This window comes from Massilia rubra, from assembly GCF_011682065.1.
Lineage (GTDB): Bacteria > Pseudomonadota > Gammaproteobacteria > Burkholderiales > Burkholderiaceae_D > Telluria_A > Telluria_A rubra.
Window position 1 is genome coordinate 57672 of the sequence record NZ_VUYU01000021.1, and the last position, 57671, is coordinate 115342.

Consider the following 57671-nt stretch of genomic DNA (forward strand, 5'->3'; position numbering starts at 1 on the left):
ACGATGATCAGGGTGCGACGGCTCGTCAGGAACTGCCAGATTGATTGCATCATTATCAGAAACTCAGTTTATAAAACATTTACATCAGGACCGTCGCGGGCCGGACCAGGGCGGCGCAGCGACGGAGATAATTTCATTGCTCAACATATTACAGGGGCATGCCGGACAGGCGCCCGATGTAAGGCGAGCGTCAACGGCGCTTCATGACACCCGGCATGCGCAGCTCGGTATGGCCGAAGTCCATCATTTTCCAGCGGCCGCCCCAAGTCAGCCCGAGCGATTCGGCCACTTCGCCGTACAGCTGGTAGCCACGCATGGCCCAAGGATCTTTTTCCGAAATCACAATTTTACCGTTACGCACGAACGCACAGTCGGCCGCCAGGCCGTACTGGTGCCAGCTCTGGAAGGCGGCGGCGTTGGTGACGGACGAGCCCATCGCGGCCAGCTTGTTCTGGCGCTCCGGACTACGATAGCCTTCCAGGATCGCCATGTCGTAACCATGCCGTTCTTTCATTATTTTAAACGCTTGGAGCAGGCGTTGGGTGTAAGCCGGATTCATCAAGCCCCAGTCGCGGCTGGCCGAGACGATCATCGGGCGTTCCTGTTCGACTTCCACGGTGGCAAACAGCATCGGCGGCAGCGGTGGCGGCGGCACCAGGTTCTCGCCTTCGAGCAGGTCGGCCACCTGGGTATCCATCTGGCGGGTCGATTCTTCGTAGCCGCCCAGCGACGAGCCGCCGCTGAACAGCGCCACCAGCGGCGGCAGCGAGACCAGCACCACGCCGCCGATCACCAGCAAATAATGACGGCGCAGAAAATTGCCCGCTTCGTGAGCAGATGCCGTTCCGCTCTGTCGTATTGCCGCAACACTCTGTCCCCTGACGTGCTCCGCCTTGCCGAACCAGCCGCGCAGGCGTGCGCCGGCATGCGCGAGCATGCGCAGCGCGAACGCGCGTCCGGCCGGAAACAGCACCAGGAAGCTGATCAGGCACGCCAGCAGGAAATACAAGGCTACTGCAAGGAACAGCACGGGGACCTCATCGGGACATTCAAAACAAAAAGTGCGATACTGACACAAAGGATTGCTTGGAAGTATATCTTACTGTTCTAGCAATCCGACATAGGATTTAACACTCTTTTGTGTGAAGAAACGCACTGTTGACATGCTAAAAAAGCTTCACGTTTTTTTTGAATAGCGTAAAGTTATGTAGAGATCAACAAGGAGCACCTTTTGCAACATCGTGAAGATCAGCCGCCAGCCTACAGTCGGCCCAGTTTACTTTCTACCGAGCAACAAGAAGCAGCGGCGCGCGCGAGTGCGCAAGCCCGCGAGGCCGCGCAAGCGGCGGACAGCGCCGCCTTGCAGGCCGACCAGGCCAAGCGCAGCAAGAAGGGCTGGCTGGCCGGCGGCGCCGCGGTGCTGGCTGTGTGCGCGGGCGCCGCCGTCTGGCTGGCCTTGCAGCCCGGCAAGCCGGCCGAGGTGACTGTGGCGGCGGCGAGCACGGACGCGGGCACGCCTGGCGCGGCCCGGCCCGACGCGGCCCGGCCTGATGCGGCCCGGCCTGATGCTGCAATGGAATTGAAGCCGGGCGAGTCCGAATCGGATGTGTCGGCCGCCGCCATCCTCGAGCATGGGGCGGCGCCACCGGCTGTCAAGCGGGGGTCGCTCAAGGAGATGCTCGACGCGCCCGCCACGCCCAAGACCGCCGCCGAGGAACTGAACCAATTGCTCGCCAGCAGTCCCGCCGATGCGCCGACGGCGCAATTGAAGGATGCGTCGAAGGCGCAAGCCAAGCCGGCGGCACGCGAGCAAAAGGGCGTGACCGCCAAAGACGGCGTCAAAAAGCCCGTGCTGCCAGCCAAGGCGGTTCCCGCCAAAGCCATCCCGGCCAAGCCCGCGCCGGGCGACGACGCCAGCCTGCTGGCCGCGCTGGTGGCCCATTCCAAGGAGGGCGGCGCCACCAAGGCCAGCAATCCCGGCGCCGCCCCGACCTCATTGAAGCAATGCAAGCAGCTCAACGCCGCCCAGGCGGAACAATGCCGGGTCAGGCTGTGCGCCGGCAGCGCCAAGGACGATCCGCAATGCCGCTCGCTGCGCGTGGCCAAGCCGGAGGCGGACTGAGCGGGCGCACGCGTCGGCAGTCCGGCATGGTCCGGCGTGATGGCGATGTCATCCGACCCGCATGCCGCAGCTCATGATCGTCATCCGGAACCAGGGGGGGCAGGCCTGCGCGCCTGTCCGGCTGCCTAAAAAAGCCTGAGTGCAACAATACTCGTCGTGGCAAGGATTTTCCTTCACAATGACGACTCATTCATCTGCAGGAGCATCACATGCTGAACAAGATCGTTTCCCGCCGCACGCTGCTGGCCGGCGCCGCGCTATGGTTGATGGGAACATCCTCGACGATGGCCCAGAGCGACAAGGTGCTCGATGTCTACATTTTCAACTATTCCGACCAGACCCTGCTCGACGTTTCCGTCAACCAGGTGCGCATGGGCAGTCCCGGGCCGTATCCGTACAGTGGGCGCCGCAACAAAGTCGGCGCGCGCTTTAACGACGGCCCGCAAACGGTCACGTGGCGCGTGGCCGGCACCGGCGGACAGGAATCCGGCCCGATCGTGCGCTCGTCGAACACCCCCACCATGGGCGAAATCCCGTCCGATGCGCGCAATCTGTCGATCCACATCTATCCCGATTTCACAGTCGAATTCAATTTCTCGCGCCGGGTGCCGGTGCTGAGCAAGCGCGGCGAAGCCATCGACGCCGATTACCGCCGCCGCAAGGCGGCGCAGAGTGGCGCGTCATGAGCCGGAGCGCCATCACCGCCGTCGTCACCGGCCACACGCAGGGCTTGGGCGCGGCCCTCGCTGCCGGGCTAATGGAACGCCACATCGCGGTGCTGGGCGTGGCGCGTGGCACGGCGCCCGCACTGGCGGAGCGCTTCGGCCCGCTGCTGCGCGAGTGCCAGGTGAACCTGGCCGACAGTCAGGCGCTGGGCGCCTGGCTGGCCACCTCCGTTTTGCGCGAGCATATCGGCGCAAGCACGCTGGTGCTGCTGATGAATAATGCCGGCACGGTCGATCCGGTCGGCGCGCTGCACGACCAGGATCCGCTGGTGGTGGCGCGGGCGGTCGCGCTGAACGTGGCGGCGCCGCTGATGCTGGCCGCCGCCGTGGTCGCCGCAGCCCCGCAGGCCGAACGGCGCATCGTGCACGTGTCGAGCGGCGCCGCGCGCAATGCTTACACGGGCTGGAGCGTGTACGGGGCCACCAAGGCCGCGCTCGATCATCATGCGCGCTCGGTGGCGCTGGATTACCCCATCGGCCCGGACGGCGGCGTGCGCATTTGCAGCCTGGCGCCGGGCGTCATCGATACCGCCATGCAGGCGCAGATCCGCGCCACGCCCGAGAGCCTGTTTCCGCAGCGTGAGCGGTTTACCGCCTTGCAGCAGGACGGCGCGCTGGCGTCGCCCGCGCAGTGCGCTGCCGGCATCATCGACTACGTGCTCGACCAGCACTTCGGGCGCGTGCCGGTTGACGATCTGCGTACTGCTGCGCGCCAGCAATAGCATTGCCCGGCATGCGCCCGGCAAAACCGATGGCAGCTTCCTGAAAAGAATCGACAGACGTGGTGCGTCAATCCGCACCTGGAACATCCGCCGCGATGGGGCACGCGGGCAGAATGCATCAACGTTTTCGCTTGACGGTGGGGATACAGTGAATCGAACAAGGCCGGGTCGTTGACCGGCATTGCTTCCTTTGCAGACTGTATTTCACCGGGAGAATGGATATGCATGCTCACACTCTTGCCAGGATCATCCGCGCAGCGGCCAGGAGTTTCTGCTCGAAACGTGCAGCAAGGCGTTCGGGCGCGCTTGGTATATGGATGGTGCTATTCGCCGGTCTGCCTCATGGGCACGTCGGGGCACAAGGTTTTCCGTCGTCCAATGATAAAGTGCCTAGCGGATGGAACGGTCCCGTTTTCAAGCTGAGCCAGGACTACCCCACCACGCTGGCGGACGAAGCCTTGCCTTGGCGGGACATCGATCCGACCGTGGAGCCGGAGCGCTTTGGCCGGACGATTTACAACTACGTCCTGGAGGGTAATACGGAAGTCGACTGGGATGTGCGCGCCAACAATGTTCGCAAATGGTATCACGCACCGTGGATGCATTATGGCGATACTGGCCGGGAGTTCATTCGCGGCCTGACCAGGGAGCGCACAACGCCAAGTCCGGCCACAGCCGGCAAGGGCGAACTGGGTCCGGCCCAGACACGATGTTTCCAGAACTGGGCGGTTGGTTTTTACAATTCCCCGGGCGGATATCAGGTTGGAAAAATATGGCAACAAGCAGCCAAGCCGAATGCCGGCTTATCGCAATTCCCGAACGGCACCGTCATCGCGAAGCTGTTATTCACGACGGCGCCCGATTCCGAAGTGCCTTATCTCAAGAACACTGTCGAATGGCGCGCCAATATTCATGTTTTCAATGGGGCAACCTGCCCCAACGGGGCGCTCGCCCGGCAGCCGCAGACGGTACGGCTGATTCAAGTCGATCTTGCGGTCAAGGATGCGCGCGCGGTGGACACAGGATGGGTGTTCGCCACGCTGTCGTATAACGGCATGCGGGCGGGGGACACGCCGTGGGAACGGATGGAACTGGTCGGCGTGATGTGGGGTAACGATTTGGCCAAAAAACAGCAATGGATCAACACTGCCAACGGGACGCCCCAGCATCTGGGCGCGGAAGGGCGGCTCAATGGACCGGTTGACAATCCCAGGTCGTCTTGCATTTCTTGTCATGCGACGGCACAGACGCCCTCCCGATCACCGTTGATTCCTCCCTCGCAAGCCGATGCGCCGCGCTGGTTCGCCAATTACCCCGGTAGCCGCGCTTTCGACGCCGGTGCCATCCCGACTGACTACTCGCTGCAAATCGCCATGGGCATCCAAAACCTGAACCGTTCGAGGACGCCGGTGCGCAGCGCGACGAACAAGGATTCGCCGCCGCTCGTCATCTCGGCGGAAGAGGTGAAGCTGATGAACAGGGCCTTTGATTCCGGCAGGGATATTGCGCTGCCGGTCGTCATTGGCAACAACCTGGAATATCCGTTCGGACGCTGATCGATGGATGGCCTCGCGCCGCTTGCTGTGGCCCATGTCGCCAGGCCATGTCGCTAGCCCGTTTCGCTGTCCACGTAAGCCTGCTCGCGTTGCAGCAGGCTGTCTGGCAGTTGCAGGCCGTCGCGGCGCGCCACGGCGAACATGGCGCGCTCGGTAAATCCGCCGTGCAGGCCGCCGGCGCGGTCGCGCACCAGCCAGTCGACCAGTTCTTCGTAGCGGCAGCGGTAGATCCGTTCCAGCCGCCCCCTGTGCGTGACCGGCGGCGTGACCAGCCGGATGCCCAGTTCATCGGGGCCGAGCACTTCCAGCACTTCCGCCCACAGATATTCTACCCGCTGTGAACTGCTGACAAAGCGCAGCTTGACCAGCGCATTCTCGTACGGATGGCCCAGCAGCGCGCGAAACCGGCCCAGCCCGGCTTTGGCCTGTTCTTTCGCCGCCTGCATGAGCGGGTCGTCCGCTTGGGTGGCCATGGGCGGAAATTCCGGTACCGGGTAGCGCCAGCGCATGTACATGCACAGGCACAGGAGGAGGGCGAGCACGAAAATGAGCGCAAGGTCGGTATCGATGAGCGGCATGGGGGCACCTGTTGTCAAGGGTTCTACAGTCATTGGAGTGGCGCCGTTCCAAAACGTTCCGCAGCGGGTGCGCGGCGCGCGCAAAATACCTTCGCGCACTTGGTGGATCATTGCCACTTGGAATGCTTTTGAACCGTCATCGAGCCGCCTTGCGCGATTTCGCCGCGCGCGCCATCGGCTTCCTTGTTGTTGCATTTTTAACTCGCGACAAAGTCTCGTTGACATTGAAAAACATTGAGTGATATATTTTGCTCATCGATTGGGAGCGTTTCCAATCAGCCGCAAGCGCCGTGACAGTCGATCGCGGCTGTATTACAAGGTCTGCGCAGCAGGGAGTAGTGGAGTCAAGACGTGGCGCCGTCCAGGGCCGCGTACAAAAAACGATAATCAAAAAAATCAAGGAGACGCAATGTTGTATCCGAAGACAAGAAGGACCCTGGTCAGCCTGGCCGTTGCCAGCGCGTGCGGGCTGATCGGCATGTCCGCCCATGCCCAGGCTCCCGCAGCCGCGCCGTCCAGCGAAAGCAACAAGGATTTCATTCCCGAGGTCAAGATTACCGCGACCCGCTACTCGACCTCGCTGCTCAAGACCCCGCTGGCGGTCACCGCCTACAGCCAGGACAACCTGAACCGCATGGGCATCACCAGCGCCAAGGACCTGGCCAATGAAATTCCCAACGTCACCTTCCAGGCCACCGGCGACTCGGCGGTGCAGATCACCATCCGCGGCGTGACGTCCTCGAACACCACCGAAATCGGCGATCCGGCCGTTGGCTTTCACATCGACGGCCTGTACTCGCCGCGTCCGCAGGGCGCCCAGGCGCTCATGTTCGATGTCGACCAGGTCGAAGTGCTGCGCGGCCCGCAAGGAACGCTGTTCGGGCGCAACTCCACCGGCGGCAGCGTCAACGTCATCTCGGCCAAGCCCGACTTTACCGGCAATTACGGCAGGGCCGAGGTCGACATCGGCAATTACCGCAAGAAGCAGGTCAACCTGATCCAGAACATCACCGTCAACGACCAGCTGGCGCTGCGCGGCTCGTTTACCAAGGTTACCCGCAACGGCTGGGCCAACCAGATGTCCGACACGCGCGAAGCGAACGTGCCGTCCAAGGGTTGGATTCCGGATGGCATTCCCGACGTCGACCAGCGCTACAACCACCCGGTCAGCGCCAAGGATTTCTACACCAACCAGGACCAGTACGCGGCGCGCCTGGCGGCCAAATTCAAGATCACCCCCGACCTGACCTTGAACGCCGCCTATGAGCTGTTCCAGGACAATGGCGCCGGCAACACCAGTTTCCGCGACTGCGACCAGGGCGCCGGCACCCGTTACGCGTGCAGTGGCGGCCAGTGGGACCTGCTGATCAACGTGCCCGGCAAGACCGACATGACCATCAAGTCGCTGCGCGCCGGGCTCAGCTGGAACGTCAGCAAGAACACCAGCATCGACTACAGCTTCATGCTGGCCAACCAGCAGCGCTCCCAGCTGTATGACGCCGACAAGGGCCTGACCGCCGCCTTGCCGTTCCAGGTCACCGCCGACTACCCGAACCGTCCGGACGCGGCCAACTGGAGCACCTGGCCGCTGGACGACCGCTACCAGGCCACCTGGGACTCGAAATACAAGTCCTCGGTGCAGGAATTGCAGCTCAAGCAGCAGTTCGACACCCTGCAATACGTCGCCGGCCTGTTCTGGATGCACGAGAAAAACCAGATCAACTACGAAGTCGTCGATTTCTTCCGCAAGCCGCACGGCATCGCGTCCGGCGCCTTTTACTCGCAACCGGACCGCCAGGTCGACGCCAAGGCCGCGTTCGCGCAGGCCGACTGGAAATTCATTCCCACCTGGACCGCCACGGCGGGCGTGCGCTACAGCGTCGACACCAAGGAAGACAAGAACGGCCTGAACCTGGGCGGCTGGGCCGGCGAGACCGCTTTCTACCGCGGCCAGTACAACGGCGGCATTCCGAACACGCCCGGCTACCGCTTTCCCCAAGCCAACGACCTGAAGCCCGGCATGGGCGGCAGCGTCGAGGCGTATTCCGGCTACGGCCGGCCGTCGCCGAACGACCACAAGGAAGAATGGAAAAAAGTCACCTGGCGCCTCGGCCTGCAGAAACAGGTCACCGAGAACCAGATGGCCTACACGGCGCTGTCGACCGGCTACAAGGCCGGCGGTTTTGGCGACAAGGTCGACAGCTGCGGCAACCACACCTGCGTCGACGGCAAGAAGGGCGTGGAAACCTTCTTGCCGTACAAGCCGGAACTGGTCACCAACCTGGAGTTCGGCTACAAGGGCAAGTTTCTGGAAAACCGCCTGAGCGTGTCGGCAGTGGCCTTCATGATGCGCTACAAGGACCAGCAGCTGACCAACACCTATTTCGTCAACAAGTTCCGTCCGGACGATGGCAAGCCATGCGCCAGCGACCAGCCCAAGTGCGACGTGTACGAAACCTGGCGCACCATCAACGTCGGCAACAACCGCATTTCGGGGATCGAAGTCGAGTGGGATTACAAGCCATGGAAGGGCGCCAAGGTGGGCGGCGCCTTTTCCAACCTGAACACCTCGATCCGCGACTACGGCTCCTACAGCGACGATTACCTGTGCGACGAGCGTGTCGAGTTCAACCAGGAACGTTGCCCGGCCCAATATGCCGGCGCCGGTCCCGACAACGGCAAGCGCCTCTACGACGTGACCAACAACCGCCTGCCGAATGCGCCGAAATACACGTTCATGCTCAACGCGTCGCAAGCCTTCGTGCTCGACAGCGGCTACAAGCTGACCCCGTACTTCAAGCTCAACTGGCGCGACAAGGTCTACTTTGACGTACGCAACGACGAGTTCGCGCATATCGGCCGCTTCCAGAAAGCCCACACCCTCGGCGACGCCTCGTTGCGGCTGGACGCGCCGAACGGCAACTGGCACGCGGAACTGTATGTGCGCAATGTGTCGGACAAGCGCGTGAAGACGTCCGGCAACAGCGGCCTGGGCGGGCAGATGATCGCCAGCTACATCGAGCCGCGCATGTTCGGCTTGCGCGCCGGGATCAGTTACTAAGGCACCGAAACAACCGTTTGGCGAGCCCCGCGTGCCGCAAGGCGCGCGGTGGACCGGTGTGGCCCAGTCCCCGGGCCACGCCGGTTTTTTTGCTTGTTTGAGTATGTCAACTGCATATCGACCGGAGAACCGGATGACAGAGCATCGCATCAAACAGATCGTGATCGTCGGCGGCGGCACGGCCGGCTGGATGAGCGCCGCGGCGCTGTCGCAGCTGCTGCCCGTGGGCCACCAGTACCGGCTGATCGAGTCGGACCAGATTTCCACCATCGGGGTGGGGGAGGCCACCATCCCCAGCATCCGCAATTTCAACCTGCACCTGGGCATCGATGAGAACGACTTCATCCGCGCCACCCAGGGCACCTTCAAGCTCGGCATCGAGTTCGTCGACTGGGGCCGGCAGGGCAGCAACTATATCCACGGCTTCGGCTCGGTCGGACGCGACCAGCCGACCGCCAACTTTTTCCATTACTGGCTCAAAATGCACCAGGCCGGGCAGGCCGACAGCCTGGAGCCGTACTCGATCAACACCATGGCCGCGCGCTTGGGCAAGTTCAGCCGGGGGCGGCCAGACCTGCCCAATTCGCCGCTGGCGGACCTGTCGTACGCCTTCCATTTCGATGCCGGCCTGTATGCGCGCTACCTGCGCAGCTACAGCGAAGCGCGCGGCGTGCGGCGCACCGAAGGGCGCATCGTCGAGACCGAGCTGCATGCGGATGGATCGATCGCCGCGCTGCTGATGGAAAACGGCGAGCGTATCGGCGGCGATTTTTTCATCGATTGCTCCGGCATGGTGGGCTTGCTGATCGAGCAAGCCTTGCACACCGGCTATGAGGACTGGAGCCACTGGCTGCCGTGCGACCGCGCCATTGCCGTGCCCTGCGAATCGCACGGCCCGATGGCGGCGCTCACGCGCTCGACCGCGCACACGGCCGGCTGGCAATGGCGCATTCCCTTGCAGCACCGCACCGGCAACGGCCATGTGTTCTCAAGCAAGTTCATGAGCGCCGACGAAGCCCAGGCTATCCTGATGAACAATCTGGACGGCCAGCCGCTGGCCGAACCGCGCCTGCTCAAGTTCACCACCGGCAAGCGCAAGCGCGCCTGGAACAAGAACTGCGTGGCGATCGGCTTGTCGGGCGGCTTCATGGAACCGTTGGAGTCGACCAGCATCCATATGGTCAAGACAGCGTTGATGCGCCTGATCAGCTTTTTCCCGGACCGCGGCTTCGACCAGGTCGATATCGACACCTTCAATCGCCTGTGCGACAAGGAATACGCGCAGATCCGCGACTTTTTGATCCTGCATTACAAGGTCGGCACGCGCGACGATTCGGCCTTCTGGCGCTATTGCCGCGACATGGAGGTGCCGCCTGAGCTCCAGCGCAAGCTCGACCTGTACGCCAGCCACGGTCGCATCCTGCGCGAGGATGAGGAGTTGTTTCCCGAGGATAGCTGGCTGCAGGTGATGCACGGGCAGGGCTTGCGCGCGCGTGGCTACAATCCGGTGGTGGACCAGCGTGCGCCGGACGAGATTGCCGACTTCCTGCAGGGGACGCAGGCGGTGATCCGCAAGTGCGTCGACGCCATGGGCAGCCACGAGCAATTTATCAAGGCCAACTGCCAGGCGGCGTCGCTGCGGCGCGCGGCCTGACTGACGACTGGGCGTAAAAAAACCGGCACGCGGCCGGTTTTTTTTGACTGCTGAAGCAGCTTAGAACGAGAAGCGCATGCCGGTCGAGAGGATGGTTGCCTTCAACGAACCATTCTTGCCCTTGGCAACGGTGCCGTAGTTTTCGTATTCGACGAACGCGGCGATGTTCTTGGTGACAGCGAAGGTTGCGCCAACGCCCAGCAGGGCATCGGTCTTCTTCTTCTTGTCGTCGCCTTCGCCAACCATGAGTTGCTTGGTGCGGTTTTTAGCCAGGCCCAGCTTGGCGGTAATGGCGAATTTTTCGCCCAGCGGCAGGGTGGCGGTGCCGGCTGCGTAGAACGAACGCGCGCGCGAACCGCTCAGTTTGCCGCCGGTTTCGGCTTTGCCGAAATCGGTGTAGCCGGCTTCGACGCCGAAGTTCTTGTCGAAGTTAAAACCGGTGAACAGTTTGAACGCGACGTCCTTATCCTTGTAGGTACCTTCGGTGATGGCCAGTACTTGTTCTGCTGCGCCAATACCTGCACCGACATACGAGCTTTCGGCTTGCGCCGCCATTGGAAGGGAGGCGGCGGCCAGCAGGGCGAGAGCGAATTTGTTTTTCACGTGAAATCCTGTAAATGGTTTGTAAAAATATGTCGCCAAATGTCGTCACTTGGCAAAAACAGCCGAAATTATATATCGGTCAACCTTGCCGGGGCATCCGGGACTTTCTGTTTTGATATCGAAATCATCGAAATTTGCTGCAAAACAACACTGCTTTCGCTGACTGGCTGGATCAGGCGCTGCGTTTGCGCAAGCGGAAGAAGCCATTCATGGTCAGGCGCCCGCGCGCCGGATCGGGGTGGAGCAGGGCGGCGTCCTCGATCTGGGCCGCGTGGAAAATCTCACCATCGTAAAAAATGGCGCGGTTAAATTGCGCGGGAATGGTGCACAGTTGTTCGAAATCGGCGTTCGACGCGCTCAGGTAACCGCCCGCGTGCGCATCGGAGGCGATGCCGGCGTGGGCCGCGCGCAGCACGCGTACCGTGTGCTCGGAACCTTGCGTGGGGCGGTAAAAACTGGTGCCGCCCATGCGGGCGTCGTCGAACAAATAGACCACGGCGGCCGCCGCACCGGTGCCGGGCGCGAGGTCGGTGCAGTCGCGATGGCACAGGCGCTGCAAGGGATGCAGTTCGGGCGGCGACAGGGTGGCCAGCGCCAGGCGCGCCACCACGCTGATGGTGCGTTGCGCTCCCAGTGCGCGCCGGATGTGCTGGATGAAGAATTCGTCGAGGCGCAAGGCGGTCTCGCGGCCCAGGTCCAGTTCCGGGCCGGGATAATAATTGGCCGGATCGACGGCAAAGCGCGCCTGCGCGGCCGCCGCCTGGGCGACCAGCGCGCGCGGATCGAGCAGAAAGTCGTCCACCACGACGCAGGGCGCATGCCCGGCAATGGCGACGTATCGGACGGTGGGGCGGGGGTTGAACACGGCGGCTCCATGCGGACAGGGTGTGAAAACGACCGTCATCGCGTTCCCGTCTGTTTGCGCGTTGACACTGAAATTCTTTGAATGATATAGTCAGCCGACGAAATTGGAAAGCCTTCCAATTCAAAGCGGGCACGGACGCCAAAGCGCCGGGGCGTCATCACAGACAGACCCGCTCTACCAGGAGACTATGTTGAAACAAGGTATTTTGCTTGCAACGCTGGCGCTGGCAAGCGCCAGCGCCGCTTTCGGCGCCGACCCTAAACCCGAAGTGATCCACTGGTGGACGTCCAGCAGCGAGGCCGCCGCCGTGCGCACCATCGCCGACGCCTACCGCGCCGCCGGCGGCGTCTGGACCGACACGGCCATTGCCGGCGCCGACCAGGCGCGCGCGGTGGCGGTGAACCGCATCGTCGGCGGCAATCCGCCGATGGCGGCCCAGTTCAACACCACCAAGCAGTTCACCGACCTGGTCGAGCAGGGCATGCTCAATAACGTCGACGATGTCGCCCTCAAGGAAGGCTGGGACAAGTTCCTGCCCGAGCCGGTCCTGAGCGTCATCCGCGTCAAGGGCCATTACTACGCGGTGCCGGTGAATATCCACATGCAGGCCTGGATCTGGTATTCCAAGGCCGCGTTCCAGAAGGCCGGCATTGCGAAAGAGCCGGCCAGCGTCGACGAACTGTTCGCCGCGCTCGACAAGCTCAAGGCCGCCGGCCTCATTCCCCTGGCCCACGGCGGCCAGCCATGGCAGGAAAACATCCTGTTCCTGTCGATGCTGGCCCACATGGGCGGCACCGACTTGTACCTCAAGGTGCTGCGCGAGCGCGACCCGGCGGCCATCAATTCCGAGGCCTTCCGCCGCGTGCTGCTCAACTTCAAGCGCCTGCAATCGTATGTCGACCCCGGCGCGCCGGGCCGCAACTGGAACGACGCCACCGCCCTGGTCATTGCGGGCAAGGCCGGCGTGCAGGTCATGGGCGACTGGGCCAAGGGCGAATTTTCCGCCGCGCGCCAGAGCGCCGGCAAGGAGTACGGCTGCATCGCCGGCTTCGGCCCGCGCTCGCCCTACCTGATCCAGGGCGACGCCTTCGTCTTCCCCAAGACCGCCAATGCGCAGCAGGTCAAGTACCAGAAGCTGCTGGCCAGCGTGGTGGTCGCACCGGGCACCCAGGTCGCCTTCAACAAGCTCAAAGGATCGATCCCGATCCGCGGCGACGTCGACGCGTCGGGCATGGACCCGTGCGCGCGCGCCGGCATGGCCATCATGAAGGACCGCACGCGCCATGTCGGCATCGGCGAGGTGTATCTGACGCCCGACCAGAACGGCGCCATGCAGGACGTGCTGACCGCCTTCTGGAACACCAAAATGCCGGTCGAAAAGGCGCAAAAGCAGATCGCGGCGGCGTTGCGCAACGAGCAGTGAAGCGGCGCGCGCTTGTGAGAGGGCGCCCGGATGCAGTATGCTGGCTTTTTTTGGTCCCCATTTTTGAACGGAAGAAGCGCGCGTGGCAACTCTCAAAGACGTAGCATTGCGGGCCGGCGTCGGCCTCGGAACCGCCTCGCGTGTCGTCAGCGGCAAGGGCGCGGTCTCGCCCAAGACGCTGGCGCGGGTCCAGAAGGCGATCGAGGAACTCGAATTCCATCCCTCGTACGCGGCCCGCTCGCTGATGCTGGGCAGCTCGCAGATGATCGGGGTGTACATACCCTACCTGAGCGGCACCTTTTACACGCCGATCCTCAAGCTCATTTACGCCGAACTGCGGGCGGCGGGGCTGAACATGGTGGTCGGTTTCGGCATCGGCAGCGACGACGAGCGCACCCAGGCGGTGCAGGGCATCGATTTTCTCAAGGAGCGCGGCTGCGACGGCGTGCTGGTGATGAGTAACGTGCTGCGCGATGAAGACATCGACGCGCTCGGGCCGCGCAAGTCGCGCCTGGTGCTGCTCAATCACAGCGTGCCGTCGATCGCCGCCCAGAGCTTCACGATCGATCATTTGCTCGGCGGTCGCCTGGCGGCGCAGGCCTTGCTGCGCGAAGGGCATCGCGATATCGCCGTCATCGCCGGGCCGCGCGGCGCGCCCGATAACGTCGAGCGCATCGACGGCTTCTTGAGCGAGCTGGCGCAGGCCGGGATCGATACCGACGGCCTGTGGGTGGCCGAGAGCGACTTCGCGCCCAAGGGCGGGTGGGAGGCGGCCAGGGAGCTGGCCGAATCCGGGTATCCGTTCACCGCTGTTTTTTGCGCCAACGACGATATGGCGGTGGGGGCGCTGTCGTACTTCCAGCAGGCCGGCATCGCGGTGCCGGAGCAGGTATCGGTGCTGGGGTACGACGACACCAACAGCGCCGAGTACACGGCGCCGCGCCTGACCACGGTGCATATGCCGTGGACCGAGATGACCTTGAGCGGCTTGAATTGCCTGCTCAATCGCTGCTACGGGATGGAGCGGCCGGTGACGCATGATTATCCGGTGACGATTGCGCTAAGGGCGTCGCTGGGGCGTGCGAACGACGTGTAGGCCGGCCAGGCGGTGCCACGCGCCTGCGTCCGTCGTTCCCGCGCAGGCGGGAACCCAAGTTAGTGCCGCAGCCGTAGACCGCTCCACAACCTGGGGTCCCCGCCAAGGGGGCCGCCGAGGCCGGGAACGACGAAAGCTATGCGGTCGACGATTGACGGCATACGCCACCAGCCCCAAAACCTTAACTCAAACGCATCAAATATTCTTCCAGCGCCCTTGCCGGCGCATTTTTTTGTGGTAAAGTGGAAGCGATTCCAATTTCTCATCGAGCAACTTCAAACTGATCGATTCTTCCTATGACCATCCAGAAAAACGCCCCGCACCAGCTCCTTGCACGCGCCAGTTTCGGCGACGACTTCCTGTGGGGCTGTTCGACGTCGGCCTTCCAGATCGAGGGGGCCGGCAGCGCCGATGGGCGCGTGGCGTCGATCTGGGACACCTTCTGCGCCACCCCCGGAAAAATCCGCGACGGCGCCGACGGCCAGGTCGCCTGCGACCACTACCACCGCTGGCCGGAAGACCTCGACCTCGGCCAGTCGCTCGGCCTGAACGCCTACCGTTTCTCGATCGCCTGGCCGCGCATTTTCAGTGGCGCGGGCAAGCCGCCCAACGAAGCGGGGCTCGACTTCTATTCGCGCCTGGTCGACGGCATGCTCGAACGCGGGCTGCAACCGTGGGCCACGCTGTACCACTGGGACTTGCCGCAAGCGCTGCAGGACCAGGGCGGCTGGGCCAACCGCGCCACGGTCGACGCCTTCGTCGAGTATGCCGACGTGGTCACGCGCCGCCTGGGCGACCGCGTGCGCCACTGGATCACCCACAACGAGCCATGGTGCACCGCCATGCACGGTAACCTCGACGGCATGCACGCGCCGGGCCTGCGCGACGCGCCGACCGCGCTGCAGGTGTGCCACCACGTGCTGCTCTCGCACGGCCTGGCCACGCCCGTGATCCGCGCCAATGTGCCTGATGCGCAGGTCGGCATCGCACTGAGCCTGCACCCGATCCGCGCCGCCTCCGACAGCGAGGCGGACCAGCAAGCGCTGGCGCGCCACGACGGCTTTCGCAACCGCTGGTTCCTCGATCCCTTGTATGGCCGCGGTTATCCGCCGGCGACCCTGGCGCTGCTGGGCGAGGCGGCACCGACGGTGCTGGAGGGCGACATGCAAGCGATCGCCGCGCCGACCGATTTTGTCGGCCTCAATTACTACTTCCCGGAGGTGGTGCGTGACGCGCCATCGGCCGGCTTCCTGCGCACCGAGGTGGCCTTGCCGCAGGACCGCGAGCGCACCGATTTCGGCTGGGAAGTCGCGCCCGACGGCCTGACCGAACTGCTGCTGCGCATCGCGCGCGAGTACCAGCCCGGCCCCGTCTACGTGACCGAAAACGGGTCTTCCTACGACGACGTGGTGCAGGCCGACGGCAGCGTCGACGACGAAGCGCGCCGCCACTACCTGGTGCGCCACCTGGCGGCCGTGCGCGCGGCGCAGGAGCAGGGCGTGGACGTGAAAGGCTACTTCGCCTGGAGCCTGCTGGACAATTTCGAATGGTCGGAAGGCTATCTGCGTCGCTTCGGCATTGTCCACGTCGACTTCGACACCCAGCTGCGCACCGTGAAAAGCAGCGGCCGCTGGTACCGCGAGTTTCTGCACGGACGCAACGAACGCTAGGCTGGCCGTCGCCGATGGACCAAGCCGACACGCAAAAGAGGCAACGTCCTACGCGCGCAGGCGGCGGGTGTATTTATCATGAAGGCATGACTTTTCAGGAGGAAGAATCATGTTTTCTTTGAATAAATTGAGCCCCTCGGTGACCGACATGATCCGCTTCGATCATTCGCATGTGCTGGTAACTTTCCACCAGTACACAACCGCCTCGCGCGCCGGCGTCAAGAAGGCGCTGGCCGAAACCATTTGCGACGCGCTGGAAATCCATGCGACACTGGAAGAGGAAGTGTTTTATCCGGTTCTGCGGCGCCTGGACGGGGCCGAGCCGGTGATCCGGAAAAGCCAGCCCGAACATGATGAAATGCGGCGCCTGATCGGCGCGCTGCGCGCCACCGCGCCGACCGACCGCCGGCACGACCAGTTGCTGCACGAGCTCATGCGCGACGTGATGCACCATGTGGCTGATGAAGAAACGGTGCTGCTGCCCGAAGCCGAGCGCATGCTGGACCAGGATAGCCTCAACGAATTGGGCGCGCAGATGACCAAGCGCCGGCTGCAACTGCTCAAGCCCAAGGTGGGCAAGATCGCGGCCAACACGGCGGTGGGGTTTTCGGGCAGCACCGCCGCCATCGTGGTGGGGCTGGCCAGCGCGCTGATGGCGGCGCGCTTTGTATCGAAAAAAATTGCGGCGTAAGCGAGACTGTTCCGCGCGGCGTCGCGCCCGACCAGGAAACGCATGACGCCGCCCATGACGCCACGCATGACGCCACATCTTACGCCACGTATCACGCCATTTGGTAACGCCGCCGTGCGCCGCACCTACGACACCTATCCCGCCCCGATACGCGCGTCGCTGATGGTGCTGCGCGAACTGATTTTCGCCACGGCGGCGTCGACCGAGGGCGTGGGCGAGATCGAGGAAACGCTCAAGTGGGGGGAGCCCGCCTATCTCACCACCGGGAGCAAGAGCGGCAGTACGATTCGCCTCGGCTGGAAAAAGTCCGAGCCGATGCAGTACGCCATCTATTTCAACTGCAAAACCACGCTGGTGGACACGTTTCGCAGCATCTTTCCGCACGACTTCGTCTTTGAAGGCAGCCGCGCGCTGGTCTTCGAGCAAGCCGCCATCGTACCGGTCGATGCGCTGGCATTCTGCATCGCCAGCGCCCTCACGTATCACCGCTTAGCTGCCCCTACGGCATGAGCGTGTGCTTGCGCACGATCGCGCCGATCTGTTGCTTGTCCCTGGCGACGATCTCGTACAGCTTCTTGTAGTGGTCGTTGCTCCAGAACGCCAGCAGGCGGTCATGTTCAGCCTTGCCCAGCACGCTTTCCACGCCGTCGAGTTCGAGCCAGATCACCAGCAGGTGCTCCTGCGACGAGGCCAGGCTGTCGGCGCCGTCGGGATAGCCGACCGGCAGGGCAGGGTAGCGCTGCCTGATCTCGCGCAACGCCGCGCGCGCCTGGCGGGGATGGCTGGACAGCCACCGGTGCATCTGCTCGTGAATAAAGGTCGAGAGCAGGGCGCCGTCGTCATCCAGGTGGCGCGCGTGCAAGGTCAACACCGGATGGCTGTGTGGAATCGTGTCCTGGTCGAACATGATGCGTTCGGTATGAATCCACCGGCCCAGGTCGTACCTGGCGGCCAGGCGCTCGAGTTGCTGCTGCGATTGCTGTTCGCGCTCGCTGCCGTGCTTGAGGCTGATGTTCAGGGCGGCGGCGGCGGGCAAGGCCAGCGCCGTGGCAATCAGGATGGCGAGGATGCTGCGTAATGGTAAGGTCGGCATGGTGCTCCGCATGGGTTCCCCCGGCTGCCGGGCGGCGCGAGGACGCGCTCCAGCGCGCCCGTGCATCCTGCCACAACATGGCAATTCTGCAAAGCTTCCCGCGCGTTAAAACTCTTCCCAGCCATCGTCGCCACCGGTGGCGGCGGGCTGTTTGGCCGGCGCCGGCCTGGCGGCGGCGAGCGCCTTGCGCGGCGCGGCGGCACGCGCCACGGGTGCGCGCGTCACCGCCGGCGCCGCTGTGCGCGCCATGGCGGGGCGCACCAGGGCGGTCGCGCCATCGAGCTTGAACACGCTGACCACTGCGGCCAGCTGGCTTGCCTGATCCTGCATCGAGGCCGACGCCGCCGCAGCCTGTTCGACCAGCGCCGCGTTTTGCTGGGTCGCCTCGTCCATCTGGGTAATGGCCGCGTTGACCTGCTCGATGCCGGCGCGCTGCTCGTCGCTGGCGTGGGCGATTTCGCTGATGATGTCGTTGACGCGGCGCACGCTGCCAACCACTTCGCCCATCGTCACGCCGGCCTGGTCCACCAGGCGTGTGCCGAGCTCGACTTTCTCGACCGAATTGTCGATCAAGGCCTTGATTTCCTTGGCGGCGCCGGCCGAGCGCTGGGCCAGGTTGCGCACTTCCGACGCCACGACCGCGAAGCCGCGCCCCTGTTCGCCGGCGCGGGCCGCTTCCACGGCCGCATTGAGCGCCAGGATATTGGTCTGGAAAGCGATGCCGTCGATCACGCCGATGATGTCGACAATTTTCTTGGCCGAATCGTTGATCGCCCCCATGGTTTGCACCACTTGCGACACGGCGGCGCCGCCGCGCACCGCCACCTCGGACGCTTCGGTGGCCAACTGATTGGCCTGGCGCGCGTTGTCGGCGTTTTGCTTGACGGTGGCGGTCAGCTCTTCCATGGATGAGGCGGTTTCTTCCAGCGAACCGGCTTGCTGCTCGGTGCGGGACGACAGGTCGAAATTGCCAGACGATATTTGCGCCGATGCCGTGGCGATCGTGTCGGTACCGGTGCGTACTTCGCCGACGATGCGCGCCAGCGAGGTGTTCATGGTCTTGAGGGCGCCGAGCAGCTCGCCGATTTCATCGGTGGAATCGGCTTCCACATGCGCGCTCAGGTCGCCCTCTGCCACTTGCTGGGCGAAGCTCACGGCGCGCCGCAGGGGCACCGTGATATTGCGGGCCAGCCAGAGCGCGATGACGCTGGCCAGCACGGCCGCCAGCACGCCGCCGCCGATCAGCATGGCGGCGGTCTGCGTATCGAGCTCCTTGGCGTCCCTGGCGCGCTGGACCAGCAGCACTTCTTCGGCGCCGGTGATCTCGGCGATCAGGACGCGCATGGCGTCCATGCCTTTCTTGCCCTTGCCTTCCTTTTCGGCGGCCACCACGCCGGCCATGTCGCCATCGGCCGCCGCCTTGCGCTGGGCGATGGCTGGATCGATTGCGCTGGCCAGCCACCCTTCCTGCTCGCGCTGCAGGCGCTGCAGGCGTTCTTGCTGGACCGGATTATCCGCCGTGAACGCGGTGGCCTGCTTCACGTGCTTGAGAAACGCGGTCTTGCCGGCGTTGTAAGGCTCCAGCGAGGCCGGATTGCCGGTCAGCAGAAAGCCGCGCTGGCCGGTTTCGATATTGATCAATTGACTCAGGGCGGCGTTGACTTCGGCGACCACCTGATAGGTGTGCACATTGATATCGTTGGCGGCGCCGAGCTTCTTGAAGTTGGCGTACGCCACGCTGACCAACAGGACCAGCAACAGCACCACGGCGGCAAAACCCAGATACAGGCGCGCTCCGATTTTCATATTGGACAGGGTCATCAACGTTTCCTTGTGGAGAGTGAAAGATCGTTATCGCTGCGGCATTTTGTGACATTTCCGCGCGCCATCGCTGCAATCATTATGCGTTTGCCGCTGTCGGCACGGGACGAAAATTCCATAAATGGTCGCATATTCGCCACACGCGCAGCGCCGTGGGGAAGAGGGCGAAAACCCTCCCGCCGGTGCGCTTTTCCGGGCTGCAAACGTCGTCGTATATAATCGGATATAGCGCCATGCGCGGCGCAGCCGCCTTCACCACGACCGGAGTAACACGATGATTCGACTTGCCAGCTTGTGGCTCGCCCTGACGGCGGCCGGGATTGCCAGCGCCGACGAGGTGCACGTGGCCGTGGCCGCCAATTTCAGCGCGCCGATGAAAGAGATCGCGACCGGTTTCGAACGCGCCAGCGGGCACAAGGTGCTCACCACCATCGGCGCCACCGGCAAGTTCTACGCCCAGATCAAGAACGGTGCGCCGTTCCAGGTCTTGCTGGCAGCCGATGACGAGACGCCGGCGCGGCTGGAGCGGGAAGGCAACGCTGCGCCGGGCTCCCGGTTTACCTACGCCATCGGCAAGCTGGTCTTGTGGAGTCCGCAGGCGGGGCTGGTGGACGAGCACGGCGACGTGCTCAGCCAGGGCAAGTTCGCGCACCTGGCCATCGCCAATCCCAAGCTGGCGCCGTACGGCGCGGCAGCCATGCAAACCCTGGAAAAGCTGGGCTTGCACGAACGCCTGGCGCCCATGCTGGTGCAGGGCGACAGCATTGCCCAAGCCCATCAATTTGTCGTCTCGGGCGCGGCGCCGCTCGGCTTTGTGGCCATGTCGCAAATACGGGGCGGCGGCAAGCCGCAATCGGGCTCGGTTTGGGTGGTGCCGTCCGGAATGTACGCACCGATCCGGCAAGATGCGCTGCTGCTGGCGGCGGGCAAGGACCAGCCGGCTGCGCTGGCTTTCCTGGCCTATCTGCGCGGGGCGCCGGCGCGCGCCGTGATCCGCTCCTACGGTTACGAGTTGTAAGGGCGCATGCTCAGCGCGGACGACTGGGGCGCCATCCGGCTGACCCTGAAACTGGCCAGCATCGTCACGCTGCTGCTGCTGGTGCTCGGTACGCCCGTGGCGTGGTGGTTGTCGCAAACGCGCTCGCGCGCCAGGAGCGTGGTCGGCGCGGTGGTGGCGCTGCCGCTGGTGCTGCCGCCGTCCGTGCTCGGCTTTTACCTGCTGGTGGCGATGGGGTCGAACGGCCCGCTCGGGCACCTGACGCAAGCGCTCGGCCTGGGACTGCTGCCGTTCAGCTTTGCCGGGCTGGTCATCGGCTCGCTGCTGTATTCGATGCCCTTCGTGATTCAACCGCTGCAAAATGCTTTCGAAGCGATCGGCCCGCGTCCGCTCGAAGTGGCGGCGACCTTGCGCGCCAGTCCGCTCGACACCTTTTTTTCGGTCGTGCTGCCGCTGGCCAAGCCTGGCTACATGACCGCCGCCACGCTCGGCTTCGCCCATACGGTGGGCGAATTCGGCGTCGTGATGATGATCGGCGGGAACATTCCGCAGCAGACGCGGGTGGTCTCGGTCCAGATTTACGGGCATGTGGAAGCGATCGAATATGCCCAGGCGCACTGGCTGTCCGGCGGCATGCTGGTGATCAGCTTCGTGGCCTTGCTGCTGCTGTACCGCTTCAATCCGACGCGGCGGGCGCTGTGAGCGCCGGCGCGGGGCTGGCGCCGGCGTTGCGCATGCGCTTCGACATCCGGCGCAGCGGTTTTGCCATGCAGGTGCGGCTCGACTTGCCGGGGCGTGGGGTGAGTGCGTTGTTCGGCCATTCCGGCTCCGGCAAGACCACCTTGCTGCGCGCGATTGCCGGGCTCGAGCGCCATGCTGGCGGCTATCTCGAGGTTAACGGCCAAGTGTGGCAGGATGACGCGGCCGGGGTGTTCCTGCCGACGCACCAGCGCGCGCTCGGCTATGTGTTCCAGGAAGCGAGCCTGTTTGCGCACCTGTCGGTCCAGGGCAACCTCGATTTTGCCCGCAAGCGGGCGCGCGCCGCCGATGGCGCCAAGGTGATGGCGCACGCGGTGGAGTTGCTGGGCATCGGCCATTTGCTCGGGCGCCGGCCGCAGGGATTGTCCGGCGGCGAGCGCCAGCGGGTGGCGATTGCGCGCGCCATGCTGGGCGCCCCGCGCCTGCTGCTGATGGATGAACCGCTGGCCTCGCTCGACGCACGGCGCAAGGACGAGGTGCTGCCGTATCTGGAGCGGGTGCAGGCCGAGCTGGCCATTCCCATGCTGTACGTCAGCCACGCGATGCAGGAAGTGGCGCGCCTGGCCGACCATATCGTGCTGCTCGACGGCGGGCGCATCGTCGCCAGCGGGCCGGCGGCCGAGACCTTGGTGTTGCCGGAAGTGACGCGCGCCATGCTCGACGAGGCCGGTGCGCTGGTCGACGGCGTGGTCGACAGTGTCGATGGCGATTACGGGCTGCTGTGCCTGAAGGCGGCGGGCGGCGCCATGTACATCGCGCACGCGGCGCTGGCGCTGGGGACGCGTTTGCGGCTGCGCGTGCTGGCGCGCGACGTCAGCGTGGCGCTGGTGGCGCAGGCGGGCAGCTCGATCCTGAACCAGCTGCGCGCGACGGTGGTGCAGATCGCGCCGGGTATCGATCCGGCGCACGTCATGGTGCGGCTCGACGCCGGCGGCACGCCACTGCTGGCGCGCATCACGCGGCGCTCGTGCGACCAGCTGGGGCTGGAAATCGGGATGCCGGTGTGGGCCCAGGTCAAGGCTGCCGCCTTGCTCTCGGGAGGCTGAAGCGGATGAAGAACGAGAGCGAGAACGGGGGAGGGCGGAACGCGGCCCGGATCGACGTCAAGCTGCGCCTGTTGCAGAACGACGAGATCGCCATGGGACCGGGCAAGGCCGACTTGCTCGACGCCATCGGGAGGACTGGATCGATCAGTGCGGCGGCGCGCGCGATGGGCATGTCGTACCGGCGCGCGTGGCTGCTGGTGGACGTGATGAACCGCAGCTTTGGCGCGCCGCTGGTGCGCAGCGCGGCCGGCGGCAGCCAGGGCGGCGGCGCCAGCGTGACCGCGATGGGCAATGAGGTGCTCACGCACTACCGCGCCATGCAGGCCGCGGCGATGGAAGCGGCCGCCAGCCACGCCGCCGCCCTCACCAAACTCTTGCGGTCCGACAATTAATTTCTTAACGGAGGTCAGAGCCCAATGCCTCTTAACAGAGGTCAGACCCCAATGCCACCAATGCCACCCCGTCATTCCCGCGCAGGCGGGAATCCAAGGCATGTTCGAGACTCGACGGTGCCTTGGATTCCCGCCTGCGCGGGAATGACGGTTTTGTAGTGGCATTGGGGTCTGACCTCGGTTAAGAAATGGCATTGGGGTCTGACCTCGGTTAAGAAATGTTTTGCGACACGCGCCTATGGCATTGGGGTCTGACCTCCGTTAAGAAATGTTTTGCGACACGTGGCACTGGGGTCTGACCTCTGTTAAGAAATGTTTTGCGACACGCGCCGGCCCCAGACGCGATATAGTTGACGTTTATAGAATAGATAAGTAAATAGCACCAATGACAGCAACCCCAACTCAGCAATTGCCCACCAACGACAACAGCGACGATGACGCCCTGGTCGCCGAACTGGGCTTCGATCCCCAGGCCGTGCGCCTTGTGAAGATGGAGGGCCGGGTATTCCTGCAATTTTCCGGGGCAGTCGATGAAGGCGGCCTGAATGTGCCGTATCACCTGGTCCCGGCCCAGGGCGTGCTGGCGCGCCCCAGCAAGTGGCGCAAGATGGATCAGGATGTCAAGCGCGCCCTGCTGCGCGAACGCGTGTCCGAACGCACCATCGATGAGCTGCACCAGAGCGTGCGCGTGTTCGTGCGCGATATTTCCGGCGAGTGCGAGGATCATAACCTGGACGCCGCCACCTTCCTCGGCCCACTGTTCGAAATGGAAACCTCGGAACCGGCCAGCTATCTGTTCGAACGCATCGAACAGCGCGTGGCCCACGCGGTCGAGCGCGCCCAGGAGGAACGCCACGCCGCGCGTACCCGCGCCAGCATCAACCTGGCCGAGTATCCGGCGTCGTTCGAGGTGGCGCGCCGCATGCCGCGCAAGTTCATCGCCTTGCTCGGCCCGACCAATTCCGGCAAGACGCACCGCGCGATGGAAGCGCTGGCCAATGCCAAAAGCGGCGTCTACCTTGCCCCGCTGCGCCTGCTGGCGCTGGAAAATTTCGAGCGCCTGCAAGCGGCGCGCCCACACGGCAAGGCGCTGGCGGTGAGCCTGGTCACGGGCGAGGAGCGCCGCATCGCCGAGGACGGCACCCACGTGGCCAGCACGGTCGAGATGCTCGATTCCCGCACGCCGGTCGAGGTGGCCGTCATCGACGAGATCCAGATGCTGGCCGACCGCGACCGCGGCGCGGCCTGGACCGCGGCCGTGTGCGGCGCCCCGGCCTCGGTGGTGTACCTGGTCGGCGCACCCGAAGCGAGGCGCGCGATCGAAGCCCTGGCCGCGCGCCTCGAATGCCCGCTCGAAGTGCACCTGCTCAAGCGCATGGCGCCGCTGTCGATGGATGCGGGTCCGGTGCGCAAGTTGCGTAACCTCAAACGCGGCGATGCGGTGATCTGCTTTTCGCGGCGCGAGGTGTTGATGTGGCGCGACATGATCACCGAAATCGGCTTGTCGGTGGCGACCGTGTACGGCAACCTGGCGCCCGAGGTGCGGCGCGCCCAGGCCGAGCGTTTCCGCGATGGCTCGGCCGATATCGTGGTTGGCACCGATGCGCTGGCAATGGGCCTGAACATGCCGATCGAACGCATCGTGATGACCACCACCGTCAAATTCAACGGCATCGATGAGGAGGAAATTTCGGCCTCGCTGGCGCGCCAGATCGCCGGCCGCGCCGGCCGCTACGGGGTGCACGAGGAGGGCAAGGTGGCCGGTTACGATGACGAGACGCATGAAGTGATGCGCGCCTTGCTCAAGGAAAAGCTGGCGCCGCTCAACGCCACCGGCTTTCCGGTCGCGCCCTCGCTCGAACACTTGCACCGGATCGCGTCCGTGACCGATGAAACCTCGCTGGTGCGCCTGCTCAAGCGCTTCGTTCACAATATCGATGTGCCGGACGGCTTTTTCTATCCGCGCATTACCGAGGAGCAGTCCGAGCGCGCCGAGTGGCTCGATACCTTGCCCTTGTCGGTGGCGGAGAAATTCATGCTTTCGCTGGTGCCGGTCTCGACCAAGGTGCCGTCGCTGCACCGGGCCTGGGAAATGTGGGCGCAGTCGCTGGCCAAGAAAAAGGTCTGCAAGTTGCACGACGATATTGGCCAGTTGGCGTGGCAGAACCTGCAAGAGGTGGAAGATAGTTGCCGCCTGTATTCGGCTTACGCCTGGCTGGCTTACCGCGAGCCGGAATTTTTTCCGAGCGTGGCGCTGGCCCAGGAACTGGCGCGCAGTGCGTCGGAGCGGGTCGATTCGATGTTGCAGTCGCAAAACGCGGCGGCGCGCCAGCGTCACCCGAAGAAGTTTCGCTGATCGCCCGCACGCACCTCTGAAAACGACAATAGCCCGCACGCAGCAGGCTATTGTCGTCGCTATCTGCCCCGCAACAGCGGGGCGGGGTCACACTGGCTTACTTGGTACTTTTGCTACCCGAGCTCGAGCCCGAACCGGAACCCGATTTGGAGCCGCCCGAGCTGGCATTGTTCGAGCCGCCCGACTTGCCGCCCGAAGACGAATCATCGTCCGACGAGCCGCTTTGCTTGTTGCCGCCGCGCGAGGTACCGCTGTCCGAGTCGCTCTTGTTGCTGGCCGACGAGCCGCGCGACGAACCGCTATCGGAATCGCTCTTGTTGCTGGCCGATGAACCACGCGACGAACCGCTGTCCGAATCGCTTTGTTTGCTGTTGCCCGAACCGCTTTGCTGGTTGCCGCCGCTGTGGCTCAGCTTGCCTGCTTCGCGTGCTTCTTCGGAGGTGAACTCATGGGCATTGCCGGAGGCGTGGGCTGCACGGCCGCCTTCGGCTGCAATCTCGCGCTGCTGCTCAGGGTCCATCGAAGCGAAACCGCGGTTGCTGGTGTCGCTCTGGTTGTTGCCCTGGCCGCCTTTGCTGCCGCTTTGCGAACCGGTGTTCGAACCGCTGTTCGATGCGTTGTTGTCTTTGTTGCCGCCTTGATTGTTGTTCGATGCCATGGTGATTTCTCCTAGTGTTTTAATTGAAATGTGCCGCAGGAACTACTTGGTTTTCGCTTTCAAACTTTCTCGTTCGGAAGCGAGTAGAGACATCTTAGGCCAGCGATCCGAGCATTGGAGTAGGAGCACTTGCAACTGTCGTGTAGGACAAATGTATGCCGAGGCCGCTGAAATTTACCGACGAAATGTGCAGTCGGAAATGGCTCTGTATCCACGCAAACTTCCCCGCACGAGCACTGTGCTGTTCGCGCATCAACGCTAATTTCCCAAGGGCTTTCTATATTTACGTTGACGCGGCCAGGCGAAATCAATACCATCAATCCCACGATATTGGGAACGTTTCCACTCTCGTGCATCGCAAGCGTGTCTTCCCGGCAGCGCGGCATCGACCGGCTGCTCCTCATAACAACAGGAGACTTTCATGAAACTTACCCTTCACAGGCACGTGCGGCATTCCTTGCCGCACGTGATGTGCGCACTGGCCGGCAGTGTGCTCAGCGTTGCCTGCGCCGCGCAGACCGCCTTGCCCGGCAAACTCGAAGCGGAGTCGTACGCGTCGATGCAGGGCGTCGCCACCGAAGCGACGGCGGACACGGGCGGCGGCGCCAATGTCGGCTGGATCGAGACCAACGACTGGATGAGCTATTCGGTCAATCCATCAGCCAGCGGCTGGTACACGGTGCAGTACCGGGTGGCGTCAGGCGGCGCCAGCGGCCAGTTGGTGCTGAGCCAGAACGCCAAAGATATCAGCGACGCCGTCGGCGTGCCCAACACCGGTGGCTGGCAAACCTGGCAGACCATCAGCTCGCGCGTCTTTCTCAACGCCGGCCCGCAGAACCTGGCCGTGTTCGCCAAAGGCGGCGGTTTCAACCTGAACTGGATCAACTTCATCGCCGAAAACACGTCGGCCAAACTGCCGGCGATCCGCCAGAACGGGCGCTACTGGGTCGACAGCAGCGGCAAACGCGTCAACCTGCGTGGCGTCAACCTGGGCAACTGGCTGCAGCTTGAGTTTTGGATGATGAACAACAGCATGTCCACCAGCAACGGCCTGGTCAACGACCAGTGCACGCTCGAGGGCACGCTGGCGCAGCGCTTCGGCAACGCCGAGAAAGAACGCCTGATGGGCGTGTACCGCGACAGCTGGATCACCACGCGCGATTTCGACCTGATCAAGGGCATGGGCATGAACGTGGTGCGCGTGCCTTTCTACTTCAACCTGGTGGAAAACGAGTACAGTCCCTACAACCTGCGCGCCGATGCCTGGAAGCACCTGGACTTCGCCATCAACGAAGCGGAAAAGCGCGGCATGTACGTGATCCTCGACCTGCACGGAACCGTGGGCGGACAGGCGGCGGCGACCGAGCAGCACGATGGTTGCGTGGGGCCGGCGCAGCTGTGGTCGAACGCTGCCTACCGCGACCGTACCAAGTGGCTGTGGGACAAGATCGCCGAGCGTTACCGTGGCCGCACCGCCGTGGCCGCCTACGACTTGCTGAACGAGCCGTGGGGCACGGACGCGACCACCCTGGCCAATTACGCGTACGAACTGTTCAACGTGGTCAGGGCGAAGGATCCGGAACACATGATCCTGCTGCCGGGCCACAACAGCGGCATCGATGCCTATGGCAACCCGAACACGCGTGGCTTGAGCAATGTGGCCTTCTGGATGCACTTCTATCCGGGGCTGTGGGGCTGGAACGAAGTGCCGGGCGCGGCCAACCAGGCCAATATGCACGCCAACTGGCTGCACTGCAACACCAACGGTACGGGCGAAAGCTGCGATTGGAACGCCAGGCTGACTGGGCTGAACACGCCATTCCTGATCGGTGAATTCCAGCCGTGGACCTTGCTGGGCAGCTACGGCGGGCAGATCACCCGCAAGACCTACGACGCCTACAATATGTACGGCTGGGCGGCGACCAACTGGGCCTACAAGAACGTGACGTATGGCGGCTCGAATGGCGATACCAATTCCTGGGGCTGGGGCATGGTGACGAACAGCAGCAATGGGGGAGGGCTGGGCAGCCTGAACGTCAGCACGGCATCGAGCGCCCAGATCGAAAGCTATTTCCGCAGCTTCGCCACGCAGCCGCTGGTGCGCAATGAAAGCATCGCGTACTGGATGAACTGGAAACCGGCGGTGGGGGCGCGGATCGAAGCGGAAATGTTCGCCACGCACAGCGGCATGCGCATGGAGACCACCAGCGACGCGGGGGGCGGCTTTAACGTGAGCAATGTCGATAACAATGATTGGATGAGTTATCCGGTCAATGTGCCCAAGGCAGGCTGGTATAACTTGCAGTTCCGGGTTGCCACGATCCACAACGGTGGGCAGTTCGCGTTGAGCAAGAATGGCAGCGACCTGGCGACCGTGACTGTGCCCAACACGGGTGGATGGCAGAACTGGCAGACGGTGACGGCGAGTGCCTATCTGGAAGCCGGACAGCAGGACCTGGCCATCTATTCGCGCGTGGGTGGGTGGAACATGAACTGGTGGCAGATGAACGCCCAATAGCGGCAGCGCCCGTCATCCCTGCGCCAAGGCGGCCGCCTTGGCGCAGGGCAAGTCCCCACTATGCGGAAATTCAAGCAGCGCTTGCGCGCTCTTTACGGGGTTGGTCGCGTCCCACCAAAACACGATGGCAAGTCGTGCTGCCATGACGACAGTCCAAAGGGAATGCGCTACACTGCTGATGACTAAGCACATGGGAGGCCGACATGGCAACTCTAAAGAAGATCGGCGAGCACCCAGACCTGTCCGCTCCCCACGAACCACCGCCGCTCAGCCCGATGGAGGTGAAGCGCCGCAGGCTCGCCGCCGCCCTGAAAGCTGCCGAAGGGCTGTGGAAAGACCGCAAGGACATGCCAAAGGATGGCGTCGAATACCAGGAGCAACTGAGGTCTGAATGGCCTTGATCCTGTTCGACACCAACATCTTCATCGACATGCTCAACGGCGTCCACCAAGCGTCGATCGAGTTGGCCAGCTACGACATGCCGGCCATCAGCTATATCACCTACATGGAACTTCGTGTCGGTGAGATTGTTCGCCCACACGAAAAGTCCATCCTGGACGCCGTCCTGGATGAGTTTCAGGTCGTAAATATGAGCAAAACGATCATGGAGGCGGCAATCAAGATTCGGGGCAGCAGCCTCGTCAACGGGCCTGCCATCAAGCTCCCCGACGCGATCATTGCGGCGACCGCGTGGGCGCGAGGTTGCCCGGTCGTGACCCGCAACGCAAAGGACTTCCTGACGGCAGGCGTCACCGTCCACGTCCCCTATGACTACGATTCTACGAACGGCATCGTGACCAACGTGCGGGCGCCGATCAAACTCGTTCCAAAGAGCGGTGGTCCAACCATGACGCGGATTCGATAGTCCTGCCAGGCGCTTCGCGGCGTGCCGGCAAGACAACTGCATCCACGCCCACGAAAATTGCTGAGGTATAAGACCAATATGCGTCGCGTCAATGGCGAAGATCAGTTCGCGCGGCGGCGTGAAATTCCTGGCCCCCAACGCAAACGATTCCCCGTCAACCCGCGCTGAGCTTCAGCGGATTGAGGAGGAACCGTTCGCCATCCCCGCCCTGGCGGGAGGGCGCTGTCAATTACACCGTAATCTGCGCTTTGCGCTCGGCAATTTGCTGCCCCAGTGCTTCCAGATCAAGGCCAGCCTCGCGCGCCTTTGGAAACATTTCGTTCTCTTCTTCCTGGACGTGGTGCTCGATCATCTCGGACAATACCTTGACCTTGGCGTCGAACAACTCTTCAGTCGCTTCCATTTCCATGATCTGCGCGATCAGGTCCTTGGCAGATGCGTGCTCGACGGTGGCTTCGTCAACCAGGTCTTCATTCTTCTTGGTCGCCGCGCGCACTGCCGGGTAGAAGATTTCTTCCTCGGCCGTCGCGTGCTTGGTCAATTCCGTGCAGATTTGCATGGACAGTTTTTTCTTGGTCGCATGCGCGCGGTCGCCCAGGCTCTCGAACTGTTCGAACATCTGTTTCACGTTCTCGTGGTCTTCGGTCAGCAGCGCGATCGCGTCCTGCGCTTCCTGGCCGCCTGGCATGGTTTTCGGCGTGTTACGGGTAGTCGACGATGAGGTCCTCATGGTGTGCTCCTGATATTTTCTGTGGTAACTATTGCGCTACCGGGTGGCTGGGATGATTCCTGGCTGCCTGTCTTGTAGCAGAAACATCATGATAGGCGGCCTCATTCGTGCAGGGAGTAGGCGCACTGGCAATTCCCGCGTAGGACAAAACCACGTCCGCCTATCAGGAACCACGCTGGCCTGCGTCCGCAATGCCGACGCGCGCGACCTTGGGCACACCCTCGGATATACTGTGAGGCAAGTTAATGACTTTTAAGCAAGGAAGCAAACGTGGGCGACGACCGCAATCTGATGGGACGACTGGGACAAGGCGTGCGCGCGGCAGGCGGCGCGGCGGGCGAGCGCCTGGGTCGTCTGCGCGACTACCTGATGGCGCAGCCGCCGTACAAACGCATCGGGCTGCCGCTGCTGTGGTGCGTCGGCGCGCCGCTGGCAGTGCTGCTGGTCTGGGTGCTGATCTTGCTGCCGTTCACGCCCGGCGTTGCCGATCTAAAGCAAACGCGCGCGGCCAAGGCGTCGATCCTGGTATCCGCCGACGGCAAGGAACTGGCCAGCTTCGAAGAAGGCTTGCAGGAGCGCGTGACCTTGGCCCAGATTTCGCCGCACATGATCGCGGCGCTGATCGCCACCGAAGACCACCGCTTCCGGGACCATCACGGCATCGATTTCAAGCGCACGCTGGCATCGGTGTTGCACACAGCCCTCGGCAATCCGCAGGGCGGCTCGACCATCAGCCAGCAGCTGGCGCGCAATATGTTTCCTGAGGAAATAGGACGTGCGCGCAACATCAACCGCAAGCTGAAGGAAATGATTACCGCCGTGAAGATCGAATCGGCCTACAGCAAGGATGAGATCCTGGAATCCTACCTGAATACGGTACCTTTCCTGTACAACACCTTCGGCGTCGAGATGGCGGCGCGCACGTATTTCAACACGACCGCCGCCAAGCTCGACATCCTGGAAAGCGCGACCCTGGTGGGCATGCTCAAAGGGACCAATTACTATAATCCGGTCAACAATCCGGAGCGCTCGGTGCAGCGCCGCAATGTGGTGCTGTCGCAAATGCGCAAGCACGGCATGCTCGACGACAAGCGTTACGACAGCTTGCGCCGCAAGCCCCTGCGCGTGTCCTTTTCGCGCCAGGCCGAGCGCAACCCGACCGACACCCATTTCACCGCTTATGTGCGCAAGTGGCTGATCGAATGGGCCGACGAAAACGACTACAACGTCGAGCGCGACGGCCTGGTCGTGCACACCACGCTCGACTCCGCCCTGCAGGAGGCCGCCGAAAAGGCGGTCGAGCGCCAGGGCAACGCCTTGCAGATCGTCGCCGACGTCGAGTGGGCGCAAAGCGACAGCGGTTCCGGCTCGGCCGGCGGCTATGCCGGCATGCACGGATCGATCACGCCGTTCGAGTATTTCTGGCGCTCCAAAGGGGCGCTGGTCAACAGTTTCATTCGCGAAACGCCCGAGTACAAGAAAGCCATCGAGAGCGGCGACACCGGAGCGCTCGCGCTCAAGCGCCTGCGCGCCGACCGCGCCTTCATCGCCCGCTTGCGCGCGGCCAAGACGCGCCTGGAAACCGGCTTCGTGGCGATGGACCCGGAAACCGGCCACATCAAGGCCTGGGTCGGCAGCCGCGACTTCCATAAAGAACAGTACGACCACGTGGTGCAGGCCGCGCGCCAGCCCGGCTCGACCTTCAAGCCGATCGTCTACGGCGCCGCGCTGGGAAAAGGCTTCGCGCCGAACCGCCCGTACCGCGACGCGGTGATGAATATCAAGGCGGGCGATGGCACCGTCTGGCGCCCGACCGACATGAGCGGATCGAGCGGCAACATGATGACCATGCGCGAGGGCCTGGTGTTTTCCAAGAACACCATTACGGCCCAGGTCATGCAGGATGTTGGCTTGCCGGGCATTATTACCCTGGCGCGCGGCCTCGGCATCCGCAACAGCAAGCTCGAATCGGTGCCCTCGCTGGCGCTGGGCACCAGCCCGGTGACCCTGCTCGAAATGGTCAACGCTTACAGCAGCATTGCGGCCCAGGGCGAGTATCGCAAACCGGTGTTCGTCACGCGCATCACCGACCGGGCAGGCAAGGTCGTCGCCGAATTCGGCTCCCCGGCGCCCGAGCGCGCCATGTCGTCGCAAAACGCGGCCGACTTGATCGACATGATGCGTGGCGTGATCAATCGCGGCACCGGCACGGCCATCCGCTACCGCTTCGGCATCACCGGTGACGTTGCCGGCAAGACTGGCACCACCCAGAACAACACCGATGGCTGGTTCATCATGATGCATCCGAAACTCGTGGCCGGCGCCTGGGTCGGTTTTAACGACAACCGCGTCACCATGCGCAGCAATTACTGGGGGCAGGGCGGCCACAACGCGATTCTGGTGGTGGGCGACTTCTTCAAGGCGGCGGTTGCCGAAGGCAAAGTCGATACGGCCGCGCTGTTTGCCGGCGGACGCCGTCCGGAACCGGTCCGCCAGGAAGATAATCCGGGCGACATCAGCGAAGAAGCCGGCGAAATGCAGCAGGAAGGCGTTGCGCCGCCGCCCCCGCCGGAGCTTGACCCCGACGATATGGAGAGCGAGGAAGCGATGCCGATGGAGGGGGAGCGCAGCGATCCGCCACCACCGCCACCGCCGCCGGAGTCCGAGCAAAACGCGCCGCCGGCCTCGCTCGATCAGTAAAAGCGGTCTCCACGTCGATGATGCCGGCGATGTCAAGCCCGTCACCAAGGAAAAGCAATATTTCCGGCGGGCTATGATAGGTGATGATATTTACGCTATGATCGACGTTTCCCACCGGAGACGCTGCAAATGAAACGAACGCTGTACACCATTTTGGGTGTCGATCCCCTCGCAACGTCTGAAGAGATTGCCGCAGCGTACGCGCGTTTGCATGCTGCGTTTCAGAGCGGCTCGTACGACCGCAATGACTGGGTGCTGGTGCGTGAAGCCTACGCCGTGCTGTCGAACAAAGATAAGCGCGGCCATTACGACCGTAGCCAGATCGCGCCGCCGCTCACGCGCGGCGTCGAGGCCGACGCCGGGTCGAAGACCGGTTTCAACCTCGACTGGCGCTATGGCTTGGGCGCGGGCTTGCTGGTGGCCGCGCTCGTGTACTGGTCCAAGGGCCGCGCCCCGGCTGCGCCGCCGGTGGTCGCAGGCCAGGGCGCAAGCCAGGTGGCGATGCAAGACAACGGCGCGCATGGCGGCGGCTTTCCCGCCCAGTCCCAGTCCCAGTCCCAGTCCAACAGCCAGGCTGTGTCCGCCCCTGCGGCCGGCAACGGGTCCGGCGCCATGGGCATGGAAGACCTGTTCGCCAAGCTCTCGCCGTTTGTGGCGCGTATTAATATGTATAACGGCGCCAGCATGGTCGGTACGGGCAGCGGGGTCGCGCTCGGTGGTAACGAAATCATTACCAATTGCCACGTGGCGTTGGCCGGTTCGCGCCTGCAGGTCAAGCTCGGACACGACAGCTACGACGCGACAGTGATCGTGGCCGACGAAGAGCGCGACCTGTGCAAGCTGTCGGTCAAGGGCCTCAATGCGCCGGCCGCTGTGATCGGCGCCTCGGGCGAATTGCGTACCGGCCAGCGCGTGATTGCCATTGGCGCTCCGCACGGGCTCGACCTGACCATCAGCGACGGTATCGTATCCTCGCTGCGCCCGCTCGACGGCGGCACCCTGATCCAGACCACCGCGCCGGTCTCGCCGGGCTCTAGCGGCGGCGGACTGTTCGACAGTTCAGGCCGGCTGGTGGGGATCGTGACGTTCCAGATGCGCACCGGGCAGAACCTGAATTTTGCCGCGCCGGCCGAATGGATCGGCAGCATGCGCACGCGCCGGGGCGGCGGCCTGATCGCCAAGATGAGCGCCGAACGCGCGCAGGACAACCCGGCCCAGAGTGCGCAGAATGGCGACCTGGTGGTGGGCGAATGGCATTGCAACGATCCGATTGGCGGAACATCGGTGATGATTGCCTTCAGCGACGACCGGACCTTGCAGATGCGTTATGCGAACCGGGTCTCGCCAGGGCGCTGGATGTATCGCGAGAGCCAGCTGTCGATTCAGTTTTCGAACGTGAATGACACCTTGCGGGTGGAAGAACTGTCGCGCGACAAGATGATTCTGAAGTTCAATGTCGGGCAGCGACTGGTGTGCGCACGGCGCTAAGCTTGCGGGGGCGGCGGCTCCCGAGGCGCTTGCACCCCGCTAGTGTTTGCCGCTACACATGAAACCGTCATTCCCGCGCAGGCGGGAATCCCATTCCGTGGCATAGCAGCGAACTTGGATTCCCGCCTGCGCGGGAATGACGGTGTTGCATCGAGGAGGCAAGTGCAAGCCCCATGCCGATTCCCGGGCTGCCCTCAGCGCAGCAAAAAATTCCCTTTCTTCGCCTGCGGCAATCCCCCTTCGGCAACGGTATCATCCTTGAGCAACACCCCCGACATCCCGCGCTGCCTGGCTTGCGTCAACAGATAATGCAGCCGGTATGCCGCCTCTTCATAGCTCAGCCCGGCCGGCCGCACATTCGAAATGCAGTTACGGTCGGCATCGGTCAAGCCCACGCGCGGCGCCCAGCTCAGGTAGACGCCCATGCTGTCCGGTGAACTGAGCCCCGGCCGCTCGCCGATCAGCACCGCCACCGCGCGCGCGTTGAGCAAGGCGCCGATCTCGTCGCCAATCGCCACCCGCGCCTGGCTGGCGATCACGATCGGCCCGAGGCTCCACTGCTCGTGTTCCTGCGCCTGTTCCTGTCCCTCCGCCTTGCCCAAGCGCGCCAGCAGCACCGCCACGAAAGCGCGCGCATTCTGTTCGATCGCCAGCGCCGACAAGCCGTCGCCGATGACCAGCGCCAGGTCGCACGAAGCCGGGGCCGCCGCCAGCAGCGCGGCGCGCGACGGCGCATCGAGCATGCGGCCCAGGTCCGGACGCTGCAGGTAGCTGGCGCGGTCCGGGCAGGCGCTGTGCACGCTCAGGCAGGCGTGCCCATCCCCGGCCAGCGCCGTCGCCAGCGCATCCGCGTCGAGCGCCATGTGGACCGCGTCGCGCGCGCGCGCATGCGCCAACTGGAAATCGAGCTGCGCCGACGTCGGTACGCTCACGCCGCTGCGCCCGAGCGCAATGCGCGCCTGGGTCAGCCCGCGCAAGGCTTGCCATGGATTGGACAGTACATGCTTCGATTGGTTCATAAACGCTGCAAGGCTTGTTGAAAAACGGGCGCCAGGGCGTCCGGCAGTTGGGCGGCGCCAGTGCCGCAAAAGATCTCCATGCGGTGCAGCCAGGCTTCGAATTCCGGCGCGGCGCGCAGGCCCAGCACACGGCGCGCGTACAAGGCGTCGTGAAAGGACGTGCTCTGGTAATTGAGCATGATGTCGTCCGAGCCCGGCACGCCCATGACGAAGTTGCAGCCGGCCGCGCCGAGCATGGTCAGCAGCACGTCCATATCGTCCTGGTCGGCTTCGGCATGGTTGGTGTAGCAGACGTCGCACCCCATCGGCAAGCCGAGCAGCTTGGCGCAGAAGTGGTCTTCCAGCCCGGCGCGGATGATCTGCTTGCCGTCGTACAGGTATTCCGGCCCGATGAAGCCGACCACCGAGTTCACCAGCAGCGGCTTGAAGGCGCGCGCGACCGCGTAGGCGCGCGCTTCGCAGGTTTGCTGGTCGAGCCCGTGATGGGCGTTGGCCGACAGCGCGCTGCCCTGGCCGGTTTCGAAATACATGACGTTGTCGCCCACCGTGCCGCGTCCCAGCGACAGGGCGGCGCTGCGCGCTTCGGCCAGCAGCGCCAGATCGATGCCGAAGCTGCGGTTGGCCGCCTCGGTCCCGGCCACCGACTGGAATACCAGGTCGACCGGCGCGCCGCGCCTGATCGCCTCGATGGTGTTGGTGACGTGGGTCAGCACGCACGACTGGGTCGGAATCTGGTACCGGGCAATGACGGCGTCGAGCATGCCGACCAGGGTGACCACCTGGGCCACGTTGTCGGTGGCCGGGTTGATGCCGATCACGGCGTCGCCGCTGCCGTACATCAGGCCGTCGAGCATGCTGGCGGCGATGCCGGTGGCGTCGTCGGTCGGGTGGTTCGGTTGCAGGCGCGTGGCCATGCGGCCGTCGAGCCCGAGCGTGTTGCGAAAGGCCGTGATCACGCGGCATTTGCGCGCCACCAGCACCAGGTCCTGGATGCGCATGATTTTCGACACCGCCGCCGCAATCTCCGGCGTGATGCCGGGCGCGACAAAGGCCAGCAGCGCGCTGTCGGCGGCGTCGCCCAGCAGCCAGTTGCGCAGGTCGCCGACGGTCAGGTGGGCGATCGGCGCGAAGGCGGCCGCATCGTGGCTGTCGACGATCAGGCGCGTGACTTCATCGTCTTCATAGGGAATCGGGGGATTGTCGAGAATGGTGCGCAGCGGCAAGTCGGCCAGGGCCATCTGGGCCGCCACCCGTTCTTCGGCGCTGGCCGCCGCCACGCCCGCCAGCAGGTCGCCCGAGCGGGCCGGCGAGGCGCGCGCCATCAAGTCCTTGAGGTCGCGAAAGCCGTAGGTGCGCGGCCCGACCATGTGCGAAAACCGCTGTGTTGTCACGGGGGCTCCGGGGGCGGTGGTTGGCGTGGAACGAGCATAGCATGGACTGGCTAAGAGCCTATCTCAGTAGATCGGGGGAAGCTGATGGCGATGCATGGCAAGCGAGGGCAAGGCGCGAGGAGGCCGCATGGCTAGCCATGCAACGACGAGTAACGCGGCACTCGCTTGCCAGGCGCGCCAGCAGCGACTCCGATCTACTGAGATAGGCTCTTACAGCAGGTCCGCGCGCGGATAGCCCCAGCCCGGTACGCCGGCGGGGCAGGGTTGGCCGTTTTTCTCGTCCAGCGGCAAGGTGGTGAAATTGCCTCTCGGCGTGGTGCTGAAGCGCACGTCGGAAGCGTTGTCCGTGCCCAGCGCGGGCATGCGCGCAAAGCGCAGCCAGGCATCGAAACGACAGTTGCCCGCCTGCAGCGCGCGCAAGCGGGCCAACGATGCTTCCTGACTCCAGTTGATGAGCAGTTGCGTGCCTGGCCCGGGCGCGCCTTCGGACAGGGCGGCCGGGCAAGCGTCGAGCGCGAGCACCTTCGGTGCGATGCTGAGCATGCCGCGCCGCAGGCGGTAGCTGCCGGCAACGTTGTCGCGTTCGGCCGAGACGAAGATCCAGCACAGCGGATTGGCGGGAAACGCCGTCATCGAGGTATCGAGTAGGGTGCTGGCCGGATCGAGCTGGCGCAGGTGGTCGGCCACGATGGTCTTGCCCTGCCGCATTGCGGCGCCCTGGACCGCCACGAAGCCGAGCGCGACCAGCAGTGCCGCGCACAAGGCTTGCTTGCCGGTCTTGCCGGCGCGCTGTTGCAGCAGGGCCAGGCCGGCGCCGAAGGCGAGCAGGGCCGCCAGCGAGCCCCAGTGCAGGAAACCGCGCACGGTGAAATAGGCCAGCATGCCGGACAGCGCGACCAGCGGCAGCGCACGCCAGAAGCGGTTGCCAAGCATCATCGCCAGCGGTACCGCGCCGGCCACCCAGAACATCGGTTCCAGGATGAAGACCATGTCGCCATACACCCAGCGAGTGTTGAACGGATAAAACGGATGCACGCCGTAGGAGTTCAAGGCATCCATGCCCAGGTGCAGCAGGAAACCGGCGGTGACCGCCGCCAGCAGCCCGGCGCGGGCCGGTTTGCTGGCGCGCAACAGGGCGCGCGCGCCCGGCCACAGCAGCCACAGCAGGGCGACCAGCAGCAGCGCCTGGGGAATTTCGAGCAACAAAGTGTGGGTGTGGCCGCGATGATGCAGCAGGTAGCCCAGCGGACTTGGCAGGAGGCCGCTGAGCACCAGGTCGAGGTCGGGGAAATTGCTGGCGGCCCAGCACGAAACCAGCATCAGGCGGCGCCGGGTGCGCTGCGAGGCCGGATCGGCTTCGGCCGGCAAACTACGGTGAACCAATTCGCCGGCGGCCAGTCCAATTAACGAGTGACTTAAATTATCCATGGCGGCGATCTTACCGTGCCGGCTGTATTCCTGCCGAGCTGGCAAACGGTGCCGGATGTCCTATCTGGATGTATCGGCGTTCATGGTGGCGACAAATCTCGCCATGTGGCGTCCGGCGATGGCGTTGATGTTGTCGCTGGTTTTGGCGCCGAAATACATCAGGATCTCCTTGTTCAAGGCTGGGCTTACGCGCGTCAGTTTCTTGCCGAGAGCAGAATCGCCGTTGGCAAGAATGACGTCATTTTCCGCCTCTGTAAACAGGTGATCGTATTTGTCCCACGCCGCCGGATCGGCCACGCCGGTGCGGCGCTTGTCCTCCTTGATTCGGGCACTGACATCGATGGTCTTTTGATAGGCGCTGCTGGCATAAAACGCCGCCAGCTCCTTGAGCTCGGCGTCGGTGAAATAGCGTGGGTAGATCGTTTGCGCCATGTCGCTGATCAGCGCTGGCAGGTTCATCGACTTGTCGCGTATTTTCAAGTCCGCAGCCAGCGCGGCAGACCATGCGGGAAGCATGGCCAGCGCGCGCTTGCGTTGCGCTTGACTTAGTTGCGGTGCGGCATTCAATTTTTCCTCCAGCATCTTTTGCAAGGTTGCGGCATGACGCGTTGCGGAGCTGTCGAGGTAGGCCCGGTATTTTTCTTCGATGTGTTCCGCTGTCACGATCGTTTGCAGCGCTCGCATCGTTTCGGCGCCCGGCTCGGCCGCGTGCGTCGTCGGGCAGAGGCAGATCAACGCCAGGGCAAGGATACGGATCGGTTTCAACATGGTTGACTCCTGTTAGCACCAGGTCGACATGACAGCGGGCGCGATTTTCATCGGTCGGAAAAATTCGGTGAACCAGTTCGCCCAAGGCCAGTCAAACGATTGATTGATCTGCATTATCCATGACGGCGATCTTACCGCGCCGGCGTCGTTCACGCCGACCAGCTTGCTGCTACGGAGCCGTCATGCCAACAGGGCCGGGTGAGGGCGTTCGAGCGGGCGAAGATGCCTGGGGCGGGCAGGGCTTATCTGGTTTTGCGCTGCCCGCGCGTCACCGGATTGAAGGAGGCCAACATGGAGTACAAAACGATTCTCGTGCATGTCGACGAGTCGGCGCAGGCCGCTGTGCGGATTGATGCGGCGGCACGGCTTGCCATCGAGCATAGCGCGCATCTGATCGGCACGGCGCTGACCAACCTGCCGCCGCGCTTGCTGGCGCTGAGCGGCCTCGACCCCAGCTTGCCGCCAATGCAAGCGCCGCTGGTGGAACTGCGGCGCCTGGCCGACAGCGCGCTCGACGCCTTCGAGCAGCGGGCCGCTGCGCTTGGCGTGCTGTCGGTCGAGCGGCGCCGGCTGGAAGAAGAGATCGGGCTGGGCATGAGCTTGCAGGCACGCTATTGCGACCTGGTCGTGATCGGCCAGCACAATGCCGCCCATCCCATGCCGGGTATACGGGCCGATTTTCCAGAGTATGTCTTGCTCAATTCGGCCAAGCCGGTGCTGGTCGTTCCCGCCACGGCGTCGCAGGGGCTGCTGTTGGGGCAGCGCATTGTGGTCGGCTGGAACGGCAGCGCCCCGGCCAGCCGCGCGATCGCCAGTGCGATTCCATTGATGCAGCGGGCGCGCCAGGTCGATATCGTCGTCGTCGATGCGCGCGCGCAGGGCGACCTGCACGGCGCCATGCCGGGTGCGGACCTCGCCTTGTACCTGGCGCGGCATGGCCTGCGTGTCAACGTGCGCGACATCGACAGTCACATCGATCCGGGGCGGGCCTTGCTCGCGGCGGCGGGCGAGGCTGGCGCCGACCTGATCGTGATGGGCGCGTATGGCCGTTCGCGCTTCCGTGAAGTCTTGCTCGGCGGCGCGACCAGGACCGTGCTCAGGTCGTCTACCTTGCCGCTCTGGATGATGCATTAAGCGTGGCTGAGTAGAATCGCGGCGCGGCCGGGGTGGCGGTCGCGGCGGCGTTGTTCTTCGTTGTTTGTCCGGCGATGCGGCATGCGGGCATGGCTGGCGGCCTCGCAAGAGAATCAGGCAAGCCTGCGCGAGGATTGGATCTTGGCGCGCAGTCGTGTTGCGGCTTACACTGGCGGCTGACGAACCCGCCACCGAGGAGCCGATGCCAACCCCGCCAAGCAGACAAGACCGGATGATCGCCTTGCTGGGCACGCTGGCGCCGTCCGAAGGCTACACCGCCTCCGTCCTCGAGGCGGTGGGCTTCATGCGCGCGAATCACGCCTTGGCGCGCACGCCGGTGTTGTACGAGCCCTGTATCGTGATCGTTTGCCAGGGGCGCAAGCGGGGGTATCTGGGTGAGCGGAGCTTTATCTACGATGCCCAGCAATATCTGGTGTTGTCGGTTCCCTTGCCGTTCGAAAGCGAAACCGAGGCCAGCGAAGCCGAGCCACTGCTTGCCTTCAAGATGCACATCGACCTGGCAGTCGCTGCCGAACTGGCGCTGGCGCTAGGTCCGGCGCCACCGACGCACAACGCGCCGGTGAGCATGTGCTCGACCGCCATGGACGATGTCCTCGGCGACGCCGTGCTGCGCCTGCTTGAAGTGCTGCTATGCCCGGTGGAGGCGCAGGTGCTGGGGCCGGGCATCATGCGCGAGATCCTGTATCGCGTGCTGACGGGCGAGCAGGGCGGTGCTGTGCGCGCGGCACTGGCGCAGCACAGCCAGTTCGGCAAGATCGGCAAGGCGCTGCGCCGCATTCACGCGGGTTTCAGCGGCGAGCTGGACGTGTCAACCCTGGCGCAGGAAGCGGGGATGAGCGTGGCTGCCTTTCACGCCAACTTCAAGGCGGTCACGCAGACGTCGCCGATCCAGTATCTCAAGAGTACGCGCCTGCACAAGGCGCGCCTGTTGATGGTGCAGGAAGGCCTGAGCGCCGCCACCGCCTCGAATCGGGTCGGCTACGAAAGCAGTTCGCAGTTCAGCCGTGAATTCAAGCGCTTTTTCGGCCGCAGTCCGGTACAGGAAGCGGCCGTGATGAAAACGGTCCTGAGCCAGTCGCCGAAGGAGGCGCCGGCTTACGTGACGGCGCATTGATCGGGCAGGGCGGTTGTTCGCCTGCCGAGGCGCCGCGCTTGTGGTGAAACGTGATCGAGAAGGATTGCCGATGACTGAGAAACAGATAAAAGAGGCAATTTCGCGAGAGTTTCTCAGGATTCTCGCGCTTGGACATGGATTTAAGGTAATTGAACCAAGCCCCGATCATGGCGTTGATATCGTTATCTACCCTGTCATGCCGCATCCTGTGCAAGCGGGCAAGTCGCGTTATCTGGATTCGCAGCATAAACTTGATTTCCAAGTAAAGGCAACGACCCTGGCAGGTGTCATTGATATGGGTGACTTCATCAAATTCGATCTTGAAGTGAAGAATTATAACGATCTGGTCTATCGCCGCAACGACATGCTTCCGCTACATCTTGTTGTTGCCGTTCTTGATTCCTCGCCGCCAAATTGCCTCAGTGTCGATGACCGGAAGCTGTGTTTGGCCTGTACCGGGTACTGGTTTCTTCCGGAGGAGGGCGCCCGAACAAGTTTGAATGCGCGACAGGTTCGTATTACGATACCAAAAACGAACAGACTTGAATCAGGATTCGTTCGCGACAGGTTCGTTCAGCTGGGACTTACTCATGACTAACGATGACCAAGACGTATTATCACTGACCCTCGGACTGAAGAGTTTTCTTGATGAGGCAGGCTGGCAAGAGATTCGTCGTGTGCGTAATGCAGTTTTGTACGCGGCACCTGCATCACTGGGTATTGAAGGGAACTACACCGTCGCGCTGCCGCAGGATACGTCGGCGCCTGGCGCCGCACGCTTGTTGCATGGTTGCGCTAACGCGCTTGTGGACGTTTACGGATACGGCAGCGTGGGCGACCTTCTGAACCGCGCTGCGGCGGTCACCGATCAGACCGTGCCGACACGCATCGTAACGCGCTTCATCGATGACGCCACGCGCTACGGCGCTATCCCGCTCGCAGAACTGGTCGCCTTCGTGACGAACATGCAGGATGGTCTGTACCGATGCGCGCGCTTCAAGATGGGCGCCGACACCAAGGAGTCCAATACAACTGCCCAGCATTTTGTCCGGCAATGCCGGTTTTTGCAGACTGCGGAGGGTAGCTTCGTGGCGAAAGTCGAGGTTCCGATCACCGTTCTGAAGAAGGCAGATTCATCGGGGAGGCAGGCGCTGACGTCGACAGAAATTTGTTCGTCGTTTTTCTCCGCCATTCATTTCATCAATCGGAACATCCTGGAATACGAAGACGCCTTTGACGCACCCGACACGCTGTCAAGCGCGATTGCCCTGTTTGACGTAGAACTGCTCGAATCGATCACCAGGCTGGTGGTTGGCCCTCAAATGGAGAGCATCGAATTCTTCATGGAGATGGGAACCGAATTACTCAACTCGTCCACTGGTTTCCTGTCCCCCGTAAAACGGAAACGGGCTCATGAATTTCTTCAATTCATTACCAAGCAGCTACTGTGCGAAAACAATCTGGAGTTCATCGGGAAAATTGTCGCGCTGCGTTCGCTACATCCACGGGGAAACAAAAACACTATTCGCGTCGTCGCGCGGAGTGGCAGAGACAAGGTGACCGTTTTGGCCACTCTAAGCAATGAGCAATATCAACGGGCCGTTCTCGCATACGGGAAGGAACGAGACGTCTGTTTGCGAGGACATGGAAGCAGGTTAAAGACGCAAATCAGGCTGACCGAAGTCACTGGCTTCGAGGATTGCGATCCCGGGCACGGTACGCAGCAGCGGGCCGTCATCGCCTCGGGATCATAGACTGCGGTCGTGCAAACGGCCTGAAGGCTGTTCGCTTTAGTCTTGTCCCCTCAGTTCGCCACCGAATGCAGCAACACCGTCGTCACGCCGCCATCCTGATCGACGATCAACTGGTACAGCCGGTCGAATTCATCATCGCCGATATCGGTGCCCGGTTTTCCGCCAAACAAGCGCACCAGTTCCGGAACCGTATTCGAGTGGCCCACCACCAGCGCCGTCCCGCCCGCCGCCTTGACCTGCCCGACCAGCCTGGCGCCTTGCGCGGGATCGTAGGTGCGCACTTCCAGTCCCAGGGCGCTGGCCAGCGGCTGCGCCGTCTGCCGCGTACGCTGAGTCGTACTGCTGTAAATATGGGTGATGCCGGTCGACTTGAGGATGGCGGCAATATTGCCGGCGCGGGCCTTGCCCTGGGCCGTCAACTCCGGATCTTTCTCGACTGATCCCTTCTCGCCGTGCCGGACCAGGTAGATGATGGACGGATCGGCCGCCGCCAGGCCGGGCGCCAGCAGGGCTGCGGCGAGGAGGACGCCGCCAAGGAGGGAAGAACGGATGCGCATGCTCGGCTTTCGGAATGGTCGGGATGTAGGAACAGCAATGTAGCGCAGGCTGGCTGAAGGATGCAACTATTCCCCGCCGTTCCACCTCATCGGACCGCCTCTGCATGGTTGGCGCGTATCTTGCTTGTATGGTAAGTACATGGCCACACTCTCAAGCAAACAAATGTCCAGAACTCCCGCGCTCCCCCCTCGCAAGCTGCGCATTGTCGTCGTCAACACGATCGTGCCGGATGGCGGCGAGCACGATGCCGCCCTGGCCGTCCAGGTCATGCGCGGCAATGCGCTGCGCATCGGCCTGCTCGAATCGGGCTACGACATCGTCGCTTCGCTGCCCGCCGATATCTACCTTCCGGAAAGGATTGCCCAACTACAGCCCGACATGATCATCATCGATGCCGAATCGGACGCGCGCGACGTGCTCGAGCACATCGTCATCGCCACCCGCGACGAGCGCCGCCCGATCGTGCTGTTTACCGAGGACGACACCACCACCAGCATGGACGCGGCCATGGCGGCCGGTGTGTCGGCCTACATCGTGGCCGGCTTGCAGTCCGAGCGCATCAAACCGGTGCTGAACGTGGCGCTGGCGCGTTTCCGCCAGGAGCAGAAACTGCTGGCCGAGCTCAGCGAGACGCGCCACAAGCTGGCCGAGCGCAAGGTGATCGACCGCGCCAAGGGCATCTTGATGACGCATCACCGGCTGACCGAGGACCAGGCCTACCAGAAGCTGCGCAGCATGGCGATGAACAAGAATCTGAAGCTGGCGGAGATCGCCCAGCGCATCCTCGATGTCGAGGATCTGCTCGGTTGAATCGGTGCCGGCAGGAACACAAGGAGTGGTATGGCAGTGATAAACAGTAATCAATTGCGCACGGTCAGGATCGGCTTCATGCCCTTGACCGATTGCGCGTCGCTGGTCATGGCGGCCGAGTGCGGCTTCGACCGCCAGTACGGCATCAGGATCGTGCTCAGCCGCGAGACCTCATGGGCCAATCTGCGCGACAAGCTCGGCTCGGGCGCGCTCGACGCCGCCCATGTGTTGTATGGCCTGATGTACGGCGTGCAGCTGGGCATCGGCTGTCAGCGGCAGGCGATGGCGGTGCTCATGAACCTGAGCCGCAATGGCCAGGCGGTGACCTTGTCGCGCGCGCTGGCGGAGCAGGGCGCGCTCGATGGGCCGAGCCTGGCGCAGCACATGCGCGATCGTCCCCGCAGCACCACGTTCGCCCACACTTTTCCGACTGGTAACCACGCGATGCTGCTGTATTACTGGCTGGCGGCGCACGGCATCGACCCGTTGCGCCAGGCGCGCGCGCTGACGGTGCCGCCGGCCCAGATGGTGGGCAGCTTGCGGGAGGGCATGATCGACGGTTTCTGCGCGGGCGAGCCGTGGGGCCAGCGCGCTATCGACGAGGGTGTGGGCATGACGGCGGTGACCAGCCAGCAAATCTGGCCCGATCATCCGGGCAAGGTGCTGGGAACCACGGCGGCGTTTGCCGCGAGCGAACCGGCTACCTGCCGCGCCATGATCGCGGCGGTGCTCGACGCCAGCCGCTGGATCGAGGCGTCAACCGCCAACAAGGAGCAGACGGCCACGGCGCTGGCCGGGTCGGCCTACCTGAACACGGGCAGGCAAGCCATCGCGGCGCGCCTGGCGGGGCAGTACGACAACGGCGCCGGCGCGCGCTGGACGGATGCGCGGGCGCTGAGTTTTCATGGCGACGGCGAGGTCAATTTTCCGTATCTGTCGGATGGCATGTGGTTCATGACCCAGCACAAAAGGTGGGGCCTGTTGCGCGAGGAGCCGGATTACCTGGGGACGGCGCAGGCGGTCAACCGGATCGACTTGTATAGAGGCGCGGCCGAGATGACCGGAACCCAGTTGCCGGCATCAAGCATGCGCAGCGCGACCCTGATCGACGGCGTGCGCTGGGATGGCAGCGACCCGCGCGGCTATGCCGGGTCGTTTTCGATTCATCAATGAAAGAAGGACGCACGCGTGCACGCATCATTTTCGGGCATTGTTGCACCGCAATGTAGCGTCCGCTTGAATTCCACCCTCGAACCCTTCCATCCCACCCCTGACCCACGCTGGCACGGCGTTTGCTAATCAATACCTATCGGATCAATGGCGATCCCCTGAACAACTTGCGCTGATCTAACGACGGATCGGCAGGACAACGGCGTCCGTCCAACCTGGTTTGATAACCGGGTCTGGTCGGACGCCTTTTTGTTTTTAACGGGATAAAACATGGCCACCAAAGCAAACACCATCGCTCTCTTTAGTATGAGCACACCGCAGATGCGCGCCTTCCACCTGACCTGGATGGCCTTCTTCGTCTGCTTCTTCGCCTGGTTCGCCTGCGCGCCGCTGATGCCCATTATCAAAGGCGAATTCGGCCTCACCCTGGCCCAGGTCGCCAACATCAACATCGCGGCCGTCGCCATCACCATCCTGGTCCGCCTGGTCGTCGGCCCCATGTGCGACCGCTTCGGCCCGCGCAAGGCCTACACCGGCCTGCTGCTGCTCGGCGCCATCCCCGTACTTGGCGTGGCCGCCTCGCAAAGCTACGAAAGCTTCCTGTTCTTCCGCCTCGGCATCGGCGCCGTGGGCGCCAGCTTCGTCATCACCCAGTACCACACCTCGGTCATGTTCGCCCCCAACGTCGTCGGCACCGCCAACGCGGCCGCCGCCGGCTGGGGCAACGCCGGCGGCGGCGCGGCCCAGGCGCTGATGCCCTTGCTGGTCGGCGCGCTGGTGATGCTGGGCGTGAGCGAAGCCCTCGGCTGGCGCGTGGCCCTCCTGGTCCCCGGCGTGCTGATGATCGTCATGGCTGGCCTGTACTGGAAATTTACCCAGGACTGCCCGCAAGGTAACTACGACGCCATGCGCGCCGCCGGCATCCCTATCGAAGGTGGCAAGAAAGGCGGCTGGGAGAGCTTCAAGGCCGCCAGCGCCAATCACCGCGTGTGGCTGCTGTTCGTCACCTACGGCGCCTGCTTCGGTATCGAGATCTTCATCCACAATATCGCCGCCGTCTACTACGTCGACCACTTCAAACTGAGCCTGAAAGAAGCCGGCATGGCCGCCGGCAGCTTCGGCCTGCTGGCGCTGTTCGCCCGTGCGCTGGGCGGCTGGGTATCGGACAAGATGGCCATGCGCGGCACCATCAACAGCCGCGTCACATTGCTGTTCGTGCTGATGATCGGCGAAGGCGCTGGCCTCCTGTGGTTCGCCAAGGCCGACGGCGTCGCCTTCGCGGTGATCGCCATGCTGGTCTTCGGCCTGTTCACCCACATGGCTTGCGGCGCCACGTACGCGCTGGTGCCCTTCATCGACAGCAAGGCCCTCGGCGGCGTGGCCGGCATCATCGGCGCCGGTGGCAACGTGGGTGCGGTCGCTGCCGGCTTCCTGATGAAAGGCACTGGCGACATTGCCCAAACCCTCACCATCCTCAGCGGCCTGGTGCTGCTGTCGGCGCTGTGCGCCATCGCGGTCCGGCTCAGCGCCGCCGTGGACGACCGTCCGGTCGCCGTCAACAATGCAGTCGCTTAGGGAGAACCAGCATGAAGATCATCGTCATCGGCCACGGCATGGTAGGCCACAAATTCCTCGAGTCGCTCGGCGCTGCCGCCGCGCCAGGGTTGGAAGTGACGGTCCTGTGCGAGGAGCCGCGCGCCGCCTACGACCGCGTGCACCTGTCGGAATTCTTCTCCGGTAAATCGGCCGACGACCTGTCGCTGGTGCCGGCCGGTTTCTTCGAGGGCGGCAACATGCTGCTCAAGCTGAACGCGAAGGCCGTCGCCGTCGATCGCGAAGCCAGAACCGTCACCGTCGGCAGTGGCGAAGTGCTGGCCTACGACAAACTGGTATTCGCCACCGGTTCGTATCCGTTCGTGCCGCCGCTGGCCGGCAAGGACCGCAAGGACTGCTTCGTCTACCGCACCATCGAAGACCTGGAAGCGATGCTCGAATGCGGCAAGCGCTCCAGGACCGGCGTGGTGATCGGCGGCGGCCTGCTTGGCCTGGAATGCGCCAAGGCCCTGCGCGACATGCAGCTGCAAACCCACGTGGTGGAATTCGCCCCGCGCCTGATGGCGGTGCAGGTCGACGATGGCGGCGCGCGCGTGCTGCGCACCAAGATCGAAGACCTGGGCGTGACTGTCCACACGCAAAAGAACACGCTCGAGATCATCGACGGCGAAGACGGCACGCACCGCATGAACTTTGCCGACGGCAGCCATCTGGATACCGACATGATCGTCTTCTCGGCCGGCATCCGCCCGCGCGACGACCTGGCGCGCCTGTGCGGGCTGGCGATCGGCCCGCGCGGCGGCATCGCCATCGACAACAGCTGCCTCACGTCCGACCCGGACGTCTACGCCATCGGCGAATGCGCGCTGTGGAACGGCCAGTTGTTCGGCCTCGTGGCGCCGGGCTACGACATGGCCCGCGTCGCCGCGCGCCATTTGCTGGGTGAGCAAGCGGCTGCCTTTACCGGCGCCGACATGAGTACCAAGCTCAAACTGATGGGCGTGGACGTGGCCAGCATTGGCGATCCGCACGCGGCCAGCCCGGGCAGCCGCTCGTACCAGTTCACCGACGAGCGCAAACAGGTCTACAAGAAGATCGTGGTGTCGGACTGCGGCAAATTCCTGCTCGGCGGCGTGATGGTGGGCGACGCCAGCGAGTACGGCACCCTGCTGCAGATGATGTTGAATAAGATCGAGCTGCCCGAGTCGCCCGAATTCCTGATCCTGCCGCAAAGCGACGGCAAGGCGCGCCCGGGCCTGGGCGTGGACGCGCTGCCCGACACGGCCCAGATATGCTCCTGCAACGATGTATCGAAAGGCGACCTGTGCGTCGCCGTGTGCGGTGGCGCCACCACCATCGGCGCGCTTAAAAGCTGCACCAAGGCCGGTTCCACCTGCGGCGGCTGCGTGGCGCTGGTCACGCAGGTGATGAAGGCCGAGATGAAAAAGCAGGGCATGGCCGTCAACAACCACGTCTGCGAACACTTCCCGTACTCGCGCCAGGAGATCTACCACCTGGTCAAGGTCGGCAAGATCACATCCTTCGAAGACCTGCTGGCGCAGCACGGCACGGGACGCGGTTGCGATGTCTGCAAACCGGTGGCCGCCAACGTGCTGGCCTCGACCTGGAACGACTTCGTGCTCAAGCCAGAACACGCCAGCCTGCAGGATTCGAACGATTACTTCCTCGGTAACATCCAGAAGGACGGCACTTATTCGGTGGTTCCGCGCATGCCGGGCGGGGAAGTGACGGCCGATGGCCTGATCGCGGTCGGCATGGTCGCCAAAAAATACAGCCTGTACACCAAGATCACCGGCGGCCAGCGGGTCGACCTGTTCGGCGCGCGCGTCGAGCAGTTGCCTTTCATCTGGGAAGAACTGATCGAGGCCGGTTTTGAGTCGGGCCACGCCTACGGAAAATCGCTGCGCACTGTCAAATCGTGCGTGGGTTCCACCTGGTGCCGCTACGGCGTGGCCGACAGCGTCGGTTTCGCCATCGAACTGGAAAACCGCTACAAAGGCTTGCGCACGCCGCACAAGATCAAGTTCGGCGTCTCCGGCTGCACCCGCGAATGCGCCGAAGCGCAGGGCAAGGACGTGGGCCTGATCGCCACCGAAAAGGGCTGGAACCTGTACGTGTGCGGCAACGGCGGCATGAAGCCGCGCCACGCCGAACTGATTGCCTCGGACCTGGACCAGGAAACCGTGGTGCGCTACATCGACCGCTTCCTGATGTTCTATGTACGCACCGCCGACCGCCTGCAGCGCACCAGCGTCTGGCGCGACAACCTCGAAGGCGGCCTCGATTACCTCAAATCGGTGGTCATCGACGACAAGCTGCACCTGGCCGCCGAACTCGAAGCGGACATGCAGCACGTGGTCGATACCTACGCCTGCGAGTGGAAGAACGCCGTCAACGATCCGGCCACGCGCCAGCGCTTCCGCCATTTCGTCAACAGCGACCAGGCCGACCAGAACGTGGTCTTCATGCCCGAACGCGGCCAGATTCGCCCGGCCACGATCGAAGAACGCAAGCGCGTCATCCCTCTCATCGTCAAAACCGCCTAAGGAGAAGCTCATGCACCGCGATATCGAACTGACCAATTGGACCGCCGTCTGCTCGCTCGACGAGATCGTCCCCAACACCGGCGTGTGCGCACTCCTGAACGGCGAACAGGTCGCCGTGTTCCACGTGGCTGATGCCGAAGAACGCGTCTTCGCCATCGGCAACTACGATCCGAACAGCGGCGTATCGGTACTCTCGCGCGGCCTGGTGGGCAGCTTGGGCGAACGCATCGTGGTGGCCTCGCCGATCTACAAACAGCACTTTGACCTGTTCACCGGCGAATGCCTGGAAGCGCCGGAACACTCGGTGCCGAGCTACCGCGCGCGGGTCGAAGACGGCAAGGTGTGGGTCTGCGCATGACAAACTCCACGACTGCGCCCGTCGCCAGGCAATCGCTGGTCGTCATCGGCAACGGCATGGCCGGCATGCGCACGGTCGAGGAAATGCTCAAGCTGGCGCCGGAGCTGTACGACATCACGGTGTTCGGCGCCGAGCCGCATGGCAATTACAACCGCATCCTGCTCTCGCCGCTGCTGGCCGGCGAAAAGAACATCGACGACATCATGCTGCACACGCGCGAATGGTATGCCGCCAACGGCATCACCTTGCACGCGGGCGACCCGGTGGTGCACATCGACCGCCGCAAGCGCATGGTGCGCTCGCAGTCGGGGCGCGAAGTCTGGTACGACCGTGTGCTACTGGCCACCGGTTCCAAGCCCTTCATCGTGCCGGTGCCCGGCCACAAACTGGCGGGCGTGATCGGTTTTCGCGACATCCAGGATGTCGATACCATGCTGGAAGCGGCCCGCAGCGGCGGCCACGCGGTCGTCATTGGCGGCGGCCTGCTCGGGCTGGAGGCGGCCAACGGCCTGCTACGGCGCGGCATGCAGGTGACCGTGGTGCATGTGATGGACAGCCTGATGAACCAGCAGCTCGACAAACCGGCCGCGCTGCTCCTGAAAACCGCGCTCGAACTCAAAGGCCTGCGCTTCCTGCTCGAAGCGCACACCAGCGAGATCGTGGGAGAGTCGCGCGTCAAAGCGGTGCGCTTCAAGGACGGCAGCGAAATCCCGGCCGACCTGGTCGTCATGGCCGCCGGCGTGCGCCCGAACATCGAGCTGGCCAAGGCGGCCGGCCTGCACTGCGAGCGCGCCATCGTCGTCGACGACACCTTGCAGACCTACGACCCGCGCATCTACGCCGTGGGCGAATGCGTGCAGCACCGCAGCGCCACCTTCGGGCTGGTGGCCCCGATCTGGGACCAGGCCAAGGTCTGCGGCGCGCACCTGGCGCGCAACGGCCACCGCCGCTACGTCCAGCAAGCCACGCCGACCAAGCTGAAAGTGACCGGTGTCGACCTGTATTCGGTCGGCGACTTTATCGGCGGCGAGGGCAGCGAAGACCTGGTGCTGCGCGACCCGCGCCGTGGTATCTACAAACGCCTGGTGTTGGCCGGTAACCGCATCGCGGGCGCCGTCCTGTACGGCGACGTGCAGGACGGCCCCTGGTACTTCGGCCTGATCCAGAACCGCACCGACATATCGGCCATGCGCAGCCGCCTGCTGTTCGGCGAAGCCCTGTGCGCCCAAGCTGCCTGACACGGAGCCCGACTTGAACCTCTCACCAATTCCACTCGCGGTGCGCAGCACCTGTCCCTACTGCGGCGTGGGCTGCGGCGTCACCGCCACGCCCTTGCCCGACGGCGCCATTGCCATCGCGGGCGACGCCAGCCATGCCGCCAATCGCGGCCGCCTGTGCGTGAAGGGAGCGGCGCTGGCCGAAACCCTCGGTCTCGAAGGCCGCCTGCTGCACCCGGCCGTGCGCGAGGACGGCGCGCTGCGCCAGGCCTCGTGGGATGAAGCCCTGGAGCGCGTCGCCGGCGGCCTGCGCGCCATTATTGACGAACATGGGCCGGATGCCGTGGCGCTGTATGTATCAGGCCAGTTGCTGACCGAAGACTATTATGTCGCCAACAAGCTGATGAAAGGGTATATCGGCAGCGCCAACATCGACACCAACTCGCGCCTGTGCATGTCGTCGGCCGTGGCCGGCCACAAACGCGCCTTCGGCGCCGACCTGGTGCCGGGCTGCTACGAAGACTTCGACCTGGCCGACATGGTGGTGCTGGTCGGCTCGAACACGGCGTGGTGCCACCCGATCCTGTTCCAGCGCATCGCGCGCCTGAAGGATGCGCGCCCCGAAGTGCGCATCGTCGTCATCGACCCGCGCCGCACCGCCACCTGCGAACTGGCCGACCTGCACCTGCCGGTCAAACCGGGCACCGACGTGTGGCTGTTCAATGGTTTGCTGAGCTACCTGGCGAAAAGCGGCGTGCAGGACACGGCATTCATCGAAGCGCACACCAACGGCCTGGAACAGGCGCTGGACGCGGCGCAGGTCGATTGCGCCGATCCGCTGGCGGTGGCGCGCCACTGCCGCATCGATCCCGACGACCTGATGGCTTTCTACGGCGGCTTTGCGGCGACCACGAAAGTGATCACGGCCTTCTCGCAAGGGGTGAACCAGTCCTCGGCGGGCACCGATAAAGTCAACAGCATCATCAACTGCCACCTGCTCACGGGCCGCATCGGCCAGCCGGGCATGGGACCGTTTTCGATCACCGGCCAGCCGAACGCCATGGGCGGGCGCGAAGTGGGCGGCCTGGCCAACATGCTGGCCGCGCACATGGAGCTGGACAATCCGGAGCACCGCGACACGGTGCAAACCTTCTGGTCGTCGCCACGCATTGCGGAGAAGGGCGGTTTGAAGGCGGTCGACCTGTTCAAGGCGATCGAGGCAGGCGCGGTCAAGGCGGTGTGGGTGATCGCCACCAATCCGATGGTGAGCATGCCGGATGCGAACCAGGTCCAGCGCGCGCTGGAAAAGTGCGAGCTGGTGGTGGTCTCCGACATCATCGCCAACACCGACACGAATGCGTTTGCCGACGTGCTGCTGCCGGCGCTGGGCTGGGGCGAGAAGGATGGCACGGTCACCAATTCGGAGCGCCTGATTTCGCGCCAGCGCGCCTTTTTGCCGGCTCCCGGCGAAGCGCGCGCCGACTGGCGCATGTTGGCCGACGTGGCGCGGCGCATGGGGTTTGACGGTTTTGACTTCGATAGTTCGCATGCGGTCTTCGACGAACACGCGCGTTTGAGCGACTTCCGCAACGACGGTGCGCGCATGTTCAACCTGGCGGGCCTGTGCGGCCTGCCAGCGCCCGACTACGACAAGCTCGAACCGGTGCAGTGGCCGGTGCGGCGCGGCGCCGACGGCGCCCTGGAAGGCAGCGCGCGCCTGTTCGCCGACCGCCGTTTCGCCCACGCCGACGGCAAGGCGCGCTTCATCGCCACGGCGCCGCGCGCGCCGGTCAACGCGGTCGATCCCGAGTATCCGCTGGTGCTCAACACCGGGCGCGTGCGCGACCAGTGGCACACCATGAGCCGCACCGGCCGCGCGCCGCGCCTGGCCGACCATACGGCCGAAGCCTTCATCGACATGCATCCGCAAGACGCGCTGCTGTACGGCGTGCGCGAAGGGGAGCTGGCGCGCGTGTCGAGCCAGTGGGGTGCGATGGTGGCGCGCGTGCAGCATGGCGGCGGCATCGCGCGCGGATCGGTGTTCGTGCCGATTCACTGGAACGGCCAGACCGCGTCCGACGCGCGCGTGGGCACCGTGGTCAATCCGGCGGTCGATCCGGTGTCGGGCGAGCCGGAATTCAAGCATACGCCGGTGCAGGTGGAGCGCTTCGGCGTGGCGTGGCACGCTTTTGTATTGAGCCGCAGCGAGCTGGCGCTGGACCAGGTTGCGCACTGGACGCGGGTGCAGGGCCGTGGCTTTGCGCGCTACGAGATGGCCGGGCGCGGCCAGTTGCGCGAGCGGGCCGCCTGGGCGCGCGCGCTGCTCGGCGTGAGCATGGATGCCGACTGGCTCGATTACGAAGACGCCAGCGATGGCGTGTATCGCGCCGTGCACGTGGTGGGCGAGCGCATCGAACAGTGCATCTTCCTCTCGCCACGGACCGACCTGCCGGCGCGCGCCTGGCTGGCCAGCCTGTTCGCCAGCGATTCGCTCACCCAGCTCGACCGCGCCGGGCTGCTGGCCGGGCAGGCGCTCGGCATGCGGCTTGATAACGGGCCGACCGTGTGTTCCTGCTTCGGCGTCGGGCGCAACACGATCTGCGAGGCGATCGTCGCGCGCGACCTCAAAACGGTGCCGGAAGTGACGGCGTGCCTGAAAGCGGGCGGCAATTGCGGCTCCTGCGTGCCGGAGATCAAAGTGCTGTTAATGCAGACGAGGGCGCGCGAAACCGCCTGAAAATGTTGCCTGTGATTGTGATGTGAATGATATTATTGCCCGCATTAAACGATCTTACCTGCGGGAACACGGCGATGGCGATGGAACTGGAAGCGGCAGGCGCCTTGAGCGTGGCGGAGGCGGGCGCGCACGGGCATGGCGCACATGGACATGCGAGCACCTGCGCCAACTGCGGCGCTGCGCTGACAGGCCCGTTTTGCCATCTGTGCGGGCAGCACGCGCACGTGCACAAGTCCTTGCTGCACCTGGGCGAAGAGGTGTTGCACGGCATTCTGCACTTCGACGCCAAGGGCTGGCGCACGATCCCCATGCTGGTCGCCAGGCCCGGCGAGCTGACGCGGCGCTACATCGACGGCCAGCGTACCCGCTTCGTGTCGCCGCTGGCCTTGTTTTTGTTCCTGGTGTTTTTCCTGTTTTTTGTGGCGTCGCTCAGCAGCGGACCGACGCGCGTGAACATGTCCGACCCGGCATCGCGGGCCGAAGCGCGTGCCGAGTTCGTACAGGAAGTGGAGCAGGCAAAGGCGGCGCTGCGCGCTGCCGACGGCGCCGGGCAGGCCGATGCCAAAGCCGAGCTGGCCGGCGCCGAGATGGCGCTCGGGCTATTCGACAAATACGGCGCTGGCGGAAGCGAACGTCGCTGGTTTATATCGAATAAATTCAGCATGAAAACCGCGTGGCCGGCGCTTGACGCCGCCGTCAAGCATGCGGCCGAGAATCCGGCGTTGACGATCTATAAGCTCAAAAGCAGTGGCGCCAAGTTTTCCTTCTTGCTGGTGCCGATCTCGCTGCCTTTCTTGTGGCTGCTGTTCTTCTGGCGGCGCGGCGTGACGATGTACGACCACGCGGTGTTTTCGCTGTACTCGCTGTCGTTCATGGCGCTCATGTTCGCGCTGGTGTTTGCGATCGGTGCGGCCGGCATGGGCATCGTGGCGGGCGCCGTGGTGCTGTTGGCGCCACCGGTCCACATGTTCCTGCAACTGCGCGGCGCTTATGCACTCAGCACTGGCGAGGCCTTGTGGCGCACCGTGGCGCTGTTGTGCATGGCGGGCGTGGTCTTCCTGCTCTACATGGCCTTGATTCTGCTGCTGAGCGTCGCATGAAGGATGCCGTCATGACATGGGCCGGCTGCCTGATGAGCATCGCCGGTGTGCTGATCGTGCTGCTGACGTTCGACCGCCCGGAATGGGCATGGCCAGTGGGCGGAGCGGCATTGGTGCTGCTTGGCTTGCTGTTGATCTACCTCTCCCGGCGCCGTCGGCGTGACGACGACGACCACTGCGGCCTGAGCATTGTCGACGATGTCGCCGATGTCTTCGATGCCATGGACGGGGATTAGCTGCCGGGTGCCTCGGGCCCCGGTCGTGCAACTCCCCGCCCGCGTGCTTATACCTTTTTGACGAACTCCGACTTCAGGCTCATGGCGCCGAAACCATCGATCTTGCAATCGATGTCGTGGTCGCTGTCGACCAGGCGGATGTTCTTGACCTTGGTGCCCATCTTGACCGTGCCGCCCGATCCCTTGAGCTTCAAATCCTTGATGACGCTGACAGTGTCGCCATCCTGCAACACATTCCCCGCAGCATCACGATAAACCTTTGGTCCCTCATCGGCCGCCGCCGCACCTTCCTGCGCGCTCCATTCGTGGGCGCACTCCGGGCAGACAAGATTGCTGCCGTCTTCATAAGTAAATTCTGAATTGCATTTAGGGCAGGGGGGAAGTGCGCTCATAGGAATCGTCCTGAAGTTGCTTGAAAGACGATGAGTATACAGGGTGCCGCACCTGCGCGAACAGTTGCATGTTGAGTAGAAGCAATGCTTCTCGTAAACAGTGATGCAAACATGGCTCTTCTTAAGGCTTCAATTCGAATGAATACTCTGATAATTGCCTTAGAGCATTAAAACATTCCAAATAGAACGAGGAGCATCACCATGGCACCGAACATCGCATTGAACAGCATCCGCCGTCCGGCACATGTGGTTGTCGACCGGGCCGGCGTCGGCGCGCCAGTGACGATCGAATTGCTGCCTTTTACCGTGCGCCCGGTGCGCACCGAAGCCGACCTGCGCAAGGCGGTGGCCGTGCGCCAGGCCGCTTACGCGCGCCACCTGCCGGAGTTCGCCCGCTCGCTGGAACAGCCCGAAGCGGCCGACTACGACGGCGACACGGTGATCCTGCTGGCCGAATCGAAGCAAGACGGCAGCGCGCTGGGCAGCGTGCGCATCCAGACCAATTTCCGCCAGGCGCTGCACGTGGAAGAATCGGTCGACCTGCCGCTGTGGCTGGCATCGCAGCGGCTGGCCGAAGTGACCCGGCTCGGCATCGTGGAAGGGCGCATCGGGCGCCAGGTGAAACTGGCGCTGATCAAGGCCTGTTTCGAGCATTGCGAGCACAACGGCGTGGACACGGCCGTGGTCAGCGGCCGCGCCCCGATCGACCGCCAGTACGAGCAACTGCTGTTCACCGATGTGTTCGCCAGCCGCGACCCGGTGATCCTGCGCCATGTCGGCAACCTGCCGCACCGGATCATGTACTTCGACATCGCCAGCGGCCAGGAACGCTGGGAAGCGGCGCGCCATCCCTTGCTCGATTTCTTTTGCCATACACGCCATCCGGACATCGATCTTGGCCGCCATGTTCCTGCCGCCTGGAAACACGGCTTGCCGCGCAGTCAGCAAGCCGCCGGGGCTGTTGTTGTTGGGCTCGCTGCGTAATCAATCAAACTGTGACGGCGCGGGAGTAACGATGTATGCTTTGACATGATTGCCGCCTAAGAGCAACGAATGGCGGCGCCAGTTGTGCAGCCGGATGCCGCCCATGTCAATGCCGACTTCCTCGTCCCACGCGCCACGTAAACGCGTACAACACGCTCTCGAAGCGTTGTTGCGCTTGCTGTCTTTCTATCTGGTTCCGCTCGCCATTGCGCTGCTGTCGCTGCTGGCGCTGGCGTTCTGGACTAACCAGTACCGCAGCGTCGAGGGCGGGCCGCTGCCGCTGCGCGTCATGGCGCACGCCGACGCCACGCTCGCGCCAGGGCAGGCGCTGGCGCAAGTGACTGGTTTACCGGAAGTCATGGCCCGCGAAACGCGCATGTCGCCCGATCCGCTCTGGTTCAGCATGGTTGCCGACCCGCAAGCGGGAACGGTGATCGAATTTCCTTCACGCCACATGACCGAGATCGCTTGTTGGGATGGCGCGACCCTGCGTTCGCTGGGAAATTCCACCCGTTCCGCGTCGAGTGGCGCCGTGGCGCCGCTGCGGGCGGGGTTTGCGCTGACCTTGACGCCCGCGCCCGGCGCGCGCGCGCAGGCACGGGGACCGGAGCGCTTGCTGTGCCGCGCCGTGCTCATCGGTCCGGCGAGACTGTCCGCGACCCAATGGCAGCCGCAGGAACTGGCGCTGGCGGTACAGCAATTTCACCGCAAGTCGGGCCTGCTCGACGGCGGCATGATCGTGCTGACCTTGTTCGTACTGACGACCGCGCTGATCAACCGCCAGGCCCTGTACGTGCTGCTGGCCGGCTGGCTGATCCTGAACCTGCGCATGGGGGCGCTCTCGGCCGGCTGGGATATCCAGTGGCTGGGCCAGGTCGTGCCGGACCGCTGGCTGTTGCCGAGCCGCGCCCTGACCATCGCCCTGTACGCGATCTCGACCCTGACCTTGTACCAGACCCTGTTCCGCGAGCGGCTGGCCAACACGCGCTACCGCACCCCGCTGCGCGTTGCCGAATGGTGCTGCCTGCCGCTGCTGGTGCTGTCGGTCATCTTGCCGTACCATCTTTTCCTGCCCATCATGTGGGGCTTTGTGGCGTATGGATTGCTGCTGATGACGCTCGGGCTGGTCAACGTGATGTCGCAGTCGCACATGCGGGTGGCGTTCTGGTT

General features: G+C 63.9%; 51 protein-coding genes (2 of these 51 cut by a window edge). 36 read left to right on the plus strand and 15 right to left on the minus strand.

Going from position 1 to position 57671, the window contains the following annotated elements; genetic code table 11:
* Both tssM and F0185_RS25010 read right to left on the minus strand, forming a co-directional pair.
* Positions 1–50, minus strand: partial view of a type VI secretion system membrane subunit TssM gene (tssM, locus tag F0185_RS25005; RefSeq protein ID WP_167229155.1) — the start only. The gene continues 3835 nt to the left of window position 1, outside the view; only the first 50 of its 3885 coding nucleotides appear in the window; the start codon lies at positions 48–50; its stop codon lies off the left edge, out of view.
* A 140-nt stretch (positions 51–190) separates the two neighbouring features.
* A complete protein-coding gene (locus F0185_RS25010) occupies positions 191–1030 on the minus strand; it encodes a M15 family metallopeptidase (RefSeq protein WP_368737957.1) in 840 nt (279 codons plus the stop codon).
* Positions 1031–1231: 201 nt separating this feature from the next.
* On the opposite strand from F0185_RS25010, the gene F0185_RS25015 reads away from it, so the two are divergent.
* The 4 genes from F0185_RS25015 to F0185_RS25030 all read left to right on the plus strand — a co-directional run bounded on the left by F0185_RS25015 (position 1232) and on the right by F0185_RS25030 (position 5125).
* The gene (locus tag F0185_RS25015; RefSeq protein WP_167229073.1) at positions 1232–2122 is read left to right on the plus strand and encodes a hypothetical protein; all 891 of its coding nucleotides are present in this window, start codon (positions 1232–1234) and stop codon (positions 2120–2122) included.
* A 209-nt stretch (positions 2123–2331) separates the two neighbouring features.
* On the plus strand, positions 2332–2808 hold the full coding sequence (locus tag F0185_RS25020) for a hypothetical protein (protein ID WP_167229075.1): 477 nt from the start codon (positions 2332–2334) through the stop codon (positions 2806–2808).
* The gene (locus tag F0185_RS25025) at positions 2805–3569 is read left to right on the plus strand and encodes an SDR family oxidoreductase (protein WP_167229077.1); all 765 of its coding nucleotides are present in this window, start codon (positions 2805–2807) and stop codon (positions 3567–3569) included. The genes F0185_RS25020 and F0185_RS25025 overlap by 4 nt, the downstream gene beginning before the upstream one ends.
* 221 nt (positions 3570–3790) lie before the next feature.
* The gene (locus F0185_RS25030) at positions 3791–5125 is read left to right on the plus strand and encodes a hypothetical protein (RefSeq protein ID WP_167229079.1); all 1335 of its coding nucleotides are present in this window, start codon (positions 3791–3793) and stop codon (positions 5123–5125) included.
* 53 nt (positions 5126–5178) lie between these two features.
* Here the strand turns inward: F0185_RS25030 and F0185_RS25035 are convergent, their stop codons facing one another.
* Entirely contained in the window at positions 5179–5703 is a 525-nt protein-coding gene (locus F0185_RS25035) for a DUF2314 domain-containing protein (RefSeq protein WP_167229081.1), read from the minus strand.
* A gap of 409 nt (positions 5704–6112) precedes the next feature.
* Between F0185_RS25035 and F0185_RS25040 the strand changes: the two genes are divergently transcribed.
* Positions 6113–8764 carry a TonB-dependent receptor gene (locus F0185_RS25040; protein ID WP_167229083.1) on the plus strand — a complete coding sequence of 884 codons (2652 nt, stop codon included), beginning with the start codon at positions 6113–6115 and terminating at the stop codon, positions 8762–8764.
* A gap of 133 nt (positions 8765–8897) precedes the next feature.
* Positions 8898–10418, plus strand: a complete 1521-nt coding sequence (locus tag F0185_RS25045) for a tryptophan halogenase family protein (protein ID WP_167229085.1) — start codon at positions 8898–8900, stop codon at positions 10416–10418.
* 60 nt (positions 10419–10478) lie between these two features.
* Here F0185_RS25045 and F0185_RS25050 read toward each other — a convergent pair whose 3' ends face one another.
* The gene (locus tag F0185_RS25050) at positions 10479–11021 is read right to left on the minus strand and encodes an outer membrane beta-barrel protein (RefSeq protein ID WP_166895391.1); all 543 of its coding nucleotides are present in this window, start codon (positions 11019–11021) and stop codon (positions 10479–10481) included.
* A 172-nt stretch (positions 11022–11193) separates the two neighbouring features.
* Positions 11194–11886, minus strand: coding sequence for a DUF6445 family protein (locus tag F0185_RS25055; protein ID WP_167229087.1), 693 nt, complete (start codon positions 11884–11886; stop codon positions 11194–11196).
* A 187-nt stretch (positions 11887–12073) separates the two neighbouring features.
* Between F0185_RS25055 and F0185_RS25060 the strand changes: the two genes are divergently transcribed.
* The 5 genes from F0185_RS25060 to F0185_RS25080 all read left to right on the plus strand — a co-directional run bounded on the left by F0185_RS25060 (position 12074) and on the right by F0185_RS25080 (position 17276).
* Positions 12074–13309: an ABC transporter substrate-binding protein gene (locus F0185_RS25060; RefSeq protein ID WP_167229089.1), complete on the plus strand. Its 1236-nt coding sequence runs from the start codon at positions 12074–12076 to the stop codon at positions 13307–13309.
* Between the two features lie 82 nt (positions 13310–13391).
* On the plus strand, positions 13392–14405 hold the full coding sequence (locus F0185_RS25065) for a LacI family DNA-binding transcriptional regulator (protein ID WP_167229091.1): 1014 nt from the start codon (positions 13392–13394) through the stop codon (positions 14403–14405).
* A 296-nt stretch (positions 14406–14701) separates the two neighbouring features.
* Positions 14702–16075, plus strand: coding sequence for a GH1 family beta-glucosidase (locus tag F0185_RS25070; protein ID WP_167229093.1), 1374 nt, complete (start codon positions 14702–14704; stop codon positions 16073–16075).
* Positions 16076–16184: 109 nt separating this feature from the next.
* Positions 16185–16766, plus strand: coding sequence for a hemerythrin domain-containing protein (locus F0185_RS25075; RefSeq protein WP_229477173.1), 582 nt, complete (start codon positions 16185–16187; stop codon positions 16764–16766).
* Between the two features lie 66 nt (positions 16767–16832).
* Complete coding sequence (locus F0185_RS25080; RefSeq protein ID WP_167229095.1) at positions 16833–17276, plus strand: DUF1801 domain-containing protein; 444 nt, start codon at positions 16833–16835, stop codon at positions 17274–17276.
* Here F0185_RS25080 and F0185_RS25085 read toward each other — a convergent pair.
* Both F0185_RS25085 and F0185_RS25090 read right to left on the minus strand, forming a co-directional pair.
* Positions 17266–17859, minus strand: coding sequence for a hypothetical protein (locus F0185_RS25085; RefSeq protein ID WP_167229097.1), 594 nt, complete (start codon positions 17857–17859; stop codon positions 17266–17268). The genes F0185_RS25080 and F0185_RS25085 overlap by 11 nt on opposite strands.
* Before the next feature lie 105 nt (positions 17860–17964).
* Entirely contained in the window at positions 17965–19680 is a 1716-nt protein-coding gene (locus F0185_RS25090) for a methyl-accepting chemotaxis protein (protein ID WP_167229099.1), read from the minus strand.
* Positions 19681–19954: 274 nt separating this feature from the next.
* On the opposite strand from F0185_RS25090, the gene modA reads away from it, so the two are divergent.
* The 5 genes from modA to F0185_RS25115 all read left to right on the plus strand — a co-directional run bounded on the left by modA (position 19955) and on the right by F0185_RS25115 (position 25230).
* Positions 19955–20698: a molybdate ABC transporter substrate-binding protein gene (modA, locus tag F0185_RS25095; protein ID WP_167229101.1), complete on the plus strand. Its 744-nt coding sequence runs from the start codon at positions 19955–19957 to the stop codon at positions 20696–20698.
* A gap of 6 nt (positions 20699–20704) precedes the next feature.
* Positions 20705–21379 (plus strand): molybdate ABC transporter permease subunit, encoded by a 675-nt coding sequence (gene modB / locus F0185_RS25100; RefSeq protein ID WP_167229103.1) that lies wholly within the window; start codon positions 20705–20707, stop codon positions 21377–21379.
* Positions 21380–21411: 32 nt separating this feature from the next.
* Positions 21412–22482: a molybdenum ABC transporter ATP-binding protein gene (gene modC, locus F0185_RS25105; RefSeq protein WP_167229159.1), complete on the plus strand. Its 1071-nt coding sequence runs from the start codon at positions 21412–21414 to the stop codon at positions 22480–22482.
* 5 nt (positions 22483–22487) lie between these two features.
* Positions 22488–22874 (plus strand): winged helix-turn-helix domain-containing protein, encoded by a 387-nt coding sequence (locus tag F0185_RS25110; RefSeq protein ID WP_167229105.1) that lies wholly within the window; start codon positions 22488–22490, stop codon positions 22872–22874.
* Positions 22875–23259: 385 nt separating this feature from the next.
* Positions 23260–25230, plus strand: coding sequence for a helicase-related protein (locus tag F0185_RS25115; RefSeq protein WP_167229107.1), 1971 nt, complete (start codon positions 23260–23262; stop codon positions 25228–25230).
* 97 nt (positions 25231–25327) lie between these two features.
* Here the strand turns inward: F0185_RS25115 and F0185_RS35360 are convergent, their stop codons facing one another.
* Entirely contained in the window at positions 25328–25888 is a 561-nt protein-coding gene (locus tag F0185_RS35360; protein ID WP_167229109.1) for a KGG domain-containing protein, read from the minus strand.
* Between the two features lie 421 nt (positions 25889–26309).
* On the opposite strand from F0185_RS35360, the gene F0185_RS25125 reads away from it, so the two are divergent.
* The 3 genes from F0185_RS25125 to F0185_RS25135 all read left to right on the plus strand — a co-directional run bounded on the left by F0185_RS25125 (position 26310) and on the right by F0185_RS25135 (position 29271).
* A complete protein-coding gene (locus tag F0185_RS25125) occupies positions 26310–28406 on the plus strand; it encodes a carbohydrate-binding protein (protein ID WP_229477174.1) in 2097 nt (698 codons plus the stop codon).
* Positions 28407–28609: 203 nt separating this feature from the next.
* The gene (locus F0185_RS25130; RefSeq protein ID WP_167229111.1) at positions 28610–28807 is read left to right on the plus strand and encodes a hypothetical protein; all 198 of its coding nucleotides are present in this window, start codon (positions 28610–28612) and stop codon (positions 28805–28807) included.
* Positions 28798–29271: a PIN domain-containing protein gene (locus tag F0185_RS25135; RefSeq protein WP_167229113.1), complete on the plus strand. Its 474-nt coding sequence runs from the start codon at positions 28798–28800 to the stop codon at positions 29269–29271. Before F0185_RS25130 ends, F0185_RS25135 begins: the two co-directional genes overlap by 10 nt.
* A gap of 229 nt (positions 29272–29500) precedes the next feature.
* On the opposite strand, the gene F0185_RS25140 is transcribed toward F0185_RS25135, so the two are convergent.
* A complete protein-coding gene (locus tag F0185_RS25140) occupies positions 29501–30001 on the minus strand; it encodes a hemerythrin domain-containing protein (protein WP_167229115.1) in 501 nt (166 codons plus the stop codon).
* A gap of 270 nt (positions 30002–30271) precedes the next feature.
* Here F0185_RS25140 and F0185_RS25145 point away from each other — a divergent pair, with 270 nt between their 5' ends.
* Together F0185_RS25145 and F0185_RS25150 are read left to right on the plus strand one after the other, a co-directional pair.
* The gene (locus tag F0185_RS25145; RefSeq protein WP_370664060.1) at positions 30272–32701 is read left to right on the plus strand and encodes a penicillin-binding protein 1A; all 2430 of its coding nucleotides are present in this window, start codon (positions 30272–30274) and stop codon (positions 32699–32701) included.
* Positions 32702–32830: 129 nt separating this feature from the next.
* A complete protein-coding gene (locus tag F0185_RS25150) occupies positions 32831–34189 on the plus strand; it encodes a trypsin-like peptidase domain-containing protein (RefSeq protein ID WP_167229117.1) in 1359 nt (452 codons plus the stop codon).
* A gap of 194 nt (positions 34190–34383) precedes the next feature.
* Here F0185_RS25150 and eutC read toward each other — a convergent pair whose 3' ends face one another.
* The 4 genes from eutC to F0185_RS25170 form a co-directional block, all read right to left on the minus strand.
* Positions 34384–35208 (minus strand): ethanolamine ammonia-lyase subunit EutC, encoded by an 825-nt coding sequence (gene eutC, locus F0185_RS25155; RefSeq protein ID WP_167229119.1) that lies wholly within the window; start codon positions 35206–35208, stop codon positions 34384–34386.
* On the minus strand, positions 35205–36575 hold the full coding sequence (locus F0185_RS25160) for an ethanolamine ammonia-lyase subunit EutB (protein ID WP_167229165.1): 1371 nt from the start codon (positions 36573–36575) through the stop codon (positions 35205–35207). Before F0185_RS25160 ends, eutC begins: the two co-directional genes overlap by 4 nt.
* 234 nt (positions 36576–36809) lie before the next feature.
* Positions 36810–38027, minus strand: a complete 1218-nt coding sequence (locus F0185_RS25165; protein ID WP_167229121.1) for a metal-dependent hydrolase — start codon at positions 38025–38027, stop codon at positions 36810–36812.
* A gap of 60 nt (positions 38028–38087) precedes the next feature.
* Positions 38088–38795 (minus strand): DUF2059 domain-containing protein, encoded by a 708-nt coding sequence (locus tag F0185_RS25170; RefSeq protein WP_167229123.1) that lies wholly within the window; start codon positions 38793–38795, stop codon positions 38088–38090.
* Positions 38796–39086: 291 nt separating this feature from the next.
* On the opposite strand from F0185_RS25170, the gene F0185_RS25175 reads away from it, so the two are divergent.
* The 4 genes from F0185_RS25175 to F0185_RS25190 all read left to right on the plus strand — a co-directional run bounded on the left by F0185_RS25175 (position 39087) and on the right by F0185_RS25190 (position 42818).
* Entirely contained in the window at positions 39087–39929 is an 843-nt protein-coding gene (locus F0185_RS25175; protein WP_167229125.1) for a universal stress protein, read from the plus strand.
* A 202-nt stretch (positions 39930–40131) separates the two neighbouring features.
* Positions 40132–41064 carry an AraC family transcriptional regulator gene (locus tag F0185_RS25180; protein WP_167229167.1) on the plus strand — a complete coding sequence of 311 codons (933 nt, stop codon included), beginning with the start codon at positions 40132–40134 and terminating at the stop codon, positions 41062–41064.
* A 70-nt stretch (positions 41065–41134) separates the two neighbouring features.
* Positions 41135–41662 (plus strand): DUF4365 domain-containing protein, encoded by a 528-nt coding sequence (locus F0185_RS25185; RefSeq protein ID WP_167229127.1) that lies wholly within the window; start codon positions 41135–41137, stop codon positions 41660–41662.
* Positions 41655–42818 carry a hypothetical protein gene (locus F0185_RS25190; RefSeq protein ID WP_167229129.1) on the plus strand — a complete coding sequence of 388 codons (1164 nt, stop codon included), beginning with the start codon at positions 41655–41657 and terminating at the stop codon, positions 42816–42818. Before F0185_RS25185 ends, F0185_RS25190 begins: the two co-directional genes overlap by 8 nt.
* Before the next feature lie 50 nt (positions 42819–42868).
* Here F0185_RS25190 and F0185_RS25195 read toward each other — a convergent pair whose 3' ends face one another.
* A complete protein-coding gene (locus tag F0185_RS25195) occupies positions 42869–43375 on the minus strand; it encodes a SixA phosphatase family protein (RefSeq protein WP_167229131.1) in 507 nt (168 codons plus the stop codon).
* A gap of 163 nt (positions 43376–43538) precedes the next feature.
* On the opposite strand from F0185_RS25195, the gene F0185_RS25200 reads away from it, so the two are divergent.
* The 9 genes from F0185_RS25200 (at position 43539) to F0185_RS25240 (ending at position 55125) form a co-directional block, all read left to right on the plus strand.
* Positions 43539–44186 carry an ANTAR domain-containing response regulator gene (locus F0185_RS25200; RefSeq protein ID WP_167229133.1) on the plus strand — a complete coding sequence of 216 codons (648 nt, stop codon included), beginning with the start codon at positions 43539–43541 and terminating at the stop codon, positions 44184–44186.
* A 30-nt stretch (positions 44187–44216) separates the two neighbouring features.
* Positions 44217–45359: a CmpA/NrtA family ABC transporter substrate-binding protein gene (locus F0185_RS25205; RefSeq protein ID WP_167229135.1), complete on the plus strand. Its 1143-nt coding sequence runs from the start codon at positions 44217–44219 to the stop codon at positions 45357–45359.
* A 267-nt stretch (positions 45360–45626) separates the two neighbouring features.
* Positions 45627–46931, plus strand: coding sequence for an MFS transporter (locus tag F0185_RS25210; RefSeq protein WP_167229137.1), 1305 nt, complete (start codon positions 45627–45629; stop codon positions 46929–46931).
* Between the two features lie 11 nt (positions 46932–46942).
* The gene (gene nirB, locus F0185_RS25215) at positions 46943–49477 is read left to right on the plus strand and encodes a nitrite reductase large subunit NirB (RefSeq protein WP_167229139.1); all 2535 of its coding nucleotides are present in this window, start codon (positions 46943–46945) and stop codon (positions 49475–49477) included.
* Positions 49478–49487: 10 nt separating this feature from the next.
* Positions 49488–49835, plus strand: a complete 348-nt coding sequence (gene nirD, locus F0185_RS25220) for a nitrite reductase small subunit NirD (protein ID WP_166895338.1) — start codon at positions 49488–49490, stop codon at positions 49833–49835.
* On the plus strand, positions 49832–51073 hold the full coding sequence (locus F0185_RS25225; protein WP_223164576.1) for an NAD(P)/FAD-dependent oxidoreductase: 1242 nt from the start codon (positions 49832–49834) through the stop codon (positions 51071–51073). Before nirD ends, F0185_RS25225 begins: the two co-directional genes overlap by 4 nt.
* Before the next feature lie 13 nt (positions 51074–51086).
* Entirely contained in the window at positions 51087–53789 is a 2703-nt protein-coding gene (locus tag F0185_RS25230) for a nitrate reductase (RefSeq protein ID WP_167229142.1), read from the plus strand.
* A gap of 74 nt (positions 53790–53863) precedes the next feature.
* The gene (locus tag F0185_RS25235) at positions 53864–54889 is read left to right on the plus strand and encodes a DUF3667 domain-containing protein (RefSeq protein WP_167229145.1); all 1026 of its coding nucleotides are present in this window, start codon (positions 53864–53866) and stop codon (positions 54887–54889) included.
* Positions 54886–55125 (plus strand): hypothetical protein, encoded by a 240-nt coding sequence (locus tag F0185_RS25240; RefSeq protein ID WP_167229147.1) that lies wholly within the window; start codon positions 54886–54888, stop codon positions 55123–55125. Before F0185_RS25235 ends, F0185_RS25240 begins: the two co-directional genes overlap by 4 nt.
* Before the next feature lie 47 nt (positions 55126–55172).
* Here the strand turns inward: F0185_RS25240 and F0185_RS25245 are convergent, their stop codons facing one another.
* Complete coding sequence (locus tag F0185_RS25245; RefSeq protein ID WP_166876897.1) at positions 55173–55517, minus strand: zinc ribbon domain-containing protein YjdM; 345 nt, start codon at positions 55515–55517, stop codon at positions 55173–55175.
* A 201-nt stretch (positions 55518–55718) separates the two neighbouring features.
* On the opposite strand from F0185_RS25245, the gene F0185_RS25250 reads away from it, so the two are divergent.
* Together F0185_RS25250 and F0185_RS25255 are read left to right on the plus strand one after the other, a co-directional pair.
* Positions 55719–56501, plus strand: coding sequence for a hypothetical protein (locus F0185_RS25250; RefSeq protein WP_167229149.1), 783 nt, complete (start codon positions 55719–55721; stop codon positions 56499–56501).
* Between the two features lie 169 nt (positions 56502–56670).
* Positions 56671–57671, plus strand: the 5' end (the start) of a protein-coding gene (locus tag F0185_RS25255) for a putative bifunctional diguanylate cyclase/phosphodiesterase (RefSeq protein WP_229477175.1). Its footprint extends 1900 nt past the window's final position; only the first 1001 of its 2901 coding nucleotides appear in the window; the start codon lies at positions 56671–56673; the stop codon falls past the right edge of the window.

Bases quoted from the DNA above. Each gene is read 5' to 3' on its own strand.
- F0185_RS25115 (WP_167229107.1), top strand. From the start codon at position 23,260: ATGACAGCAACCCCAACTCAGCAATTGCCCACCAACGACAACAGCGAC.
- F0185_RS25160 (WP_167229165.1), bottom strand. From the start codon at position 36,575: ATGGTCGGGCCGCGCACCTACGGCTTTCGCGACCTCAAGGACTTGATG.
- nirD (WP_166895338.1), top strand. From the start codon at position 49,488: ATGCACCGCGATATCGAACTGACCAATTGGACCGCCGTCTGCTCGCTC.
- modB (WP_167229103.1), top strand. From the start codon at position 20,705: ATGCTCAGCGCGGACGACTGGGGCGCCATCCGGCTGACCCTGAAACTG.
- F0185_RS25020 (WP_167229075.1), top strand. From the start codon at position 2,332: ATGCTGAACAAGATCGTTTCCCGCCGCACGCTGCTGGCCGGCGCCGCG.
- eutC (WP_167229119.1), bottom strand. From the start codon at position 35,208: ATGAACCAATCGAAGCATGTACTGTCCAATCCATGGCAAGCCTTGCGC.
- F0185_RS25235 (WP_167229145.1), top strand. From the start codon at position 53,864: ATGGCGATGGAACTGGAAGCGGCAGGCGCCTTGAGCGTGGCGGAGGCG.
- F0185_RS25075 (WP_229477173.1), top strand. From the start codon at position 16,185: ATGTTTTCTTTGAATAAATTGAGCCCCTCGGTGACCGACATGATCCGC.
- F0185_RS25225 (WP_223164576.1), top strand. From the start codon at position 49,832: ATGACAAACTCCACGACTGCGCCCGTCGCCAGGCAATCGCTGGTCGTC.
- modA (WP_167229101.1), top strand. From the start codon at position 19,955: ATGATTCGACTTGCCAGCTTGTGGCTCGCCCTGACGGCGGCCGGGATT.
- F0185_RS25240 (WP_167229147.1), top strand. From the start codon at position 54,886: ATGAAGGATGCCGTCATGACATGGGCCGGCTGCCTGATGAGCATCGCC.
- F0185_RS35360 (WP_167229109.1), bottom strand. From the start codon at position 25,888: ATGGCATCGAACAACAATCAAGGCGGCAACAAAGACAACAACGCATCG.
- F0185_RS25070 (WP_167229093.1), top strand. From the start codon at position 14,702: ATGACCATCCAGAAAAACGCCCCGCACCAGCTCCTTGCACGCGCCAGT.
- nirB (WP_167229139.1), top strand. From the start codon at position 46,943: ATGAAGATCATCGTCATCGGCCACGGCATGGTAGGCCACAAATTCCTC.
- F0185_RS25180 (WP_167229167.1), top strand. From the start codon at position 40,132: ATGCCAACCCCGCCAAGCAGACAAGACCGGATGATCGCCTTGCTGGGC.
- F0185_RS25030 (WP_167229079.1), top strand. From the start codon at position 3,791: ATGCATGCTCACACTCTTGCCAGGATCATCCGCGCAGCGGCCAGGAGT.
- F0185_RS25060 (WP_167229089.1), top strand. From the start codon at position 12,074: ATGTTGAAACAAGGTATTTTGCTTGCAACGCTGGCGCTGGCAAGCGCC.
- F0185_RS25210 (WP_167229137.1), top strand. From the start codon at position 45,627: ATGGCCACCAAAGCAAACACCATCGCTCTCTTTAGTATGAGCACACCG.
- F0185_RS25170 (WP_167229123.1), bottom strand. From the start codon at position 38,795: ATGTTGAAACCGATCCGTATCCTTGCCCTGGCGTTGATCTGCCTCTGC.
- F0185_RS25245 (WP_166876897.1), bottom strand. From the start codon at position 55,517: ATGAGCGCACTTCCCCCCTGCCCTAAATGCAATTCAGAATTTACTTAT.
- F0185_RS25035 (WP_167229081.1), bottom strand. From the start codon at position 5,703: ATGCCGCTCATCGATACCGACCTTGCGCTCATTTTCGTGCTCGCCCTC.
- F0185_RS25175 (WP_167229125.1), top strand. From the start codon at position 39,087: ATGGAGTACAAAACGATTCTCGTGCATGTCGACGAGTCGGCGCAGGCC.
- F0185_RS25190 (WP_167229129.1), top strand. From the start codon at position 41,655: ATGACTAACGATGACCAAGACGTATTATCACTGACCCTCGGACTGAAG.
- F0185_RS25185 (WP_167229127.1), top strand. From the start codon at position 41,135: ATGACTGAGAAACAGATAAAAGAGGCAATTTCGCGAGAGTTTCTCAGG.
- F0185_RS25025 (WP_167229077.1), top strand. From the start codon at position 2,805: ATGAGCCGGAGCGCCATCACCGCCGTCGTCACCGGCCACACGCAGGGC.
- F0185_RS25085 (WP_167229097.1), bottom strand. From the start codon at position 17,859: ATGCCGACCTTACCATTACGCAGCATCCTCGCCATCCTGATTGCCACG.
- F0185_RS25165 (WP_167229121.1), bottom strand. From the start codon at position 38,027: ATGGATAATTTAAGTCACTCGTTAATTGGACTGGCCGCCGGCGAATTG.
- F0185_RS25090 (WP_167229099.1), bottom strand. From the start codon at position 19,680: ATGACCCTGTCCAATATGAAAATCGGAGCGCGCCTGTATCTGGGTTTT.
- F0185_RS25195 (WP_167229131.1), bottom strand. From the start codon at position 43,375: ATGCGCATCCGTTCTTCCCTCCTTGGCGGCGTCCTCCTCGCCGCAGCC.
- F0185_RS25205 (WP_167229135.1), top strand. From the start codon at position 44,217: ATGGCAGTGATAAACAGTAATCAATTGCGCACGGTCAGGATCGGCTTC.
- F0185_RS25080 (WP_167229095.1), top strand. From the start codon at position 16,833: ATGACGCCACATCTTACGCCACGTATCACGCCATTTGGTAACGCCGCC.
- F0185_RS25045 (WP_167229085.1), top strand. From the start codon at position 8,898: ATGACAGAGCATCGCATCAAACAGATCGTGATCGTCGGCGGCGGCACG.
- F0185_RS25130 (WP_167229111.1), top strand. From the start codon at position 28,610: ATGGCAACTCTAAAGAAGATCGGCGAGCACCCAGACCTGTCCGCTCCC.
- F0185_RS25150 (WP_167229117.1), top strand. From the start codon at position 32,831: ATGAAACGAACGCTGTACACCATTTTGGGTGTCGATCCCCTCGCAACG.
- F0185_RS25040 (WP_167229083.1), top strand. From the start codon at position 6,113: ATGTTGTATCCGAAGACAAGAAGGACCCTGGTCAGCCTGGCCGTTGCC.
- F0185_RS25140 (WP_167229115.1), bottom strand. From the start codon at position 30,001: ATGAGGACCTCATCGTCGACTACCCGTAACACGCCGAAAACCATGCCA.
- F0185_RS25250 (WP_167229149.1), top strand. From the start codon at position 55,719: ATGGCACCGAACATCGCATTGAACAGCATCCGCCGTCCGGCACATGTG.
- modC (WP_167229159.1), top strand. From the start codon at position 21,412: ATGCGCTTCGACATCCGGCGCAGCGGTTTTGCCATGCAGGTGCGGCTC.
- F0185_RS25110 (WP_167229105.1), top strand. From the start codon at position 22,488: ATGAAGAACGAGAGCGAGAACGGGGGAGGGCGGAACGCGGCCCGGATC.
- F0185_RS25135 (WP_167229113.1), top strand. From the start codon at position 28,798: ATGGCCTTGATCCTGTTCGACACCAACATCTTCATCGACATGCTCAAC.
- F0185_RS25125 (WP_229477174.1), top strand. From the start codon at position 26,310: ATGAAACTTACCCTTCACAGGCACGTGCGGCATTCCTTGCCGCACGTG.
- F0185_RS25200 (WP_167229133.1), top strand. From the start codon at position 43,539: ATGTCCAGAACTCCCGCGCTCCCCCCTCGCAAGCTGCGCATTGTCGTC.